Origin of the sequence: Rhodococcus sp. NPDC056516, from assembly GCF_042794655.1 — a bacterium.
In the GTDB taxonomy this organism is placed as follows: domain Bacteria; phylum Actinomycetota; class Actinomycetes; order Mycobacteriales; family Mycobacteriaceae; genus Rhodococcus_F.
This window is the reverse complement of record NZ_JBHTTG010000002.1, coordinates 288,357-346,027: the sequence shown is the minus strand read 5'-3', so window position 1 is coordinate 346,027 and position 57,671 is coordinate 288,357. Positions and strand designations below refer to the sequence as shown.

Here is a 57,671-nt window from a genome sequence, read left to right as displayed (position 1 = left end):
CCAAGCAGCGCGGCTCCAAGGGTCTGGCGTATGTGTTGGTCGGCGAAGACGGCACCCTCGGCGGCCCCGTCGCCAAGAACCTGACCGACGCCGAACGTGAGGGCCTTGCGGCTCATGTCGGAGCTCAGCCTGGTGACTGCATCTTCTTCGGAGCCGGTGCGACGAAGTCGACGCGCGCGCTCCTCGGCGCAGCCCGTGGTGAGATCGCACGTAAGAAGGACCTCATCGATCCCGACGCGTGGGCTTTCGTGTGGATCGTCGACGCTCCGATGTTCGAGCCGACTGCCGACGCCACTGCTTCCGGTGACGTTGCGCTGGGCCACTCCGCCTGGACGGCCGTGCACCACGCGTTCACCTCGCCGAAGCCGGAGTTCTTCGACACCTTCGACACCGATCCGGATTCCGCTCTCGCCTACGCATACGACATCGTCTGCAACGGCAACGAGATCGGCGGCGGCAGTATTCGTATCCACCGCAAGGACATTCAGGAACGAGTGTTCAAGGTGATGGGTATCTCCGAGGAAGAGGCGCAGGAGCAGTTCGGCTTCCTCCTCGACGCCTTCGCCTTCGGCGCGCCTCCGCACGGCGGAATTGCATTCGGCTGGGACCGCATCACGGCGCTCCTCGCCGGCATGGATTCCATCCGTGAGGTCATCGCGTTCCCGAAGTCCGGCGGCGGCGTCGACCCGCTGACGGATGCGCCGGCACCGATCTCGGCTCAGCAGCGCAAGGAGTCGGGTATCGACGCGAAGCCGGAGAAGAAGTCAGAGGACAAGAAGTCCGAAGGCGACACCGGCGAAGCCAAGTAGAGCCGACACCGGATCGCCATGCTGCATTTGCGGGTGATCTGCCCGACCGAGCGCACCGAGCAAGTTCTCGGTGCGCTCGCGTCGCAGCGGGGAGCGACACACATCGTCGTATTACGTGATGTCGCAGTTCATCCTGCCGGTGACATGGTGGAGGCCGACGTCGCCCGTGAAGCGGCCAACGACGTCGTCGATGCCCTGAACGAACTCGGCGTCGCCGAGGACGGCGGAATGACGCTCGTACCGGTCGAGACGGTGTTGTCGGCGGCGGCGCGCAAAGCCGAGCGTGACGTGCCTGGTGATCCAGCGGATTCCGTCGTGTGGGAGGAATTGCTGTCCCGCACTCGGGAAGAATCAACTCTCAACGGATTGTTCGTCGCGTTCCTGACGATCGCGTGCCTTCTTGCCGCAATCGGCGTTGTCACCGACTCACAGATCACGATCGTGGGCGCAATGGTCGTCGGCCCCGAGTTCGGGCCGCTGGCGGCCCTTGCGGTGGCACTGGTGCGGCGCGACCGACGGTTGCGCCGACGCTCGATTCTTGCGCTCGCCGTCGGATTCCCCATCGCGATGGGCGTGACTCTTGCTGCCACGTTCGTGGTGAAGTTCTTCGGATGGATGGACGTCGTCAGTCTCGAATCACTCCACGAGGTCGATTTCGTCTACGAGGTCGGGCCAATTTCCTTTGTCGTCGCCCTCCTCGCCGGCGCGGCCGGAATGCTGGCGCTCGTCTCCTCGAAGTCCGCCGCCTTGGTCGGGGTGTTCATCTCGGTCACCACAGTTCCCGCCGCTGGTTTCGCCGTGGTTGCGGCAGCGAACGGGGAGTGGCGGATCGCCGGATTGTCGTCTCTGCAACTGGCGGTCAACCTGCTCGGGATAGTCATCGCCTGTGTACTCGTTCTCTGGGTCAGAACGCGGGCCGACGAGGAATTCGAAGCAGCGTTGAAGGGCATTTCTCGATTCGTCGACGAGGACGACGACGCGGACAAATCGGCGTGAGGTTGTATTTGCGGAGTTCTGCTCACGAGTAGAAAAATTCTCGTGAGAACTGTGTGCCGATGTGGCGATTAGGGACTTTTGTCATCACCGCACGTGGGAGCCTATTTCTGTCGTTGTGAGCCCTCGGATTTACGAGCCTGCGCGGATGAGCTGGGCATGATCGGAGTCACTAACGGGTAAGTTGGTCGGTGATGACCGCATTACTGGCAGACCCCGTTTCCGAAGTCGTCGCAGCTGCTGAGCAGTTGCTGACACGCCGCACAGGGGCACCCGTAACCCTGGTGGATCCAGTTGATCTCGGGGGGAGTGGCCGCACCGTCGTGCTGCGCGTCCGTGTCGCCGAGAATCCGTTCTCGTTGCCTCGCACACTGGTGATCAAGCAGGTCCGCGACAACTTCCAGGGAGCTACCAAGACGGCGATTGCTCTCCCAGCTGCGTCTGAGGGTGACTTCGACGTCGAAACTGCCTTCCTCCGTGAAGCGGTGTCGTATCAGTTCGCCAACGCGCTTGCCAAGGATGCTCGCCCCGGCGCGGAACTGTTGGCGTCCGACCTCGACGCTCGTCTTTTGATCCTGAGTGATCTCGGCGACGCCACCGCCATCAGCGTCCGTCTCGAAGACTCCGACCCGGACACCGTCACGCACACGTTGATGGCCATGGCGCAGGCCATGGGCCGCATGCACGCCGCGACAGTAGGCCGTGAGGACGACTTCACCGCGCTGCTGCGTCGCGCCGAGGTCGCCCATTGCTCCGACGAAGTAGCGGATCAGGTGGGACGCGCCGTGGCCGGCGTTCCCACCATGCTGGTGGAAAGTCTCGGCATCGATGTGAGTTCGGACATTCTCGAGCAGGTGCTCCACGCACAAACGCTGTTCAGTGGCGGCCGGTTCCGTGCATTCAGTCCGTCGGACCTGTGCCCGGACAACATCATCGTCAACGACGACGGCGTGCAGTTCCTGGACTACGAGTGGGGCGGCTACCGCGACGCCCTCCTCGACATCACGTACGCGCTGGTGTCGTTCCCCGGTTGCCTGTGCAACATCGACCTGACCGAAGAGCGGGCGTCTGCGATGGTGGATGCCTGGCGGGCCGAGGTCGTCGGGATGTGGCCCGCCCTGGCCGACGAGGCCGAGTTGGGACGCAGGATCGTCGAAGCCCAACTCATCTGGGTCTGGCTCAGCACCTACCTGTACCTGCCCGAAGACCATTCACGTATCGCTGCGGTCCGAGAGCACTATCTCTCGATCCCGCGCGCCGACGCACTGGTGGGACGCTGGGCCAGGCTCGCACGTTCGGCGCAGCTCGCCGGCAACGACGCCGTCGAGGCACACGCCCGTGAGGTCGTGGCGGCGTTGCGCACCGAGTTCAGTTGAGTCTCTGACCACATGCAGAAGGGCGCCCGTGCACGCAGCACGAGCGCCCTTTCTTTGTCGAGGTCCGCTCAGTTGTCGGAGACCAGATCGCTCTCGGACAGGTCCGTCGCTGCGAGCGCCGTCGCCAGATCAGGATGCCGGAACGTCGACGTGACCTGATCGGCCACGACTCGGAACGCCGAGGCCACAGTTGCGGACTTGTCCGGTTCGGCCGCCCACGTTGCAGTCTGTTCGACGACGACCACGCCGTGGTGGACGTACATCTTTCCGGGGACGAGTGTGATGCCGGCGTTGGTGGCCCACTCGCGCAGGGCAGCGAGTCCCTGGCTCGCGCCCTTGGGGCCGCCGACCTCGATGTCGTCACTCGACAACTGCAGCAGTGTGTCGATGTCTTGGGAGTTGAGTGCATCGTGCCACGCGAGGACGGTGGCGATCTCGGAGGTGCTCATGGCGACAACGCTATCCAATGCTGATTCCCGGCGGGGTGAGGGCTGGCGGAACAGCGGATTGTGTCAGGCGTCGGTGGTCTCTAGTAGCGTCGATTCGTGAGCGATTGGCAAGCGGAAGACAGTGTGGTGGTGAAAGACAGCGTGGTGGCGGAAGACGGCCTCTTCGAGGCAACGCCGGAAGAGTCCGAGATCGACGAACCAGATGTCGTGTCGGTAGCCGAGCGCGCTTTGTCCTCGGTGCCGCCCGGTGCTCCTCTGGCTGTCCGCATGCGCCCGCTCACTCTTGGTGAGGTTGTCGGGCAACAGCACTTACTCGGGCCCGGCGCGCCACTGCGCAGAATGGTCGAGGGATCCGGCGCCGCATCGGTGCTTCTGTACGGACCTCCCGGCACCGGCAAGACCACGCTTGCATCGTTGATCTCGGGTGCAACCGGCCGCCGGTTCGAGGCCTTGTCTGCTCTGTCCGCGGGTGTCAAGGAAGTCCGCGGTGTCATCGAACTCGCGCGCCGTCGCCTGCTGAACGGCGAACAGACCGTTTTGTTCATCGACGAGGTTCATCGTTTCTCCAAAACCCAGCAGGACGCCTTGCTCGCCGCAGTCGAGAACCGGATCGTTCTCTTGGTCGGCGCGACCACCGAGAACCCGTCGTTCTCCGTCGTCTCCGCGCTGTTGTCGCGCTCGTTGGTCCTGCAACTGCAATCGCTCACCGCTGCCGATGTCCAGGAACTGCTCGAGCGTGCGGTCGCGGACGAGCGAGGGTTCGGGGGAGCGATCACGATCGACGACGACGCGATGGAACACCTCGTCCGTCTGGCTTCCGGCGATGCACGCCGAGCCCTGACGGCACTCGAGGCCGCTGCCGGGGCCGCACTGGACACTGCAGGTGACGCGCCGGGTCCGGTGGTGCTCGACCTCGCGACCGTCGAGGCCAGCGTCGACAAGGCTGCGGTTCGGTACGATCGTGCCGGAGATCAGCACTACGACGTCATCAGCGCATTCATCAAGAGCATTCGCGGCTCCGACGTCGACGCCGCGCTGCACTACCTCGCACGGATGCTGACCGCGGGCGAAGACCCTCGATTCATCGCACGGCGTCTGGTCGTTCACGCCAGCGAAGACATCGGCATGGCCGATCCGACAGCTCTGCAGACTGCTACCGCCGCCGCGCAGGCAGTGCAGCTGATCGGCATGCCCGAGGCGCGTCTTGCTCTGGCACAAGCCACCATTCATCTGGCGACGGCCCCCAAATCGGGTGCGGTCATCGCCGCTCTCGGCGCTGCAATGGCCGACGTGGCCGCCGGAAAATCCGGACTCGTACCGCCGCATCTGCGTGACGGGCACTACAAGGGCGCCGAGCAATTGGGCAACGCAGTCGGTTACAAGTACCCGCACGACACACGTGATGGTGTTCTGCGGCAACAGTATCCGCCGGACGATCTGGTGGGTGTCGACTACTACCAGCCCACCGCGCACGGCAACGAGCGAGAGATCGCCGATCGGGTGAGCAAACTCCGCCGAATAGTTCGTGGCTGACGCCTGCCAGGTTCCACCGGTCGACGCGTTAGTCTGGACACCCATAGCTCGACGCTCTTGAAGGTAAGGACCGGTTAGTGCAAACCCACGAGATCCGCAGGCGATTCCTCGACCACTTCGTCAAGGCCGGCCACACCGAGGTGCCCAGCGCCTCGCTGATTCTCGACGACCCGAACCTTCTGTTCGTCAACGCGGGCATGGTTCCGTTCGTGCCGTTCTTCCTCGGGCAGCAGACGCCGTCCTACTCGCGCGCGACGTCCGTGCAGAAGTGCGTCCGCACCCTGGACATCGAAGAGGTCGGCATCACCACCCGCCACAACACCTTCTTCCAGATGGCGGGCAACTTCTCCTTCGGTGACTACTTCAAGAAGGAAGCCATCTCCCACGCCTGGCAGTTGCTGACAGGTTCGGTCGAGGACGGCGGATACGGCATCGATCCCACCCGCCTGTGGGCCACCGTCTACCTTGACGACGACGAAGCATTTGCGATCTGGCGCGACGAGGTCGGACTGCCCGAAGAGCGCATCCAGCGCCGCGGCATGAAGGACAACTACTGGTCCATGGGCATCCCAGGACCCTGTGGTCCCTGCTCGGAGATCTTCTACGATCGCGGCTCCGAATACGGCGTAGAAGGCGGCCCGGAAGCCGACGAGGACCGCTACATCGAGATCTGGAATCTCGTGTTCATGCAGAACGAGCGCGGCGAGGGCACCAACAAAGGCGACTACCCGATCCTCGGACCGTTGCCGAAGAAGAACATCGACACCGGCATGGGCGTCGAGCGCGTCGCGTTCCTCCTGCAGGGTGTCGAAAACGTCTACGAGACAGATCTTCTCCGCCCCGTCATCGACAAGGCCGCCGAACTGACCGGCAGTGTCTACGGGACCGACCACACTTCAGACGTCCGTTTCCGCGTCATCGCCGACCATGCACGCACCGCCGCGATGTTGATCGCCGACGGTGTGAACCCCGGCAACTACGGCCGCGGGTACGTCCTGCGTCGGTTGCTGCGTCGTATCGTGCGCTCGGCCAAACTGCTCGGCAGCGAGCAGCCCACCATGCGCGAGTTCATGATCGTCGTCCGCGACACGATGGCGCCGTCGTACCCGGTTCTGGAAACCGACTTCACGCGCATCGAGAACGTTGCCGTCGGTGAGGAGACCGCGTTCCTCAAGACGCTGGCCTCGGGATCGGCACTCTTCGAAAATGCTGCCGAGTCGGTCAAGTCGTCCGGAAAGTCGGTCATCGCCGGCGATCAGGCGTTTGCACTGCACGACACCTACGGCTTCCCGATCGACCTCACGCTCGAGATGGCGTCCGAGGCCGGTCTCACCGTCGACGAAGACGGTTTCCGCTCGCTCATGGCTGAGCAGCGCAAGCGCGCCAAGGACGACGCGCAGGCTCGTAAGCACGCTCACGCCGACCTCACGGTCTACAAGGAACTGCTCGATCGAGGCGCCACCGAGTTCACCGGTTTCGACGAACTCGTCTCCGAGGCTCACGTTCTCGCGTTGATCGTCGACGGCGTCCGCGTGCCGGTGGCGAAGGCCGGCCAGGACGTCGAGGTCATCCTCGACCGAAGCCCGCTCTACGCAGAGTCCGGCGGACAGATCGCCGACATCGGTTCGCTCACCGCTCCGGGCCTCGAGGCCAAGGTCAACGACGTGCAGAAGATCGCCAAGAAGGTCTGGACGCACAAGGTGACTGTCAAGAAGGGCGAGATCACCGAGGGTGACGTCGTACTCGCGCACGTCGACGCCGAGTGGCGCAAGGGCGCAACCCAGGGGCACTCCGGCACCCACATGGTGCACGCTGCGCTGCGTCAGGTGCTCGGCCCCAACGCGGTGCAGGCCGGCTCGCTCAACAAGCCGGGTTACCTCCGCTTCGACTTCTCCTGGCAGGGCGCGTTGTCCGAGTCCCAGAAGCAGGACATCGAAGCCCTCACCAACGAAGCCGTGGCGTCGAACTACGCGGTCAACACCTTTGTCACTGATCTCGACAAGGCCAAGTCGATGGGTGCGATGGCACTCTTCGGCGAGAACTACGGAGACGAGGTTCGCGTCGTCGAAATCGGCGGCCCGTTCTCGATGGAACTGTGCGGCGGTACTCACGTCGGAAGCTCCGCTCAGATCGGTCAGGTCACGCTGCTCGGTGAGCAGTCGGTCGGCTCCGGAATCCGACGCGTCGAGGCGTACGTCGGTTTGGATTCGTACCGCTACCTCGCCAAGGAGCGCGCGCTTCTGGCCGGACTGTCCTCCTCACTGAAGGTTCCTTCGGAAGAGGTGCCTGCTCGCGTCGAGGCACTCGTCGAGCGACTCAAGGTGGCCGAGAAGGAACTCGAGCAGACCAAGGCCAAGGCTGTGCTGGCGTCGGCAGGCGAGTACGTCGCCAAGGCCAAGCGCATCGGCAGCGTCCTGGTGATCGCCGAACCGGCTCCTGCCGGAGTCGGTGGAAACGATCTGCGCAGCCTCGTCACGGACATCAAGGGTCGCCTCGGCTCCGAACCTGCCGTCGTAGCTCTCCTCGGTGACGTCGACGGCAAGGTTCCGTTCGTGGTCGCCTCGAGCAAGGCAGCTCAAGGTCTCGGTGTGAAGGCCGGCGAACTGGTCGCGTCGTTCGGACCCAAGATCGGCGGCCGCGGCGGCGGAAAGCCCGACATGGCCCAGGGCTCGGGTTCGGACTCCGCAGGAATCCCGGCGGCGCTCGATGCGATCCGGGACAGAGTCGGAGAGCTGGCGGGCGGCAGCTGACGGTGGTGGCTACGCAGCAGGGTCCCGATCGCCCCGGCATCGACGACCCTGGTCGCGGGCGGCGCATCGCCATCGACGTCGGCAGTGTTCGCATCGGCGTCGCGTCCAGCGACCCCGACGGCATCCTCGCAACACCGGTGGAAACGGTTCCACGCTCGAAGGAGCGTGGGCCCGACGCGCCGGATATCCGGCGCATTATCGACATCGTGTCCGAATACGAGGCCGTTGAGGTTATCGTCGGACTGCCACAGACGCTGCGCGGTGAGCAAGGTAAAGCCGCCGGTATCGCGACTGCATTCGCCAAACGACTGCAGCGGGCCGTCGAACCGATCCCGGTGAGACTGTCCGACGAACGACTGACGACTGTCACGGCTGCGCGCAATCTCCGCGAAAGTGGAGTCAAGGCACGCGGTCAGCGGCCGATGATCGATCAGGCTGCGGCGGTGGAAATCCTGCAAGGCTGGCTGGACGAGCGGAGTAGAGCTGTGAAACCAGGGGAGTCGTCGAAGGACGCTGCACTGGAGGGCGATCTGTGAACGCGCGGTGGGATGAGGGCGGCGGAAGCCGGCCCACCAGTTCGTTCGACTTCGACAACGACGAGACAATGGTCATGCGTGCGCTGCCGCAGAACATCGATCCGCCGCACATGTCGCGAGCGGAGGCACGCAAGCAACGCGAAGCGCGCAACAAGCGCGCCAAGCGAGGCAAGAAGGTCGGTGTTCTCGCCCTACTGGTGTTGGTGATCGCAGTTCTCGGCGCCGGTGCATACGGCGCTCTCTGGTACATGGATCGCAACAAGGCCGCAGAGGACTTCGCCGGCCCCGGCGGCGCACCCGTGGTCATCCAGATCAACAGTGGAGAAACCGCATCGGAGATCGGTGCGACGCTCGAGGCGAAGAACGTCGTCGCGAGTTCCGCTGCTTTCTACAACGCCGCGATCGCCAATCCGTCGGAGATTCAGAAGGTGCAACCCGGCTTCTACCAGGTGCCGGTGCAGAGTAGCGCCGCGAGCGCACTCGACACCTTGGTTGCCCCGGACTCCCGAGTGGGCAGTGTTGTGATCGCCGAGGGACGTCAGCTGCACGACAGTTCGGACGCGCAGACGGGCTCACTCAAGAAGGGCATCTACAACCTCATTTCCGAGGCGAGTTGTGTAGGCCCGGCTTCCGCTCAGAAGTGTGTCTCGACAGATGAATTGAACACTGCGGGAGCATCTTCCGATCTGGCGTCGCTCGGCGTCCCGGACTGGGCCATGTCTTCGGTCAAGAGCGTTCCGGACAAGGATCGTCAGCTGGAAGGTTTGATCGCCGCCAGCAGTTGGGATTTCGACCCGACTGCGACGCCCACCGAGATCTTGCGTGCGTTGGTCGAGGGCAGTGCCGCCAAGTACGAGGCCACCGGGATTCTGACAGCCGGAAGTGGCGTCGGAATGACGCCGTACCAGTTGTTGGTGGCAGCGTCGTTGGTCGAGCGTGAGGCATTGCCTGGCGACATGGCCAAGGTCGCGCGAGTGATCGTCAACCGACTCGCCGTCGATCAGCCGTTGCAGTTCGACTCCACGGTCAACTACTCACTCGACACCACCGAGGTCGCCACCACGGATGCCGACCGTGAGCGCGTCACTCCCTGGAACACGTACGCGATGCCCGGCCTGCCCGCGACGCCCATCGCTTCGCCGAGCATCGACGCTCTCAAGGCCGTGGAATCCCCGGCAGACGGCGACTGGTTGTACTTCGTCACGATCAACAAGGAAGGCCAGACGCTCTTCACCAAGAGTTACGAAGAGCATCTCGCCAACATCGAACTGGCACAGCAAAGTGGGATTCTCGACAGTGGACGGTAGTACCGCGGCAACACTCGAGACGCCGCGTAAGGCAGCTGTTCTCGGAAGTCCGATCGCTCACTCGAAGTCGCCGTTGCTGCACCTTGCGGCGTACGAGGCTTTGGGCCTGAGCGATTGGACCTACGAGAGGATCGAGTGCACCGGCGAGCAGTTGCCTGCCCTCGTGGATTCACTCGGCCCCGAATGGGTCGGACTCTCGGTGACGATGCCCGGCAAGATCGCAGCACTCGAGTACGCCACCGAACGCACACCGCGGGCGGTGACCATCGGCTCGGCCAACACCTTGGTTCGCATCGACGGCGGTTGGCGTGCCGACTGCACGGACGTCGACGGAGTCAGTGGTGCCCTGATCGCCGGCGGTGTCGGCGATCTGAGCGGGAGTTCGGCGGTAGTTGTCGGTGCGGGAGGCACCGCGCGGCCGGCACTGGTCGCGCTGGCCGACATGGGAGTTCGGGCAGTCACCGTGGTCGCGCGTGATCCGGGACGCGCATCCGGTGCCATCGAATGTGGTGGCGCTGTCGGGTTGGACATTGATCTGGTTTCGTTCGACGACGCACGGCTCGGTGGGATCTGCGCCGAATCCTCGGTCTTGGTCAGTACGGTTCCCGCAGATGCTGCAACTCCCTTTGCCCAGCAATTGGGGAAGGCAGGATTTGTCCTCGACGCGATCTACAACCCCTGGCCGACGCCACTCGCTTCGGCGGTCGAGGCGGCTGGTGGCACGGTGATCGGAGGCCTCGAGATGTTGCTCAATCAGGCCTTCGGACAGGTCGAGCAGTTCACGGGCAAGCCCGCTCCGCGAGAGGCCATGGCGGCCGCTATCGCCTAGCTCTGTTCACAGGGCCCGGGTAGTCCACAAGACGATTCGTAGTCTGCCGCTGGTGAACGCCAGACCCCATGCTCGACACCATGTGGACGTTGGTGGTCTTGGCAGGCGGTGGGGTCGTCGCAGGTGCCGGTGCACGGGCGATCGCTGACAGTTGGTTGAGGCGACACGGTTATCGACCAGTGGCGACTCTTTGTTGTGCGTCCCAGTGCGCCGTCGCATCAGGCTGGGTTGTCGTCGGCGCGATGAATACTTCCGTGGTGCAGCTAATTTCAGGTCTCGCTGTGGTGTGGTGGTGCGTTGCGATCTCGACTGTCGACCTGGCTGTGCACCGGCTGCCCAACAGTTTCACCTTGCCGGGCTATGCCGTCGTGATGGTCTACGCGACGGTGTCGGGAACGGTGTGGGCAGCCGCGGTGGGATCGGCACTGCTCGCCGGAATCCATCTCCTGGCGCACGTGATGTCGCCTGGATCCATGGGTCTAGGCGATGTGAAGCTTTCTCTTCCGTTGGGTGCGCTGACCGGATTGGTGGGAGCGGACGCCTGGCTGTGGTCGTTGATCTCCGCGTCGGTACTCACCGCAGCCCTGGGTATCGTGCTCGAACTTCGTCGAAGACTCGAACGTCGAAATTCCGGCCCGGTAGCCCACAATTCGCCCGTCGCGCACGGACCCTCGATGTGCCTGGCAGCATGCGGTTCGATTGCGTTTGCCTGGTGAGCGTGACGAGCGCAACGTTCACGGAGAAAGCTCGCGTCATTGAGGATTCAACGACGGATCGTGATCTGCAGGAAAGACGTAACCGTCGGCTTCATTTGTTCGGGCATCGTAAGCGCGCAGTCCCAGTATGCGGCGCGTCGGACTTGCCGAATGTCCCCACACTGTCGTTCACTGTGGTTTCGGAAATGGGACAAAACGAATCTCGTTTCGCACTCGATTATCGGGGGAACCTATGCGCACAAGGCTTTTCGTCGCTGCCGCAGCCTGTTTGGCGGCTGTGGCTGCAGGGGCAGGCGTCGCCGGCGCCGCGCCTGCACCATCGTCGGTGGCACTGGGCGGGGGCTCAGGAATCCTGCTGCCGGACGTGGATCACTCCAATCCCGACCGAGTTGCGGCGTGCACGTTGACCGCGGTCGGCTATGACAACGCCGGTTCGCTCGTGGCACTCACCGCCGGACACTGCGGAGTTGTCGGCGACCGAGTGTTCGCCGAATACCTGCCCGAAGCCGGCCCTATCGGCCGATTCACCTACTCGAGTCCGGTCTCGGACATCGCCGTCATCGATCTCGACGACGCAAAGGTTGCTCCGCTACGTACCGTCGGCGGCACGACGATCAACGGTATCGGCGCCCCGCCGGCACCGGGCACGATCGTGTGCAAGGAAGGCCGTTCGACCGGTAACACGTGCGGTATCACCTGGGGCTACGACTCCGTCTACGGAGAGATCGTCGAGCACACGTGCTCGATTCCCGGTGACTCCGGTGGACCACTCGTCGTCGGCGATCGCCTGGTGGGGTTGATCAGCAACGGTTTCGAACCGTACTGCTTCGAGCCGCTCCCGCCGCCGTTCCACGCTCCCGACAACTCGGCCGACATCAACATCGGATTGGCTGACATCAACGCCAACGGTGGAGGATTCCGCCTTCTCTAGACCCACAGGTACTGCTGAGATGGCCCACACGCATCGTGCGTGTGGGCCATCTGTGTTCACCTGGAGGACCACTGTGACAACTGAGGTCTGCGACGTGGAAAGATGGTCGGCGTGCTGCGTTGGATAACTGCCGGAGAATCCCATGGTCCCGCCCTCGTCGCGATGCTCGAGGGCATGGTCGCGGGGGTCGAAGTGACCTCTGAGGCCATCTCGTCCGAACTTGCCCGTCGTCGACTCGGTTACGGCCGTGGTGCGCGGATGAAGTTCGAGGCCGACAAGGTCACCATCATCGGCGGTGTCCGCCACGGATTTACGCTCGGTGGCCCCGTGGCCATCGAAATCGGCAACACCGAGTGGCCCAAGTGGGAAACCATCATGTCCGCCGACCCGGTCGACCCGGACCTGCTGGCCGATCAGGCTCGCAATGCCCCGCTGACGCGCCCGCGTCCCGGTCACGCCGATTACAGCGGCATGCTCAAGTACGGCTTCAACGACGCGCGTCCCGTCCTCGAGCGCGCCAGCGCTCGCGAGACCGCAGCTCGGGTAGCCGCCGGAACCGTTGCACGGTCGTTCCTGCGTCAGGTATTCGGTGCCGAGGTCGTCTCACACGTCATTTCCATCGGTGCTTCCGAGCCTTACGTCGGTCCCGTGCCGGAGGGCAAGGATCTGGACGCGATCGACGCGAGCCCGGTCCGCGCATTCGACAAGGCCGCCGAAGAGTCGATGATCGCCGAAATCGAATCGGCCAAGAAGGACGGCGACACCCTCGGCGGCGTCGTCGAGGTCGTCATCCACGGCCTGCCGGTCGGACTCGGCACTTTCGTCAGTGGCGCCGAGCGCCTTGATTCGCGACTTGCCGCTGCCCTCATGGGAATTCAGGCCATCAAGGGTGTCGAGGTCGGTGACGGTTTCGAAACCGCGCGTCGTCGTGGCAGCGAGGCTCACGACGAAATCCGTCCGGGCCCGGACGGCATCGTGCGCTCCACCAACCGCGCAGGCGGTATCGAAGGCGGCATGACCAACGGTGAGGCTCTGCGAGTTCGCGCCGCGATGAAGCCGATCTCGACGGTTCCGCGCGCTCTGGCGACGGTCGACATGGAGAGCGGCGAAGAGGCCGTGGCCATCCACCAGCGCAGTGACGTGTGCGCGGTTCCGGCCGCCGGCGTCGTCGCCGAGTCGATGGTTGCACTTGTCGTCGCTCAGGCCGCACTCGAAAAGTTCGGTGGTGATTCCATTGCTGAAACCACTGCCAACTACCGTCGTTACGCCGAGGGCATCGCAGCCCGACCGCCTCGATAGGACTCACGTATCGATGAAGCCGAAGGCTGTACTCATCGGTCCGCCCGGCGCCGGCAAATCGACCATCGGTCGACGCCTTGCGCAGGCCCTCGAACTCGAATTGGTCGATACAGACGCCGAGATCGAACGGACCACGGGTAGGACCATCCCGGAGATCTTCACCCACGACGGAGAGCCTCGGTTTCGTGAGATCGAGGAAGCGGTGGTCCGCGACGCGTTGCAGGCGACTGACGGAATCGTCTCGCTCGGCGGTGGCGCGATCCTCTCCGATCGCACCCGCGAGTTGCTTCAGGGACACACGGTCATCTACCTGGAGATCAGTGTCGCCGAAGGGCTTCGCCGAACGGGGGCGAACAATCATCGTCCGCTGCTGGCCGGCGGAGATCCCAAGGTCAAGTACCAGGAGCTGATGAGGCGCCGTCGTCCGCTGTACCGGCGTTCGGCCACGATTCGGATTCGGACCGACGGCCGCAGTCCGGCGCGTGTCGTCGGGCAATTGGTGTCGAAACTTCAAGACAAATGAACAACCGGAGCGGAGTAGTGGAGCAGTGACCGAACCCGTACGTGTAGAGGTGAAGACCGCAAGTCCCTACCCGGTCGTGATCGGCCGCGGCCTGCTCGGCGATCTTGTTGCCGAGTTCGACGGCGCGCGCACTGTCGCGATCTTCCATCAGCCGCCGCTCGCAGAGACCGCGGAGGCAGTACGGGCTGCGTTGGCGGAGAAGGGAATCGACGCTCACCGTATCGAAATTCCCGACGCCGAGGACGGTAAGGATCTTGCCGTCGCCGGCTTCTGCTGGGACGTGCTCGGCCGGATCGGTCTGACTCGCAGCGACGCGATCATGAGCTTGGGTGGGGGAGCGGCGACCGACCTCACCGGCTTCGTGGCAGCCACCTGGATGCGCGGCGTCAAGGTTGTTCACGTGCCGACCACGTTGCTCGCGATGGTCGACGCAGCGGTGGGCGGCAAAACCGGTATCAACACCGAAGCGGGCAAGAACCTCGTCGGTTCGTTCCACGAACCCGGAGCGGTGTTCATCGATCTCGCGACGCTCGAGACTGTGCCGCACAACGAGATCGTTGCCGGCATGGCCGAGGTCATCAAGACCGGATTCATCGCCGACCCGGTGATCTTGGACCTGATCGAAGCCGATCCCAAGGCGGCTCTCGATCCGTCGGGAACTGTTCTGCCCGAGCTGATTCGGCGCTCCGTCGAGGTCAAGGCCAAGGTCGTGGCCGCGGATCTGCGCGAGTCGGACCTGCGCGAAATCCTGAACTACGGCCACACACTCGGCCACGCGATCGAACGTCGTGAGCGGTACAAGTGGCGCCACGGTGCCGCTGTCTCCGTCGGCCTGGTCTTCGCAGCCGAACTCGGACGGCTCGCCGGTCGACTCGACGACGCCACCGCGGATCGTCACAAGTCGATCCTCGACCTCGTCGGCCTGCCGACGTCGTACGACGGTGACGCGTTCGGTGACCTGCTGAAGGGCATGCAGACCGACAAGAAGAACCGTGCCGGGCTGCTTCGTTTCGTGGTCCTCGACGGACTGGCCAAGCCGGGCCGTCTCGAAGGGCCGGATCCGAGCTTGTTGGTCGCGGCGTACTCCGCGATTGCCCGCGATCCGAGGCCGGCCGGCGGAACGGTCCTGTTGTGAGGATCAATGTCGTCAACGGACCCAATCTGGGGCGTCTGGGTAAGCGTCAGCCCGAGGTCTACGGGGCGACCACACACGATGATCTGATCGAATTGTGTGTCGCGGCGGGCACGGATCTCGGCGTCGAGGTGACCGTTCGTCAGAGCGATCACGAAGGTGATCTGCTCGGTTGGATCCACGACGCAGCCGACGCGGGGGAGCCGGTGATTCTCAACGCCGGTGGCTTGACGCACACGTCGGTGGTCCTGCGCGATGCGTGTGCCGAACTGACCGCCGGACTGGTCGAGGTGCACATTTCGAATGTTCATGCGCGGGAAGAGTTTCGGCACCATTCCTACCTGAGCCCGATCGCAACCGGTGTGATCGTCGGACTCGGCGTCGCCGCGTATCCGCTGGCGATCAGGTTCCTCGCCGAGCGGGGCTGACCGAAGCGAAGTCGAAAGTACAGCCACACGAGTGCGGCCCCGAGGAAAATTTCCTCGGGGCCGCATTCGGTTGTGTAGACGGTGGCGTTACTGCTCGCGCTTGCCCAGATCGATCGCCGGGAATACTGCGGTATCGGCGTCGGATTCCTCGACGGACATGGCGGCTCCGCTGTATGCGTGCTGCTCGGTGGGGGAGTCGTAGCCCTCGCTGACAGGCACTGGTTCGCGATGACGCTCGTGGGTCGGGGTCTGCGGAGCTGTTCCGTTCTTGCGCTGTTCACGGCTGACGAAGAAGCGTCCGACGGTGATGGCGACCATGGCGGGGACGAAGATGAGAAGGATCGTGAACGCCGCACCAGAGGTCACCTCGAAGAACAAGCCCTGCTGGGTCAGTTCGAGGGAGGGGACCAGGCTGAGTGCCCAGCTGGCAGCGCCGGCGACGAATCCGCCGACGAGTGCAGCCTTGAGCCACAGCATGGTCAGATCGGCGCCGTCTTCGGGTTCGGGGAAGTCTCGGCGGTCACGAATGCCGTCGATACCACCCCAGATCGCGGCGAAGACGATGACGATCAACAGGGACAGCCAGCGCAGGGTGGACCCCTGAAGTGGCCACTGTGCGATTGCTGCACCGAGCAACGCACGAAACACAACATGTATCAGGGCCATGCCGAGGCCACGTACCAACCACGCATTCATGGGTACAGCCTAACTAGAACCCATTACACCTTGTGGCCTAACCCACACTTATTGCTGTAACCGTGAGTTTCGAGTTGATCGGCAGGTCTGCGCGGGCGGTAGGTTCGAGGGATGCCGGTCGACTTCAGAACACGCCGTGAATCCCTCAGACGCCTCCTCGCGGAGCGCGAACTCGACGCGATTCTCGTCACAGATCTCCTCAACATCAGATACCTCACCGGATTCACCGGTTCGAATGCAGCGCTCGTCGTCAGTGCGTCCGATTCAGCGTCCGACGAACGCGCGACGGTGATCTGCACCGACGGTCGTTACGTGACGCAGGTGGCGGAGCAGGTGCCGGACCTTCGTGCCGAAATTGCCCGTTCGAGTGCTGCGCACTTGATCGAGACGTCCACGGTGCCCGTTCTCGCGTTCGAGTCACATGTGGCGACATTCGCCGAACATCGGGCATGGACCGAGGCAGCGCCGAAGATCAGGTTCGAACCGGTGAGCGGACTTGTCGAACAATTGCGCATGGTCAAGGACGAGCACGAGGTGGAGTTGTTGCGCGCGGCGTGCACCGCAGCCGATGTCGCGTTGGCGCAGTTGATCGCTCGCGGTGGCCTGCGACCTGGCCGAACGGAACGAGAGGTCGGCCGCGAGCTGGAAAACCTGATGCTCGACAACGGCGCAGACGGTATTTCCTTCGAGACGATCGTGGCGGCCGGTGCCAACTCGGCAATTCCCCATCACCGGCCGACCGGCGCGATTCTTGAGTCGGGAGACTTCGTCAAACTCGACTTCGGAGCTCAGGTCGGCGGGTATCACTCGGACATGACCCGGACCTACGTGCTCGAGTCCGTTTCCGATTGGCAACGGGAGATTTACGAGCTCGTCGCGCGTTCGCAAGCTGCCGGTTGCGACGCCCTCGCTCCGGGTGTCGAATGTGCGGCAGTCGATGCCGCTGCCCGTGCGGTGATCGACGATGCAGGCTACGGCGAGTTGTTCCTGCACGGCCTCGGCCACGGTGTGGGCCTCGAAATCCACGAAGCACCGGGGATCGGCAAGCTCGGCACCGGTACACTTCTTTCCGGCGCGGCGGTGACCGTCGAGCCGGGCGTGTACTTCTCCGGGCGCGGAGGTGTACGGATCGAGGACACGCTCGTTGTTCGTGAGCAGGGGCCAGAGCTGCTCACACTGACCGCAAAAGACCTTACCGTCGTCTGAGACGGTTTCCCGACCCCTAGGAGACGCGAAGCAAGTGGCTTCCACCAGTGATTTCAAGAATGGTCTGGTTCTGCAGATCGAAGGCCAGCTGTGGACGATCATCGAGTTCCAGCACGTCAAGCCCGGCAAGGGCCCTGCCTTCGTGCGCACCAAGCTCAAGAACGTGCTCTCGGGCAAGGTAGTGGACAAGACGTTCAACGCCGGTGTGAAGGTCGAGACCGCCACGGTCGACCGTCGTGACATGACCTACCTGTACCACGACGGCAGCGACTACATCTTCATGGACGGCGACACCTACGACCAGGTGTCGATCAGCGAAGCCACCGTCGGCGACCAGTCGCGTTTCCTGCTCGAGAACATGGCAGTCCAGGTCGCTACCCACGAAGACGTTCCCCTCTTCGTCGAGCTTCCGGTCACCGTCGAGCTCGTCGTCAAGCACACCGATCCCGGCCTGCAGGGCGACCGCTCCACCGGCGGCACCAAGCCTGCCACCCTCGAGACCGGTGCCGAGATCAACGTCCCGCTCTTCATCAACACCGGTGACAAGCTCAAGGTCGATTCCCGTGACGGCAACTACCTCGGGCGTGTGAATTCCTGAGTGTCCGGCACACATAAGAAACTCGGTGCACGCCACAAGGCGCGCAAGCGTGCTGTCGACTTCCTCTTCGAAGCCGAAGCACGTGACCTCGATCCGGTCGCACTCGCATCGGAGCGTTCAGACCTGGCCGTCAAGGACGATGCGGTAGCGCCCGTCGCGGCCTACACCGTCACGTTGGTCTCCGGAGTTGCGGAGAACCTGGATCGCATCGATCAGGTCATCTCCTCGCATCTGCAGGATTGGACGCTCGAGCGTCTGCCCGCCGTGGACCGCGCGATTCTGCGTATCGCCGTGTGGGAGCTCTTCCACGCGACGGACGTTCCGCCGGTTGTCGCCGTGGACGAGGCTGTCGAACTCGCGAAGCAGCTTTCGACGGACGACTCTCCGGGATTCGTCAACGGAATCCTCGGGCAGGTCGTTCTCGTTGCGCCGCAGGTCCGATCGGCTGCAGCTGCGACATCTCAGCGCGCGCAGGAATCGGATTCGGGTACCGAGTAGCAAGTTTTGTTCCACCACCCGCCGTGCGAGTTGTGTGTCTGCACACAACCGGTTCGAGTGACTGCTCGCACGGCGGGATCAGGTCTGTCGGCTGATAGGGTGGGGACCGTCAGACATCCTTTAACGATCCGTCCAGTGAGGCGGAGAAGGAGGTCGCTGCATGAGCGTGCCCGAAGGGTCTCGCCCATCCGATCTTGCAGGTCCAGATAACGCGAAGGCACCCGGTGCTGAGGCAAGTAGCGAGACCCGCGAATTGTTGTCCGCCCAGGATGTGGGCCGGACCATCGCGCGGATCGCTCACGAGATCATCGAGAAAACCGCACTCGACGGACCAGAGGGAACAGCCCCGCGTGTAGTCCTGATCGGTATCCCGACGCGCGGCACTACTCTCGCCACGCGACTGCGGGCCAAGATCGAAGAATTTTCCGGTGTGCGTCTTCCCATCGGATCTCTCGACATCACGCTCTACCGTGATGATCTCCGGAACAAGCCGCACCGCCCGCTCGAGCGAACGTCCGTCCCTGAAGGCGGCGTCGACAATGCGCTGGTCGTTCTCGTGGACGACGTCCTCTTCTCCGGTCGCACCGTGCGTTCCGCCCTCGATGCGCTGCGCGATCTCGGCCGTCCCCGTGCGGTGCAACTCGCCGTGTTGGTCGATCGCGGTCACCGTGAACTGCCGCTGCGCGCCGACTACGTCGGCAAGAACGTCCCGACTGCGAGGTCCGAGGACGTCAAGGTTCTCCTCCAGGAGCACGACGGCAGGGAAGCGGTAGTCATCTCCGGAGGTAAGAGCGCGTGAAGCACCTTCTTTCCATCGCGGACCTCAATCGTGAATCCGCGGTAGAACTTCTCGACGAGGCAGAACGGTTCGAGCAGGCGCTTCTGGGACGCGAGGTACGCAAACTCCCGACGCTGCGCGGACGCACGGTCATGACGGTGTTCTTCGAGAACTCGACGCGCACCCGGGTGTCTTTCGAGGTGGCGGGCAAGTGGATGAGTGCCGACGTCATCAACGTCAGCGCGTCAAGTTCCTCGGTGTCCAAGGGTGAATCCCTGCGCGATACGGCGATGACCTTGCGCGCGGCCGGTGCCGACGCACTCATCGTGCGCCACCCGGCGTCGGGCGCCGCCCATCAGATCGCCAAGTGGACCGGAGCGGCCGACGACGGTGGCCCGGCAGTCATCAACGCAGGTGACGGCACCCATGAGCATCCCACCCAGGCGCTTCTCGACGCTCTGACCCTCCGCCAGCGTCTCGGCGACATCGAGGGCAAGCGGATCGCCATCGTCGGCGACATTCTGCACAGCCGCGTCGCGCGCTCCAATGCGCTGCTGCTCTCGATGCTCGGCGCCGAGGTCGTTCTTGTCGCCCCTCCGACACTGCTCCCGGTCGGTGCGCACACGTGGCCGGTCACGGTCTCGCATTCACTCGACGCCGAACTGCCCGGCCTCGACGCGGTGCTGATGCTCCGTGTTCAGGCCGAGCGCATGAACGGCGGCTTCTTCCCGTCGCAGCGCGAGTACTCGATCAACTACGGCCTGTCCGAGAAGCGATTGGCGATGCTGGCCGATCATGCGGTGGTCTTGCACCCCGGACCGATGCTGCGCGGCATGGAGATCGCATCCGCCGTCGCCGATTCCTCGAAAACTGCTGTACTGCAACAGGTTACCAACGGTGTGCACATGCGCATGGCTGTCTTGTTCCGACTTCTGGTCGGTTCAGAGGACGGTGCGCTGTGACGAGAAACGAGAACGGAGAATCACCCGTGAGTGTCCTGCTCCGCGGAGTCCTGATCTACGGAGAAGGGGAGCCCACCGACGTACTCGTCGGCGAGGGCACCATCCTCGAGATCGGCGTGAACCTCGATCCGGCCACGGCGTCCGAGGTGATCGACGCCGGCGGGCAGATCCTGCTTCCCGGCTTCGTGGACCTGCACACACATCTGCGTGAGCCCGGTCGCGAGGATACCGAGACCATCGAAACCGGCAGCTCGGCAGCCGCTCTGGGTGGATACACCGCGGTCTTCGCGATGGCCAACACGAGTCCTGTCGCCGATTCGGTGGTCATCACCGATCATGTGTGGCGACGTGGGCAGGAAGTCGGCCTCGTCGACGTCCACCCCGTCGGCGCAGTCACAGCGGGCCTCGAAGGCAAGCAACTCGCCGAGATGGCGACCATGGCGGCCGGCGTCGGCAAGGTCAAGATGTTCTCCGACGACGGTCACTGCGTCTACGACCCACTGATCATGCGTCGCGCGCTCGAATACTCCAGCTCGCTGGGCGTTCTGATCGCGCAGCACGCCGAAGAGCCGCGCCTGACGGTCGGTGCGGTTGCGCACGAGGGTCCCACCGCTGCACGTCTCGGCCTGGCCGGGTGGCCGCGAGCAGCCGAAGAATCGATCGTCGCACGCGACGCACTGCTCGCGCGTGACGCCGGTGCCCGCGTTCACATCTGCCACGCATCCACCGCCGGAACCGTCGAACTCGTGAAGTGGGCTCGCAGCCAAGGGATTTCGATCACCGCCGAGGTCACGCCGCATCACCTGCTCCTCGACGATTCACGTCTCGAGACGTACGACGCGATCAACAAGGTCAACCCTCCTTTGCGTGAGGCCAGCGATGTTGCTGCCCTGCGCAAGGGACTGGCCGAGGGCATCATCGACTGCGTCGCGACCGACCATGCTCCGCACGCCGAGCAGGACAAGTGCTGCGAATTCGCAGCTGCTCGCCCCGGGATGCTCGGCCTCGAGACAGCGCTCTCGATCATCGTGCAGACGATGGTCCAGCCTGGTCTGCTGGACTGGCGCGGTGTTGCCAGGGTCATGAGTGAGCGCCCCGCGGCAATTGTGGGCCTCGATGATCAGGGCCGCCCGATCGAGGTGGGGGAGCCCGCCAACCTGACACTGGTCGATCCTTCGGCCGAGTGGACGGTCCACGGCCCCGACCTGGCGAGTGTCGCGCATAACACTCCGTACGAGTCGATGACATTGCCCGCTCGGGTCACGACCACACTGTTACGTGGCCGCATCACCGCACACGACGGGAATGTGCGGCTGCGGAGTAGCGAGGAGTAGCGCGTCATGGACAGAGCACTGTGGATCATCGGTCTGGCGATCTTCTGGGTCGCGATGATCGGCCTGATGTACGTCGGCTGGCGCGGACGCGCTCGACGCCAGAAAGACAAGATCGGCGAACTGCCGACGGTACCGGCAACTCTGGGTGAACTGCTCGTCCTGCCGACCACCGGCCTGTACGTCGGCAGCACCATTGCGCCCAGCTGGCAGGACCGCATCGCCGTCGGCGACCTCGGTTTCCGCGCCACCTGCGAGATCAGCCGCTACAGCGGCGGAATTCTCGTCGAGCGTGACGGTGCGTCGGCCATCTGGATTCCGGAAAAGTCGATCCGCGCGATCCGCACGGAGAACGGTCTTGCCGGCAAGGTCATGAGCAAGGACGGCGTCCTGGTGATTCGCTGGGAATTGCCGAGTGGAACCGAGATCGACACGGGCGTGCGCGGTGACGACAAGACGGTTTATCCGGACTGGGTCAAGCCGGTAACTGCTTCGAACAAGACTGCTTCGAACAAGACGAATGACAATGAAGACGCAAGCTCTGGCGACATCGAGCAGAACGGAAAGAACGCATGAGCGGCTTTGACAACAGCCCCGCAGTACTGGTCCTCGAAGACGGACGGGTGTTCCGCGGAACCACCTTCGGTGCGGTTGGACAGACCCTGGGCGAAGCGGTGTTCAGCACCGGCATGACCGGCTACCAGGAAACGCTCACCGATCCCAGCTACCACCGCCAGATCGTGGTCTCCACCGCGCCGCAGATCGGCAACACCGGCTGGAACGACGAAGACGACGAGTCGGTCGGACCGACCGGCGAGCGTGCCGGCGCCAAGATCTGGGTTGCCGGCTACGTGGTCCGCGATCCTTCTCGGGTTACTTCGAGCTGGCGCGCGACAGGTTCGCTGCAGGCCAAGCTGGAAGAGCAGGGAATTGTCGGAATCGCCGGGATCGACACCCGCGCCCTCGTTCGCCACCTGCGCACCCGCGGCTCGATGAAGGCCGGTGTCTTCTCGGGTGAGGCAATTGCCGCCGATGACGAGTTGGTCCGACGGGTTCAGGATCAGCCGACCATGCTCGGCGCCGATCTTGCCGGTGAGGTCAGTACCACCAGTGGCTACGTCGTCGAGCCGAAGGGCGGGGAGGCGCTGTACACGGTTGCCGCCATCGACCTCGGTATCAAGACCAACACCCCGCGCATGTTCGCCGAGCGAGGCATCCGCGTGCACGTGCTGCCGTCGAACGCGAGCCTCGAGCAGATCCTCGACGTGAAGGCAGACGGAGTGTTCCTCTCCAACGGTCCCGGCGACCCGGCCACTGCCGATGGCGCCGTCCACCTCACCAAAGAGGTCATCGGGCAGGGCTTGCCGCTGTTCGGTATCTGCTTCGGCAACCAGATCCTGGGCCGCGCCCTCGGCCTGAGCACGTACAAGATGAAGTTCGGCCACCGCGGCATCAACATCCCGGTGATCGAGCATCAGACGGGTCGCATCGCGATCACCGCGCAGAACCACGGCTTCGCGCTCGAAGGCGAAGCCGGTCAGGAATTCGACACACCGTTCGGTCGCGCCGTGGTCAGCCACACCTGCGCAAACGACGGAGCCGTCGAAGGTGTTCGCCTGCTGGACGATTCTGCCTTCTCGGTGCAGTACCACCCGGAAGCCGCAGCCGGACCGCACGACGCTGCGTATCTCTTCGACCGCTTCACCAGCCTGCTCTCCGCACGGAAAGAAACCGGAGTCAAGAACTAATGCCACGCCGTACAGATCTCAAGCACATCCTGGTAATCGGCTCCGGTCCGATCGTCATCGGTCAGGCCTGCGAGTTCGACTACTCGGGCACCCAGGCCTGCCGCGTCCTCCAGGAGGAGGGCCTGCGCGTCAGCCTGGTCAACTCCAACCCCGCCACCATCATGACGGACCCCGAGTTCGCCGACGCCACGTACGTCGAGCCGATCACGGCCGAGTTCCTCGAGAAGGTCATCGCCAAGGAAGCCTTGCAGGGCAACAAGATCGACGCCGTCCTCGCGACGCTCGGTGGTCAGACTGCTCTCAACGCCGCAGTGGCGCTGCACGAGCAGGGAATCCTCGAGAAGTACGACGTCGAACTCATCGGCGCCGATTTCGACGCCATCCAGCGCGGCGAGGATCGCCAGAAGTTCAAGGACATCGTTGCCAAGGTCGGCGGCGAATCCGCCAAGTCGGCTGTCTGCTACACGATGGACGAAGTACACGCCACGGTTGCCGAACTCGGTTACCCGGTTGTCGTGCGCCCGTCCTTCACCATGGGTGGCCTCGGTTCCGGCATGGCATACGACGTCGACGATCTCAACCGGATCGCCGGTGGCGGTCTGGCTGCCTCGCCGACAGCGAACGTCCTGATCGAGGAATCCATCCTCGGTTGGAAGGAATACGAACTCGAACTCATGCGTGACAGTCGCGACAACGTCGTGATCGTCTGCTCCATCGAGAACGTCGACCCCGTCGGTGTCCACACCGGCGACAGCGTCACGGTCGCTCCGGCGATGACGCTGACCGACCGCGAGTACCAGGCGATGCGCGACCTCTCCATCGACATCCTGCGTGAGGTGGGCGTCGACACCGGCGGCTGCAACATCCAGTTCGCGATGGACCCGGCCGACGGCCGCCTGGTTGTCATCGAGATGAACCCGCGCGTGTCCCGCTCGTCGGCTCTGGCGTCCAAGGCGACCGGCTACCCGATCGCGAAGATGGCCGCCAAGCTGGCCATCGGCTACACGCTCGACGAGATCGTCAACGACATCACCAAGGAAACCCCGGCCTGCTTCGAGCCGACACTCGACTACGTCGTCGTCAAGGCTCCGCGGTTCGCTTTCGAGAAGTTCCCGGGTGCCGACGGAACGCTGACCACCACGATGAAGTCGGTGGGCGAGGCCATGAGCATCGGCCGCAACTTCACCGAGGCATTCGGCAAGGTCATGCGCTCGCTCGAGACCAAGCGTGCGGGGTATTGGACCGGGGCCGACGTCGAGGCGGAGGGCCTGGACGCACTGCTCGCCGATCTGAGCGTTCCGCAGGACGGCCGCATGTACGGCATCGAGAAGGCATTCGCGCTCGGCGCAACTGTCGAGCAGCTCTTCGACGCCACCAAGATCGATCCGTGGTTCCTCGACCAGTTCCAGCAGATTCACGAGCTCGGTGAAAAGCTGCGCGCTGCAGAGTCTTTCGACGAGGCTTCCCTGCGTCAGGCCAAGTACCACGGCATCTCGGACCGCCAGATCGCGGCTCTGCGCCCCGAACTCGGTGGTGACACGCACGCAGGTGAGGACGCCGTTCGCGCTCTGCGTGATCAGCTTGGCGTGCGCCCCGTCTACAAGACCGTCGACACCTGCGCCGCAGAGTTCGAGGCCAAGACGCCGTACCACTACTCGACCTACGAGCTCGACCCCAACGCCGAGTCCGAAGTTGCTCCGCAGACCGAACGACCCAAGGTTCTGATCCTCGGATCCGGCCCCAACCGCATCGGTCAGGGCATCGAGTTCGACTACTCGTGTGTCCACGCGGCGCAGACGCTGTCCGAAGCCGGGTACGAGACCGTCATGGTCAACTGCAACCCCGAGACCGTCTCGACGGACTACGACACCGCTGATCGCCTGTACTTCGAGCCGCTCACGTTCGAGGACGTCTTCGAGGTCTACCGCGCGGAGGCGCAGTCGGGCACCGTTGCCGGCGTCATCGTTCAGCTCGGCGGCCAGACCCCGCTCGGATTGGCGAAGCGTCTCGAAGCTGCCGGTGTCCCCATCGTGGGAACCAGCCCCGCAGCCATCGACCTGGCCGAGGACCGCGGCGAATTCGGCCGCGTGCTGACCGAAGCCGGTCTGCCCGCACCGAAGTTCGGCACCGCCACCACGTTCGACGGCGCCCGCGAGATCGCAGCCGGAATCGGCTACCCGGTGCTGGTGCGTCCGTCGTACGTGCTCGGTGGACGCGGCATGGAGATCGTGTACGACGAGGCTTCCCTCGCCGACTACATCTCGCGTGCCACGGAGATCTCCGACGACCGCCCGGTCTTGGTCGACCGCTTCCTCGAAGACGCAGTCGAGATCGACGTCGACGCTCTGTGCGACGGCACCGAGGTGTATCTCGGCGGCGTCATGGAGCACATCGAGGAAGCCGGCATTCACTCCGGTGACTCGGCGTGTGCGCTCCCGCCCATCACCCTGGGCCGGGCGGATCTCGAAAACGTCCGCCGTTCCACCGAGGCTCTCGCGAAGGGCATCGGCGTCAAGGGCCTGCTCAACGTCCAGTACGCCCTCAAGGACGACATCCTCTACGTGCTGGAAGCGAACCCCCGCGCCAGCCGCACGGTTCCGTTCGTGTCCAAGGCGACCGCCGTGCAGCTGGCCAAGGCATGTGCCCGCGTGATGCTCGGCGAATCCATCGCCGATCTGCGCGCAAGCGGCATCCTGCCGGCGACCGGCGACGGTGGAAACACCCCGGCCGGTGCACCGATCGCGGTCAAGGAAGCTGTGTTGCCGTTCAACCGCTTCCGCCGCGCCGACGGTACCGGCGTGGATACCTTGCTCAGCCCGGAGATGAAGTCCACCGGTGAGGTCATGGGAATCGACTTCGACTTCGGTACGGCTTTTGCCAAGTCGCAGACCGCTGCCTACGGATCGTTGCCCACCACGGGCGCGGTGTTCGTCTCGGTCGCCAACAAGGACAAGCGTTCGCTGATCTTCCCGGTCAAGCGCCTGGCCGATCTCGGATTCACCATCCTCGCTACCGAAGGAACCGCGGATGTTTTGCGGCGCAACGGTATCGAGTGCAAGCAGGTCTACAAGCAGTCGGGTGAAGATGTTCCCGCCGGTGCCGAGACCATCGTCGACCAGATCCGCAGCGGTGAGGTCGCCATGGTTATCAACACGCCGTACGGCAACAACGGCCCGCGCGTCGACGGCTACGAGATCCGAAGCGCAGCAGTCGCGTCGAACATCCCGTGCATCACGACGGTTCAGGGCGCCTCGGCGGCTGTGCAGGGCATCGAAGCGGCCATCCGCGGCGACATCGGAGTTCACTCCCTGCAGGAACTGCACGCAGGTCTTCGTCAGCCGGCACAGCAGTCGTGAGTCACAGTTGGGGGCATCGTCTCCGGTCCGCGATCGCGGACCGGGGGCGGCTGTGCGTCGGTATCGACCCGCATCCCGCGCTTCTCGACGCGTGGGGACTGCCACGCACGGCTGAAGGCCTCGAGACTTTCGCCGAGATCTGCGTCGAGGCGTTCACCGGTGAGGTGGGGCTCGTCAAACCTCAGGTTGCGTTCTTCGAGGCGTACGGCAGCGCCGGATTCGCCGTCTTGGAGCGGACCATTTCGGTCCTTCGCGATGCGGGAACGCTTGTCGTCGCGGACGCCAAGCGTGGTGACATCGGGTCGACCATGGACGCGTACGCGCAAGCCTGGTTGGGCGATTCGCCGTTGACCTCCGACTCGGTCACCGTCTCGCCGTACCTGGGGTTCGGGGCGCTGGCTCCCACACTCGAACTGGCAAGACAGAACGCACGCGGGATCTTCGTGCTGGCACGAACGTCCAATCCCGAAGGTGGCGTACTTCAACAGTCGTCGGCCGACGGTGTGAGTGTGGCTCAGTCGATCGTCAACGCTGCGGTCGACGCGAACGCAGACGGCCGCGACACCGTCGGACTCGTGGTCGGTGCCACTCGGGACCACGGACTTGACCTGTCCGACTTCAACGGCCCGATTCTCGCTCCGGGGCTCGGCGCGCAGGGCGCGACGGCAGCGGATCTGGCAGACATCTTCGCGGGATCGACGGAACTCCTGCTGCCGAACACTTCCCGTGGAGTGCTCCAGCACGGCCCTTCGGTATCGGCACTTCGGGAGGCAGCAATGCGTGACCGGGACGAGATCGAAGCCGCATTGGCGAACTGATCCGTGAGTGACCTCGAGGCTCGTTCGAGCGGTGGAACCCGGTGGTACCGTCCGTCGGTGAATCGTTGGTGGCGGATCGGACTTCTCATCGCGGCGTGTGCGCTGCTGGCCACCGGGTTCCAATCCGTCACCGGCGTGCACGGCGACGATCTCGCCGTGTACCGGACGGCGGGCCAAGCCGTCCTCGACGGCTCGAACCTGTACGACGAGTCGTTCAACGCGAGATTGCCGTTCACGTATCCGCCTTTCGCTGCGCTCGTCGCCGTTCCGGTCGCCTTGGGTTCCTGGGGTGCGGTCCAGTGGGGATGGAGTTTTGTCAGCCTCCTGATGCTGGCCGCGATCATCGTGCTCAGCTATCGCGAAGTCCCGTTCACACGTCGGCGGCCCGTCGTCGTCTACGTGGGTTTCCTGGTCCTGTGGACGGTGGCATCGCCGATCTCCGATCACCTCGGGTACGGGCAGGTCGGATTGTTCCTGACGCTCCTGTGCCTGGTCGACGTGCTGGCTCGGCCACGGTGGATTCCCGAAGGTGTGCTGGTGGGGATCGCCGGGGCGGTCAAACTGGTGCCACTCGTCTACATCGGCTACTACGTGATCACCGGGCGTTGGAAAGCAGTTGCGGGCGGCCTCGCAGGCTTCCTGGGCGCCACGGCGCTCGGCTTTGCCGTTCTCCCGCGCCAGACGATCGACTACTTCGGTGACATCGCCTCACTCTCGGGGCGCGTCGCGGTCGGTGACCCGTCCGTGTTCGGCAACCAGTCCGTGCGTGGGATGGCCTTGCGGCTACTTCCCGAGGGCCTGGTGGGTCCAGCATGGCTCTTCGCCTGTGCAGTGTTGGGTGTCCTCGGAATCGTCGCAACGCGGCGTGCTCAGCGCCTGCGGGGTGACCTTGCCGGTTTCACGGTGGTGGCTCTGCTGGCGGCGATCGTGACGCCCATTGCCTGGACCCACCATTTCGTGTGGTTGGTGCCTGCGGTGGGCGTGCTCCTGGTGCCGATCAAGTCGGGCATGGGGGAGGACACTCGATCGGTGCCCGTGTGGTCCTGGATCGCGATCGCCCTCACCGCTGCCGTCGTGCTGTTTCGACTTCCTCGCGTCGGCGCGGACATGGATGTCCCGGTCTTCGGCTTCGTTCTGGAGAATTCATTGCTCTGGGCGAGTCTCGCGGTGGTTCTCGCTCTGGCTGCCCCCGGCGTGAGCCGCACCGAACCCGAGACGGTCGACGCCGACGATCCGAAATCGTCGCTGCAGACCTGAAAACAGGCCGCGACACGCGCATAGGCGCCGAAAATGCTCGAAAATTTTGAATGTGTCAGCGACCACGTTCATTCCGGCAGGTAACGATTTCGCACACATACACGGGGCCGTCGTGCCGCAATTGTCGAAATACTTTGTGTTACAGTCTATTTCGGTACTGTATGCACGTTCATGTTGCGCCGAATCCGTCTCGATCTCACCGAAAATGGCGACGATCCGTGACATCGATTCGTCGCGCATAACCCACCGCGATCCGCATCGGACCGCGGGGGGTGGGTTAGCAATTCGCGCCAGGCGTGAGTACGGTCGCTATCGCTGCTGGTTATCAGCGGAATAGACAAAATTTGCACACGACGAGACGGAGGAACCGTGGCCCTTCCCCAGTTGACTGATGAGCAGCGCGCTGCTGCTTTGGAGAAGGCAGCTGCTGCCCGCAAGGCCAGGGCTGAGCTCAAGGAGCGCCTGAAGCGTGGCGGCACCGACCTCAAGCAGGTCCTCAAGGACGCCGAAGACAACGAAATCTTGGGCAAGATGAAGGTTTCGGCACTGCTCGAGGCACTGCCCAAGGTGGGCAAGGTCAAGGCTCAGGAGATCATGACCGAGCTGGAGATTGCACCGACCCGTCGCCTTCGTGGCCTCGGTGATCGGCAGCGCAAGGCTCTGCTCACCAAGTTCGACTTCGAGGCCTGAGCCGACAAGTGATTGCTGACGCAACAGTGTCTGATGATTGCTGACGCAACAGTGTCAGAGAGCAAGACCGCAGTGCGGAGGGGTCGGCTGGTTGTACTGGCCGGCCCTTCGGCTGTCGGTAAGTCCAGCGTCGTTCGCGAGCTGAGAACTCGGTTGCCCGAACTTGTCTTCAGTGTTTCGGCGACCACTCGCGATCCCCGCCCGGGTGAAGTGGACGGCAAGGACTACCGATTTACCTCCCGCGAAGAATTTCAACGGATGATCGACTCCGGTGAACTTCTCGAATGGGCGGAAATCCACGGCGGCCTGCAGCGCTCCGGCACTCCCGCAGTTCCGATCGAAGAAGCACTCGAAGCTGGAAAGCCCGTTCTCGTCGAGGTCGATCTCGCCGGAGCACGAGCTGTCCGGAAAGCGATGCCCGAAGCTTTGTTGGTGTTCATGGCACCACCGAGTTGGGACGTTCTGGTGCAACGGCTGACCGGACGGGGCACCGAAACGGAAGACGTCGTGGCGCGCCGACTCGAGACGGCTCGAGTGGAATTGGCCGCACAGGACGAGTTCGACACGGTCATCGTGAACGAGGATGTAAGCCGTGCTTGCGATGAGTTGGTATCCTTGTTGGTCGGGAACTGATTCCGCAACCTTCGGAAACCGATTTCCGCCCCGTTTCTCAGATATCCGGAACGATAAATCTAGTTCTTCAACGAAGATCTAATTCAGGAGACACAAGAGTGAGCAGCACTTCAGCCGCGTCCGCAGCAGGTCAGGGCGCTCTGCCTGCCTACGACACCCCGCTCGGCATCACCAACCCGCCGATCGACGAGTTGCTCGAACGCACCTCTTCCAAGTACGCCCTGGTCATCTACTCGGCCAAGCGTGCGCGCCAGATCAACGACTACTACAACCAGCTCGGTGACGGCATCCTCGAATACGTCGGACCCCTGGTCGAGCCCGGTCTGCAGGAAAAGCCGCTGTCCATCGCGTTGCGTGAAATCCACGCTGATCTCCTCGAGCACACCGAAGGCGAGTGAGCACCACGTCTGCCGCACCCGAACCTCGTTCGGGTGTCGGGGGAGTGTCCGACGCACCCACATCGATACGTAAGCGCATCGTCGTCGGTGTCGGTGGGGGTATCGCTGCGTACAAAGCGTGCTCGATCATCCGCAGCTTCACCGAGAGTGGTCATCACGTCCGCGTGATTCCGACCGAATCCGCTCTGGAGTTCGTCGGCCGCGCCACGTTCGAAGCACTCTCCGGCAACCCGGTTCACACCGGCGTCTTCAACGACGTCCCGCAGGTTCCGCATGTCCGTCTCGGACAGGAAGCCGACCTCGTCGTCATCGCGCCGGCTACAGCTGATCTGATGGCGCGAGCCGTCATGGGCCGCGCAGACGACCTGTTGACGGCCACTTTGCTGACCGCTCGCTGTCCGGTTGTCTTCGCCCCCGCAATGCATACCGAGATGTGGGAACACCCCGCAACGGTGTCCAATGTCGCGACACTGCGCTCGCGCGGCGTCCACGTGATCGAACCTGCCTCCGGGCGTTTGACCGGTAAAGACACCGGAGCCGGTCGACTTCCCGAACCCGACGAGATCGTCGGGTTGGCATCGCTGCTCCTCGAGCGCTCGGACGCGTTGCCGCGCGACCTGGAAGGTCGCCGCATTCTGGTCACCGCCGGCGGTACTCGCGAGCCGCTCGATCCCGTGCGCTTTCTCGGTAATCGCAGCTCGGGCAAACAGGGCTACGCACTCGCCCGTCTTGCCGCGCAACGCGGCGCGCACGTGACACTGATCGCCGGGTACACGGCCGATCTCGCCGACCCTGCTGCCGTCGACGTCGTGCACATCAAGACGGCCGAAGATCTCCGACTGGCAGTGGAGAAGCACGCGCCCGGACACGACGGAGTCGTCATGGCTGCGGCTGTCGCGGACTTCCGCCCCACCACCGTCGAAGGCAGCAAGATCAAGAAGGGCGCAAACGAACCCGACTCGATCAGCCTCACTCGGAATGCCGACATACTTGCCGGCCTCGTCGAAGCGCGTCGTGACGGCGATCTGGATGCTCGAACGGTCATCGTCGGATTCGCCGCAGAGACCGGTGACGCTCACGGTGACGTCCTCAGTTACGCCCGTTCCAAGCTTGCCCGCAAAGGCTGCGACCTCCTCGTCGTCAATGCTGTCGGCGAGGGCAAGGCATTCGAGGTCGATCACAACGACGGTTGGCTGCTCGGTTCGGACGGTTCGGAGTCCGCTCTCGAGCACGGATCCAAGGCCCTGATGGCCAGCCGAGTGCTCGACGCCCTGGTCAAGCTCTTCCCCGAGTAGCGACACGCGCCCGGTGGTGAGAGTTACCCCACGATAATCGGGTGAGTGCAAGGGTGTTGCGCAGGCGGTCCAACCGTTATCGTCGGCTCAGCCCCCAGCTAACAAAGCATGACAAAACGGTCACCGAACGGTGATTCGGATACTTCAATAAGCTGTAGTCAAGAACTCAGTCGTCGAGAGGGAGATCTGTGAGCAAGTCCGGCAGTCGGCTATTCACCAGCGAGTCCGTCACCGAGGGGCACCCGGACAAGATCTGTGACGCGATCAGCGACTCGATCCTCGACGCGCTGCTCACCCAGGACCCGCGCGCTCGCGTGGCCGTCGAGACGCTGGTCACCACCGGCCAGGTTCACGTAGCCGGCGAGGTCACCACCACTGCGTACGCGGACATTCCGAAGATCGTGCGCGACACGGTCCTCGAGATCGGCTACGACAGCTCCGCAAAGGGCTTCGACGGAAATTCGTGCGGCGTGAACGTCGCGATCGGCGCCCAGTCGCCCGAGATCGCGCAGGGTGTCGATCACTCGCACGAGGCTCGCGTCGACGGAATCAGTGACGACGAGATCGACCGTCAGGGTGCAGGCGACCAGGGCCTGATGTTCGGCTACGCCACCACCGACACCCCGGAACTGATGCCGCTGCCCATCGCGCTGGCGCATCGTCTTTCTCGCCGGCTGACCGAGGTCCGCAAGTCCGGCGTGCTGCCGTACCTGCGCCCGGACGGCAAGACCCAGGTCACCATCGAGTACGACGGCGACAAGGCCGTTCGTCTCGACACCGTGGTCATCTCCACCCAGCATGCAGCGGACATCGATCTCGACAACCTGCTGACGCCGGACCTTCGCGAGAAGGTACTCCACTCGGTGCTGACCGACGTGAACCTCACCGACCTGGACACCTCCGACGTTCGTCTGTTGGTCAACCCGACGGGCAAGTTCGTCCTCGGTGGTCCGATGGGTGACGCCGGTTTGACCGGTCGCAAGATCATCGTCGACACGTACGGCGGAATGGCTCGTCACGGCGGCGGCGCGTTCTCCGGCAAGGACCCGTCAAAGGTCGACCGCAGCGCTGCCTACGCCATGCGCTGGGTGGCCAAGAACGCTGTAGCCGCAGGTCTGGCCGACCGCATCGAGGTTCAGGTCGCCTACGCCATCGGCAAGGCAGCTCCGGTCGGGCTCTTCGTCGAAACCTTCGGCACCGAGAAGACCGATCCGGCACGGATCCAGAAGGCGATCACCGAGATCTTCGACCTGCGTCCGGGAGCGATCATTCGCGACCTCGACCTGCTGCGCCCGATCTACGCGCAGACGGCGGCATACGGTCACTTCGGTCGCACCGATATCGAGCTTCCGTGGGAGAGCACCGATCGTGCCGACAAGCTGCGTAGCGCAGCTGGTCTCTGATCACTGACGTACAGACGGGGCGCGGGTGGGCGCGGAAAGAGTAGCGGCAGAAGTCGATCCGGTCGCCCGGGTGCTGCCGATGCTCCCGCTCGCTCACCTCGACCGTGAATTCGACTACCTCGTTCCTCGTGAACTCGAAGCGGATGCGCAGCCCGGAGTCCGGGTGCGTATCCGCTTCGCTGGTCGGTTGGTGGACGGCTTCATCGTCTCGCGCGAGGCAACCAGTGACCACCAGGGGAAGTTCGGCTGGCTCGAACGCGTCATCTCGTCCGAGCGGGTCCTGACGGCCGAAATCGCGCAGGTAGTCGACCGCGTGGCCGAACGCTACGCCGGAACCCGTGCCGATGTTCTCCGCTTGGCGGTACCGCCGCGCCACGCGAAGGTCGAAGCCGAAGTGTGGGAGCCTGCCGAGCCGCCGTCCGCTCCGGAACCGATCGAAAATGGTTGGCATCTCTACAGATTCGGTGACGCATTCCTGACCGCGATTCGCGAATCGAAAAGTCCGCGCGCAGTCTGGCAGGCGTTGCCCGGCGAAAACTGGCCCTTGCGTCTGGCCGAACTCGCCGGCGCTGTAGCGGCAAGCGGGAAATCCGCGATTCTGGTTGTGCCCGACCAACGCGACCTGGACCGCGTCGTCGCCGCATGCACCGAACTCTCCGGAGCTGATGCAGTGGTGGGTCTGTCCGCGGGACTGGGACCGGCCATGCGATACCGAAAGTGGCTCGCTGCACTGCGCGGGACCGCCCGGATCGTCGTCGGCACGCGGAGCGCTGTTTTCGCGCCGACCCCCGAGACCGGTCTGGTTGTCGTCTGGGACGACGGAGATGACAATCTCTCCGAGCCGCGGTCGCCGTATCCGCATGCCCGTGAAGTTGCCGTCCTGCGTGGCTACGTCGCCGGGTGCGCAGTTGTGATCGGCGGGTTCTCACGAACGGCAGAAGCGCAGGTACTCGTCGATTCGGGGTGGGCGCACGATCTGGTCGCCACGCGGGACATCGTTCGGGCCCACGCACCCAAGATCACGGCGCTGGCCGACAGCGATCAAGCCTTGGCCCGCGATCCAGGAGCAAGAGCGGCTCGTTTGCCCGCCATTGCATTCGCGGCTGCCCGGCGCGCCCTGGGCGAGGGCAACGGAGTCCTGGTGCAGGTACCGCGCAGGGGGTACGTACCGACCTTGGCCTGCGGAAAGTGCCGTGCCCCGGCACGGTGCCGTCGGTGCAACGGCCCACTGGCGCTTCCCGCTGCGGCTGGCCCGGACGGCGCCGGGACGCCGGCGTGCCGCTGGTGCGGGGTTGCCGATGCCGCCTACCGTTGTCATGCGTGCGGCGCGAAAGCACTGCGCGCAGTGGTGGTCGGCGCCGGCCGCACTGCAGAAGAGCTCGGGCGCGCGTTTCCCGGAGTGAAAGTCGTGCTGTCCGGGGGCGGTGACGTTGTCAAGGAACTGCCGCACGGGCCCGCGTTGGTGGTTTCGACGGTCGGTGCGGAGCCGGTGATGACGGGCGGCTACGGCGCCGCGCTTCTGCTCGACGGTTGGGCGTTGCTCGGTCGGCCGGACCTTCGCGCCGCCGAGGAAACGCTCAGACGCTGGATGTCGGCTGCTGCCATGGTGATTCCGCTGTCCGAAGGCGGGGAAGTTGTGGTTGTCGCGGACTCGGGTATCCCGACGGTGCAGGCATTGGTCCGGTGGGATCCGGTGGGGCACGCACAGTCTCAATTCGAGGAGCGAGACGAGGTCGGCTTTCCTCCGGCTGTGCACATGGCTGCGATCGACGGTGGATCCGCCGCAATCGCGGAGCTGGTGGAGTCGGCTGAGCTACCGGCGAGTGCTGTGCTGCTCGGCCCGGTGGAATTGCCTGCGGGGGAGCGGCTTCCGTATTCCGGCGAGGACGAGAGTGGTGTCGCGCCGGAGCGAATGCTGGTTCGCGTCCCACGTGGGGACGGTCGCGGCCTTGCGGATGCTCTGGCACATGCGCGTGCCGCGCGCAGTGCGCGGAAGTCTTCGGGTCCGGTCCGCATTCAGATCGACCCACGCCGCATCGGCTGATTTTCGAGTTCTCCAAGGCATGCTTGTGTGCAGCAAGAATCTTGCGCAACCCGATATGGCGATATATCGTCGAACTATCAACGATAGTGATGGAGGTTCGACGATGGATGCAAGTTCCCCGAACGAGGGGATGTTCGGCCGGCGCGGTTTCTTCGGCGGTTTCGGCCGTGAGCAACGGCCACCATTTGTGATGTGGGTGCCGACGGACGACGGCGCGTCGGGTGATGGTCCCGGCGATCGAGACGGTGGACGTCGCGGTCGACCGCACGAGCGTCCGGGCTTCGGCGACATGCCGCGCAGAGGCCACCGACGAGGGCGATTCGGTCCGGACGGCGGACCCGGCCCCGGCTTCGGTCCGGGCGCACAGTTCGGTCGCGGGCGAGGACGTGGTGGCCGCGGTCGTCGCGGAGACGTGCGCGCCGCGATTCTGCTCTTGATCGCCGAAGAACCGATGCACGGCTACGAATTGATTCAACAGATCGTCGAGCGCAGCGGCGGCGTCTGGAAGCCGAGTCCGGGCTCCATCTATCCCGCCCTGTCCCAGCTCGAGGACGAAGGTCTGGTGATCATCGACAAGGTCGCCGGTCGCAAGACCGCGAAGCTGACCGAAGAAGGGGTCGCGTACGTCGAGGAGCATCGCGCCGATCTCGGGGCGCCGTGGGATGACGTTCGTCTCAGCGTAGGGGAGCCGGAGCAGGACCTTCGAGAACTGATCGGCCAGCTGATGGGCGCGGCCGGTCAAGTGGCTGCTGTAGGCACACCCGCGCAGGTCAAGGCCGCAGCCGACGTGCTTGTCGAGGCGCGCAAGTCGCTCTACCGAGTGCTTGCCGGTGATGACGCCGATGAAGGCGGCAATTGAGACGTCGGATACCTACTGTTCGGTAGGGTATGCGCCTCGAAGTTTCTGGTGTTACGGTCAGCTCCCTCGTAGGATCAGAGCAGGAGCAGGAACAATGGCTGGCGTCAAACGGTCTGTGGGACTGACATTTTCGGTAGCAGTGGCGCTGCTGATCGGAGCACCGCCCGCGATATCGGCTGCCGCACCGGCGCTCCCGTCCGCGAGTGCCGACGCGATGGACGTTCCCCTCGGCATCGGCCCAGGCCAGGTGTCCCGTTCCGTGGCCACCGCATTCGCGCATGCGCATCCCGGATCTGCCCCAGCCGGGTCGAACGATTTCGGATGTGCGCCCTCCGCAGCGCATCCCCGGCCGGTTGTGCTCGCCCACGGGACCGACACCGAGGCGTACGCGGATTGGGCGGCGCTGTCACCCGCACTCGCCGAGGACGGCTATTGCGTATTCGCCCTCAACTACGGCGGTGCGATCAAAGAAGAACGCGGGGACGTCGCACACGAGACGTACGGCGTCGGCGACATCGTCGGTAGTGCCGCCGCGTTCGGCTCCTTCGTCGATCAGGTACTGACTGCGACAGGCGCGGACCAGGTCGACGTGATCGGCTACTCCCAAGGCGCGACGGTGACGCGGTACTACGTCAACAAGATGGGCGGGAACCAGTACGTCGACCATTGGGTCGGGTTGGCATCGCCGACGTACGGCGGCGTGATGTTCGGGTTGGTTCCGATCGTCCGCGCGATCCCTGGCGGAGAAGACTTCGTCGAAGAAGTCTTCTCCCGAGCTGTCCGCGAGCAGATGCAGGGTTCCGATACGTTGAACGCCCTCAACGACGGCGGCGACACCGTGCCCGGTGTGCGCTACACGACAATCGGGTCGACTGTCGACGAGATGATCCAGCCGTCCTCGAACATCGCCCTGCGCGACGCCGGTGCGGAGAACATCGTCCTCCAGGAACTGTGCCCGTCCAACCTGACCGGTCATTTCCGCATGCCGTACGACCCCTACGTGATCGACGTCATCCGGACGGTCCTCGACCCCGATGCCGAGCGGCACGCTTCGTGCAGCGCGGTGCCGCTCGGCACGGATATTCCGCAAGTGGTCATCGACGCCAATTCGTGAGCGTCGAGTTCACGTGGGTCGGAATCTCTACTCGGCGAGCTTGGCAGTGGCCTGTGCCCAGAGGAAGAACTTGTTGGTTCCGAGATCGCGGACGGTCTTGATGTTGAACGCTGCCTTCAAATGCTCTGCATCCGAATCGCTTACACCGTTGAGTGCCGCGACCGGGGCATCCGCCAATTCTTCGACGGACTTTCCTGCGTAGGCCTTGTCGAACTTACTGTCGATGCCTGCCATCTAAGTTCCTCCGTGTGATCGGTGTATCCCGTATCAGCCTTCGCCGAGTGGCGACGACAGAGACAGTCAATACCGACAACCGGTGAATCTGCAGGGTTCTGATCAAAGAAATTCTCGAGAAAGTGGTTCGGTGTGGCGCGAGGTAGGTCGCAGCTCGTGCAGTCCTTAGACTGAGAGTTCCATCCACCGACACATCCGGGAGCATTTTCGTGAGTTGCAGTCCACCGCGTTCGACAGGCCGATCGGCTGATCTGAGTCCGAAGAGCCCACCGAAACGGGAGAGCTGACATGCGCGTCGTGTTCGCCGGGACGCCGGAACCCGCTGTTCCCTCCTTGCGTCGGCTGATCGAGTCGGCCAACCACGAAGTCGTCGCTGTCGTCACGCGTCCGGACGCCGTTGCCGGTCGAGGCCGAAAAGTCACCCGATCGCCGATCGGATTGCTCGCCGACGAGCACGACATCCCGGTGCTGACCCCGACCAAGGCGTCCGATCCCGATTTCGCGGCCGAACTCGCACGGCTCGAACCGGACTGCGCACCCGTCGTCGCCTACGGAAACTTGTTGCCGCAGAACGTACTCGACATCCCGAAATTCGGTTGGGTCAATCTGCATTTCTCCCTGCTCCCCGCCTGGCGCGGTGCCGCGCCTGTGCAGGCCGCGATCAGTGCCGGTGACGAGGTGACCGGAGCCAGCGCGTTTCGTTTGGAAGCCGGCATGGATACCGGCCCGGTGTACGGAGTGATGACCGAGCGCATTCGTGACACCGACACCGCAGGCGACCTGCTCGGGCGTCTGGCGGAAAACGGCGCCGCTCTGCTCGAATCGGTTCTCGACGGGCTCGAAGCCGGCGAGATCAACGCCGTTCCACAGTCTGCCGACGGCGTCTCGTACGCCCCCAAGGTGACGGTGGACGCTGCCCGTGTGAAGTGGGAATTGCCCGCGCGCACCATCGACCGTCACATCCGGGCCGTCACCCCCGCGCCCGGCGCGTGGACGATGATCGGTGACCTACGGGTCAAGGTCGGGCCGGTCACCGTCACGGACGAGACCCTCGCAATCGGTGAGATCTCGGTACGCAAGGATGGTCTGTACATCGGTACCGCGACCACCGCGGTACGACTCGGGCAGATTCAGCCCCCGGGCAAGAAATTGATGTCGGCAGGGGACTGGGCACGCGGTGCCCGACTCGACGCGGAGGTACGAGCACAGTGACCGAATCACGACGACCGGCACGACGGACACAGGGTCCCGGAGCCAAGAACGCGGCCGGTGGAAAGAACACCAAGCCGAAGCAGGCCAAGCGCCCGGATCCGGCCACCGCCGGGCTCGATCAGCCGCGCCTGGCCGCGCGCGACGTACTGCGCGCGGTTCGTGAACGTGACGCGTACGCCAACCTGGTACTGCCCGGACTGCTTCGCGATCGCAAGCTCGACGCGCGCGACGCTGCGCTGGCAACCGAACTCGCGTACGGCGCCGCACGCGCGCAGGGGCTGTTGGACGCGGTCATCGCGCAGGCAGCGGGTCGACCGATCGAGGAGATCGACGGAACCCTGCTCGACGTTCTCCGTCTGGGCTCGTATCAACTGTTGCGGACCCGCGTTGCCCCGCACGCCGCTGTTGCCACCTCGGTCGACCTCGTTCGTGCCGAAAACGGTCAGGGCCGAGCAGGATTCGTCAACGCAGTCCTGCGTCGTGTCTCCGAGCGCACTCAGGACGAGTGGGTCGAGTTGCTGGCCCCGAAGGACCCGATCGGCCGACTCGCCTTCGAGCACGCTCATCCGCTGTGGATCGCGCAGGTGTTTTCGGATTCGCTCGGCGCCGCAGCCGGAGAGCTCGAAGACGTCCTGATCGCCGACGACGCCCGCCCCGCCGTGCACCTCGTCGCCCGCCCCGGTGAGATCTCCGCCGAGGAGCTCGCGTTGGTGACCGGCGGCGAGATCGGGCCGTACTCGCCGTACGCCGTCCATCTCGACGGCGGTGACCCCGGACAGCTCGAGGCGGTTCGCCAAGGCTTGGCGGGCGTGCAGGACGAGGGCAGTCAGCTGGTTGCCCGCGCCCTCAGCATTGCTCCTCTCGAAGGTGACGACGCCGGCCGCTGGCTCGACCTCTGCGCAGGTCCAGGAGGCAAGGCGGCGCTTCTCGGCGCTCTTGCCGGTATCGAAGGCGGACGGCTCGACGCCGTCGAGCCCGTCGAACACCGTGCCGAACTGATCCGCAAGACCACTCGCGAGCTTCCCGTGGACGTGCACGTGGCGGACGGCCGCGAATCCGGACTCGAACCCGGATACGACCGCATCCTCGTCGACGCTCCCTGCACCGGCTTGGGCGCCCTGCGCCGGCGCCCGGAAGCTCGTTGGCGTCGCCAGCCGTCCGATGTCGCGCCGCTCGTGAAGTTGCAGCGCGAATTGCTCGCCGCTGCAATCGAACTGGTACGCCCCGGCGGAGTGGTGCTGTACTCGACGTGTTCGCCGCACCTGTCGGAAACGCTGGCAGTCGTCGCCGACGCAGTGAGGCGTCACGGCGTCGTGGAACTCGACACCAAGGAATTGGTACCCGGTGTTCCGGACGTCGGAGACGGGACTTCTGTTCAGTTGTGGCCGCACCGGCACGGCACGGACGCGATGTTCATGGCCGCTTTGCGCAAGCCGCTGGCCTGATCGGATGACTTCTGGGCATCGGTAGTCGTATGGTGCCTACATGGTTACGTGGGAACAGGTTGTAGTACTGGGTTCGGCTCTTCCCTCCGTGGAGGAGTCGACCTCGTACAACACCCCGGCGCTCAAGGTGGCAGGCAAGACTTTTGCGCGACTCCGCACCGAAGCGGAGGGCGCTTTGGTCTTGATGTGCGGTCTGGACGAGAAGGAAGCGCTACTCGCCAGTGGTGAGGCGCCTTTCTTCACGACAGATCACTATCACGGGCACGGCTCCATCCTCGTGCACCTCGAACTGATCGACGAGGTGCAATTGGCGGAGATGCTCGAAGATGCGTGGCGAATCAAGGCACCCGCCAAGGTGCGCAAGCTTCGCAGTGTCGTGAAGAACTGATCGGATTGCGCCTGTCCAACGGTGTGGCCGTTCTCTGATGACGGGCATGCACGGTCGGCAATGAAGCACAGCTAAACTCGGCGTCGTGGCTTCCCCGATGATTGCACCGTCCATTCTGTCCGCAGATTTTGCTCGACTCGCCGATGAAGCGACTGCCGTGTCCGGCTCCGACTGGCTTCACGTCGACGTGATGGACGCGCATTTTGTTCCCAATCTCACGCTCGGTCTGCCCGTCGTCGAGAGTCTGCTGAAGGCGACGGATATTCCGCTCGACTGCCACCTCATGATCGAGAACCCGGAGCGCTGGGCACCGCCGTACGCCGAGGCCGGCGCGTACAACGTCACGTTCCACGCCGAGGCCACCGACGATCCGCGTTCGGTTGCCCGCGACATTCGTGCGGCGGGCGCCAAGGCCGGGCTGAGCGTCAAGCCGGGAACCCCGATCGACGACTACCTCGAAATCCTCAAGGATTTCGACACCCTTCTGATCATGAGCGTCGAACCCGGCTTCGGTGGCCAGTCCTTCATGCCGCAGGTGCTCGACAAGGCACGCGCAATTCGCAAGCTCGTCGATTCGGGTGAGCTGACGCTGCTCGTTGAAATCGACGGCGGCATCAACGCTTCCACGATCGAGCAGGCAGCGGAAGCCGGTATCGACTGCTTCGTCGCCGGTTCGGCGGTGTACGGAGCCAGCGATCCCGGTGAGGCGGTGCGCAAGCTCCGTGCGCAGGCCGCCTCGGCGTCGCCGCACCTGACGCTGTCGGTCTGAGCCGCTCGATGGCAAAGGGTGGACAGGCGTCGACGGCTGATCTCGACGCCGCGATGCAGATCGCGCTGGCCGCAGCTGATTCCGCGCGCGGATTCACCAGCCCCAACCCGCCCGTCGGCGCGGTCATCCTGGCGGCCGACGGCACCATTGCGGGCGTCGGTATGACGCAACCGCCCGGCGGACCGCACGCGGAGGTCGTGGCTCTCGACGAGGCCGGCGATGCAGCGCGTGGCGGTACGGCGGTGGTGACTCTGGAACCGTGCAATCACCAGGGACGAACCGGACCCTGCTCACAGGCGTTGATCGACGCCGGAGTCTCGGCGGTTGTCTACGCAGTCGGTGATCCCAATCCGGAAGCCTCCGGCGGCGCAGCGACGCTCATGCGAGCCGGCATCAGCGTGACGGCCGGCCTGCGAGCACCCGAGGTGGAAGCTGGTCCACTGCGATCCTGGCTGCACAAACAGCGGACCGGGCGCCCGCACATCACGTGGAAATACGCGGCCAGTCTCGACGGACGCAGCGCCGCCGAGGACGGAACGAGTCAGTGGATCACCGGTCCGCAGGCGAGAGCGCGCGTGCATGCGCAGCGGGCACAGATCGACGCAATTGTGGTCGGCACCGGCACCGTGTTCGCCGACGATCCGTGGCTGACGGCGCGTCAGCCCACGGGTGAGCTCGCGGGGCACCAGCCCGTGCGCGTCGTCGTCGGAAAACGTGAAATACCTTCGACTGCAAGCGTTCTCGATGACACCGCACCGACTCTGGTACTCAACACCGACAACATCGACGAAGTAATCGAGGCGTTGGGGGAGTACACAGATGTACTGCTCGAAGGTGGGCCACGTCTGGCCGGAGCATTCCTCGCCGCCGGATATGTCGACGTCATCGAGGCGTACATCGCGCCGATACTTCTCGGCGCGGGCGCTTCGGCGCTCGTCGATGCCGGCGTGCACACCATTACCGACGCCCACCGATTCCGTTTGGAGTCCGCGGTAACGATCGGCCCCGATATTTTGTTGAGTCTGGTTCCGGAGAGTTCTGCTCCGGGGAACGAGGAGTAGGGCGCGTGTTCACAGGAATTGTGGAAGAACTCGGCGAAATTGTCGCCAAGGAAGAACTGGTCGATGCTGCACGGTTCACGGTGCGCGGGCCACTGGTCACCTCCGACGCCGGTCACGGTGATTCGATCGCGGTCAACGGGGTGTGCCTGACGGTCGTCGACGTGCTTGCCGACGGTTCGTTCACCGCAGACGTCATGCAGGAGACGCTGAACCGCTCGAGCCTGGCGAAGTTGGACGTCGGTTCTCGCGTCAACCTCGAGCGCGCCGCGGCGCTGAACAGCCGACTCGGTGGCCACCTGGTTCAAGGGCACGTCGACGGAACGGGCCATGTCATCTCCCGCTCGCCCTCCGAGAACTGGGAGGTAGTGCGGATCGCATTGCCGGACTCCATTTCCCGTTACGTCGTGGAGAAGGGTTCGATCACCGTCGACGGTGTCTCGCTGACGGTCTCCGCGCTGGGCGGTGACCGTGGGTTCGAGTACTTCGAGATCTCACTGATCCCCACGACGTTGGAGTTGACGACGCTCGGCACCGCGGTGGTCGGTACTCCGGTGAACCTCGAGGTGGACGTGATCGCGAAGTACGTCGAGCGGCTTCACTCTGCCGGTCGGTAGGACCAGGCTGATCGGACCCGTCCGATTGGTCGTAGGGTTGTGAGTGCATCCGTCGGATGCACTCGTTGTATTCGATGATGTGAAAAGTCAAGACTTTGGAGTGCGAGCACGTGACCAGGTTCGACAGTATCGAGCGCGCAGTAGCAGATATCGCTGCAGGTAAAGCTGTTGTCGTTGTGGACGACGAGGATCGTGAGAACGAAGGCGATCTTATCTTCGCCGCAGAGAAGGCCACCCCGGAACTGGTGGCGTTCATGGTTCGCTACACCTCCGGCTACCTGTGCGTGCCGCTCGACGGTGACGATTGCGATCGGCTGGGCCTGCCCCCGATGTACGCCACCAACCAGGACAAGCACGGCACGGCCTACACCGTGACCGTCGACGCCCGTGAGGGAATCGGTACCGGCATCTCGGCATCGGACCGCGCTGCGACGATGCGTCTGCTCGCCAACCCCGAAACCGGCGCCAACGACTTCACTCGTCCCGGCCATGTCGTGCCGCTTCGCGCGAAGGAAGGCGGAGTACTGCGTCGTCCGGGCCACACGGAAGCCGCAGTCGACCTCGCCCGCATGGCGGACCTGCGTCCCGCCGGCGTCATCTGCGAAATCGTCAGCCAGAAGGACGAGGGCGCGATGGCTCAGACCGACGAGTTGCGAGTCTTCGCCGACGAACACAACCTCGCTCTGATCTCGATCGCCGACCTCATCGCGTGGCGTCGCAAGCACGAGAAGCACGTGCTGCGTATCGCCGAAGCCCGCATCCCCACCCGTCACGGTGAGTTCACCGCTGTCGGCTACACGAGTATCTACGACGAGGTCGAGCACGTCGCGCTGGTGCGCGGCGACATCGCGGGCCCGGACGGTGACGGTAGCGACGTACTCGTCCGCGTTCACTCCGAGTGCCTCACCGGCGACGTCTTCGGTTCGCTGCGGTGCGACTGCGGCCCGCAACTCGATGCTGCACTGGACATGGTCGCTCAGGAGGGCCGGGGCGTTGTCCTGTACATGCGCGGACACGAGGGTCGTGGCATCGGTCTGATGCACAAGCTGCAGGCCTACCAGCTCCAGGACGCCGGTTCCGACACCGTCGACGCCAATCTCGAACTCGGACTACCGGCCGACGCCCGCGACTACGGCATCGGTGCGCAGATCCTCGTCGATCTGGGCATCTCGTCGATGCGCCTGCTGACCAACAACCCGGCCAAGCGTGTCGGTCTGGACGGCTACGGCCTGCAGATCACCGACCGCGTTCCGATGCCACTGCGCGCGAATGCCGAAAACCTCACCTACCTGCGCACCAAGCGTGACCGGATGGGCCACGATCTGATCGGACTCGACGAGTACGAGGCGAACCAGAACTCCGCACAGCCCGGAACCGCACTGTGAGCGGCGAAGGTCAGCCGCAGCTCGCGATCGCCGAGGCCAAGGATCTGAAGCTGGCGATCGTTGCCGGGCAGTGGCACGCGACGATTTCCGAGGCCCTGATCGCCGGCGCACAGCGCGTCGCCGAGCAGGCACAGATCAAGGACGTGACACTGGTCCGTGTCGCCGGTGCGATCGAACTGCCGGTCGTTGCGCAGGCGTTGGCTCGCACCCACGACGCCGTTGTTGCACTCGGCGTCGTCATCCGCGGTGGTACTCCGCACTTCGAGTACGTGTGCGACGCGGTCACCGCCGGCCTCACACGCGTCTCGCTCGACGAAAGTACTCCCGTGGGGAACGGTGTCCTGACCACCGACACCGAGCAGCAGGCTCTTGACCGTTCGGGTCTGCCGGGTAGCGTCGAGGACAAGGGCGCACAGGCCTGCGCCGCCGCACTGGACACCGCAGTGACCCTGCGTCATCTCCGAGCACCATGGACCGAGGATTCGTTTCGATGAGCACACCCGGCGACAACGAGAACTGGGAACTGATCGCCTCACCGCGTAAGTCGACGCGGTACGCGATCGGCGTCGCTGTCCTTCTGGTGATCGTTCACGTCACACTTGCGCTCCTGCTCCGTCAGGGGTCCACCGGCGTGTACTTCCGCGCCGCGGACCAAATTGCGATGGCAGGCATCGGCACCGTTCTTGCTCTCGGTGTACTGATGTTGACCCGGCCTCGGGTCAAGGTGGGTAAGCAGGGAATCGCCGTACGAAACATCCTGGGCGAGAAGATCGTCGACTGGGATCTGTTCGAGGGGCTCTCGTTCCCCGACGGCGCCGCCTGGGCACGCATCGAATTGCCCGACGACGAGTACATGGCAGTGATGGCGATCCAGTCCAACGACCGCGAGTACGCCGTCGACACGGTCGGTAAGTTCCGCGAACTCGCCGACCGCTACGCACCGGTCGCGCACAAGAGCAACTGACGTCTTCCGGCCGGTTCGGTGCCCGCATCCTGCGCGTTTCCGAGTCGGTCGGTGGCGGCGACTAACCTGAAACCGTGCCGGATCCCTCGACTTACCGCCCCGCTACCGGAACCATTCCGGCCGCGCCGGGCGTCTACAAATTTCGTGATCCGCATGGTCGGGTCATTTACGTCGGAAAGGCGAAAAGCCTCCGTTCACGTTTGAACTCGTACTTCGCGGACGTCACGACGCTTCATCCCCGTACGCGGCAGATGGTGACCACTGCCGGCAGCGTCGAGTGGACCGTCGTCAGTACCGAAGTCGAAGCGCTTCAGCTCGAGTACAACTGGATCAAGGAATTCGATCCGCGGTTCAACGTGCGGTACCGCGACGACAAGACATATCCGGTTCTCGCTGTGACGCTCAACGAAGAGTTCCCGCGGTTGTTCGTCTACCGCGGTCCGCGGCGCAAGGGCGTCCGGTACTTCGGTCCCTACTCCCATGCCTGGGCGATCCGCGAAACTCTCGATCTGCTGCTACGAGTCTTTCCCGCACGAACGTGCTCGTCCGGAGTCTTCAAACGGCACAACCAGATCGGCCGTCCGTGTCTGCTCGGCTACATCGACAAGTGCTCGGCGCCCTGCGTCGGCCGCGTCAGTGCCATCGAGCATCGACAGATCGTCGAAGATTTCTGTGACTTCCTCGCCGGCCGCACCGACAAGCTGGTCAAAGACCTCGAGAAGCGCATGCAGCAGGCTTCCGAGGATCTCGACTTCGAGACCGCAGCTCGTCTGCGCGACGACATCGGAGCCTTGCGTAAGGCACTCGAGAAGCAGGCAGTGGTGCTCGGTGACGGCACCGACGCCGATCTCGTCGCTTTTGCCACCGATGATCTCGAGGCCGCTGTCCAGGTGTTCCACGTGCGCGGCGGACGAGTGCGCGGTCAGCGTGGATGGGTCGTGGAGAAGGCAGGCGACGCCATCGACTGGGCTGCGCTCGACGCCGAGTCGGACCTGCCGATTCTGGTCGAACAGTTCCTCACGCAGTTCTACGGCGAGCAGGCGGCCCTCGACCCGGGAGCGGGCTCCGGGGCCGGGATCAGTGCCGTACCCAAGGAAGTTCTGGTGCCGGTTCTGCCGGCAAACGCGACCGAGATCCAGGCGTGGTTGAGCGAGCTTCGGGGATCGCAAGTGCAACTGCGGGTTCCGCAACGCGGCGACAAGAAGGACCTCGCCGAAACAGTCCAGCGAAACGCGAAAGAGGCTCTGGCGCAGCACAAGCTGAAGCGCGCCGGGGATTTCACTTCACGATCAGCGGCGCTGCAGGGCATTCAAGAAGCGCTGGACCTGGATTCGGCTCCGCTACGAATCGAATGTATCGACATCAGTCACGTCCAGGGAACCGACGTCGTGGCGTCACTGGTCGTGTTCGAGGACGGGCTCCCGCGCAAGTCGGACTACCGGCACTACGCGATCAAGGAAGCTGCCGGCGACGGTCATTCCGACGACGTGGCGAGTATCGCCGAGATCACCCGCAGGCGGTTCCTGCGCCACAACCGCGACCTGGGCGTTCTGGCGGCCTCGGCGTCGACCATGGACGCGGACGGCGGGGATCTCGCTCCCGAAGCGGCGATCGACCCGGCCACCGGTCGGCCTCGGCGCTTCGCGTATCCACCCAATCTGTTCGTCGTGGACGGCGGCGCCCCTCAGGTCACGGCGGCAGCTGCTGTCCTCGACGAGTTGGGGGTCACCGACGTCGCGGTGGTCGGGTTGGCCAAGCGCCTCGAAGAGGTATGGGTGCCGGGCGAGGAAGATCCGGTGATCCTTCCCCGAACGAGTGAGTCGCTGTACCTACTGCAGCGCATCCGCGACGAAGCTCACCGCTTCGCGATCACCTTCCATCGCAGCAAGCGCTCGAGGCGCATGACGGCTTCGGCGTTGGACTCGGTCAAGGGGCTCGGTGAAACCCGTCGTACCGCTCTGGTGGCTCACTTCGGTTCCGTGGCGAAGCTGAAAACGGCAACGGTCGAGGAGATCATGCAGGTCCCTGGTATCGGTGAGACCACCGCCACAGCAGTTCTGGCCGCACTGGGAACGGATTCGGCTGCGGCCGATGCGGGTGCTGAAGCTCGAGCGCTGCCCGCCGCGGTAGGGGATGATGAGCTGGACACGGAATCCGAATCATCTGTTACGTCTGCTGACGCGCCCAGCGCTGAATCCGGTAGCGGTGACGAGGGCTCCGAGTCGCGAGAATTGTCCATGCCGACGACGGGGCCGAGTGCACAGTGACTACCGACAGCGCCAAAGACAGTCGAACGATGGATTTCCTGCTGGTGACGGGATTGTCCGGAGCAGGTTTGAGTACCGCGGCCAAGGTGCTCGAAGACCTCGGCTGGTATGTCGCGGACAATTTGCCACCTGAGCTGATTTCCCGGATGGTCGGTCTGAGCTTGACCTCCGATCCGCCGGTCGATCGTCTCGCCGTCGTGATCGACGTGCGAAGTCGACTCTTCACCGGAGACCTCGGTTGGGTGCTCACCGAACTCGAGGCGGAACCGATCCACACCCGGGTGCTCTACCTCGAAGCATCGGACGACGTGTTGATCCGGCGGTTCGAACAGGTGCGCCGCAGCCATCCCTTGCAGAACGACGGCATCGACGGCACGTTGTCCGAGGGGATCGCAGCCGAGCGTCGGCAGTTGGCCGTGGTGAAGGCGGCCGCCGATCTGGTCATCGACACGTCGGCGTTGAAGGCTCATCAGCTGCGTCAGAAGATCGAAACCGCGTTCGGGAACGATGCAAACCGCACGATGAAGGTGACGGTTCAGTCGTTCGGATTCAAGTACGGCCTGCCGATGGATGCCGATCTCGTCTGTGACGTTCGATTCCTGCCCAATCCCCACTGGATCCCCGAACTTCGTCCGCACACCGGTCAAGATGCCGACGTCCGCGACTACGTGTTGTCCCGAGAGGGCGCCGAAGACTATCTCGACACCTACCGTCATCTGGTGGATTTGACGATCGCTGGATATCGACGAGAAGGAAAGCGCTACATGACAATTGCGGTCGGGTGCACCGGCGGTAAGCACCGCAGCGTGGCCATGTCCGAAGCTCTCGCGAGGCGTCTGGGTTCCGAGGAAGACATCTCGGTCAGCATCGTGCACCGGGATCTGGGGCGCGAATGAGTGAACCGACACAGCGCTCGCCGGAAGCACTCGAGGGGCCGGCCATCGTCGCTCTGGGCGGCGGGCACGGATTGTTCGCCACCCTCCAAGCCGTCAGACGCCTGACTGTCGACGTCACCGCGGTGGTCACGGTCGCCGACGACGGTGGTTCCTCGGGCCGGCTGCGCGCCGAGCTCGGCGTCATCCCGCCCGGCGACCTACGGATGGCGCTGGCGGCTCTGGCGTCCGACGAACCCGAGATAGTCGACTGGACGCGGACCATCCAGCATCGCTTCGGCGGGGTCGGCGCGCTCGCCGGGCACTCGGTGGGCAATCTCATCCTGGCCGGCCTCACCGAGGTGCTCGGTGATCCAGTGGTCGCGCTCGACGAGATGGCGCGACTGCTGCGAATCCGCGGCCGTGTGTTGCCGATGTCGCCGATCGCGCTCGAGATCGAAGCCGACGTTCAAGGACTCGAAGAGGACCCCCGCGTCAGCCGCTGCATTCGTGGACAGGTTGCCGTCGCGACGACGCCGGGCAAGGTCCGGCGCGTGAGACTGCTCCCGTCCAATCCTCCCGCGTGCCCCGACGCCGTGACCGCGATCGATCGTGCCGATCTCGTGGTCCTCGGACCCGGATCGTGGTTCTCGAGCGTGATCCCGCACGTCCTGGTACCCGAACTCGTCGAATCACTCTCGTCGACGAAGGCTCGAAAAGTGCTGGTGCTCAATCTCGCCCCCGAGCCGGGGGAGACAGCCGGATTCTCCGCAGAGCGTCACCTGCACGTACTCTCCCAACACGTGCCCGATTTCCGGGTCGACTACGTAGTGGTCGACTCGGCGTCGGTACCGGCCGGGCGCGAACGTGAACATCTGCAGCGTGCGGCGGATCAATTTTCGGCCGAAGTGAGGTACGCGGAAGTCGCGGACACCTCACCGGGCGCAGCGCATGTACACGATCCGGCAAAACTGGCCGACGTGTTGGCCGAACTGTCGAGCAGTGCGGCAGTGAGGGATTCGACACAGCGTTCCCGGCAAGACCAGCCTTCCCGGCAAGAACAGTATTCCGAAGAACAGAGGGAGAACGCTTCGTGGCAATGACAGCGGAGGTCAAGGACGAACTGAGCCGGTTAGTGGTGACTCAGGTCAGCTGCCGCAAGGCAGAGGTCTCCGCGTTGCTGCGCTTTGCCGGTGGACTCCACATAGTCGGCGGCCGGGTGGTCGTCGAAGCGGAGGTCGATCTGGGCTCCACGGCGCGACGTCTGCGCCGGGAGATCTTCGACCTGTTCACTTACAGCGCCGACGTTCACGTACTCAGTGCAGGCGGACTTCGTAAGTCCGCTCGCTACATCGTGCGTGTGGCGAAGGAAGGTGAGGCGCTCGCCCGCCAGACGGGACTACTCGATCTTCGCGGACGCCCGGTTCGCGGCCTGCCTGCGCAGGTGGTCGGCGGAAGTGTCGGCGACGCCGAAGCAGCTTGGCGCGGAGCGTTCCTCGCGCACGGTTCCCTGACCGAACCCGGCCGTTCGTCGGCGCTCGAAGTGAGCTGCCCGGGCCCGGAAGCCGCACTGGCATTGGTCGGAGCTGCGCGGCGTCTCGGGATCTCGGCAAAGGCACGTGAGGTTCGCGGAACGGATCGTGTGGTGATCCGCGACGGCGAGGCCATCGGCGATCTCCTGACGCGCATGGGAGCCCAGGACACGCGTCTGGTGTGGGAGGAGCGACGGATGCGACGCGAGGTCCGCGCCACCGCCAATCGCCTCGCCAATTTCGACGACGCGAACCTGCGACGCTCGGCTCGCGCTGCCGTTGCCGCTGCTGCACGCGTCGAGCGTGCGTTGGAGATCCTCGGCGAGGACGTGCCCGATCACCTCGCCGCGGCGGGCGCACTGCGCGTCGAGCATCGACAGGCGTCCCTCGAGGAACTGGGCCAGTTGGCGGACCCGCCGATGACCAAGGACGCCGTTGCCGGACGTATCCGTCGCCTGCTGTCCATGGCTGATCGCAAGGCAAAGGAAACGGGCATACCCGACACCGAATCGGCAGTGAATGCGGAGCTACTCGAAGAGGGGTGACCTGCCCTCCGTCAGGGTGGGCTGCGCACGTTCGGGCCACGCGCATTAGGGTATGAGTCACATCGACCGATGAACCCCACGTCCGCGTCGTGCACACACGGATTCGGAGTATGCGTGGGTCAAGTTGCACACCAGAATCATGGTCAAAGGAGCGAATTGTGACTGTCCGGGTTGGCGTAAACGGTTTCGGCCGTATCGGACGTAACTTCTTCAGGGCGGTGGATGCGCAGAAGGCGCTCGGAACCACCGATATCGAGATCGTGGCAGTCAACGACCTGACTGACAATGCGACGCTCGCTCACCTGCTGAAGTACGACTCCATCCTCGGCCGTTTGCCGTACGACGTGTCGCTCGACGGTGACGACACGATCGTTGTCGGCGATCAGCGCATCAAGGCCCTCGCACACCGCGGCCCGTTGAACGAACTTCCCTGGGGCGAGTTGGGCGTCGACGTCGTCGTCGAGTCCACCGGCATCTTCACCGACGCCGCAAAGGCCAAGGGACACCTCGAAGCCGGCGCCAAGAAGGTCATCATCTCGGCTCCGGCCAAGGGTGAAGACATCACCATCGTCATGGGCGTCAACGACGACAAGTACGACGGCAGCCAGAACATCATCTCCAACGCGTCGTGCACCACCAACTGCCTCGGCCCCATCGCCAAGGTTCTCGACGACGAGTTCGGCATCGTCAAGGGTCTGATGACCACGATCCACGCGTACACCCAGGATCAGAACCTGCAGGACGCTCCGCACGCAGACCTCCGTCGCGCCCGCGCAGCCGCCCTCAACATCGTTCCCACCGGCACCGGTGCAGCCAAGGCAATCGGCCTGGTCCTCCCGCAGCTGCTCGGCAAGCTCGACGGCTACGCACTGCGCGTGCCGATCCCCACGGGCTCGGTCACCGACCTCACCGCGAACCTGAAGAAGTCGGCCACCGCCGACGAGATCAACGCCGCGATGAAGGCTGCTGCCGAAGGACCCCTCAAGGGCATCCTGAAGTACACCGACGCACCGATCGTCTCCTCGGACATCGTCACCGACCCGCACTCGTCGATCTTCGACTCGGGTCTGACGAAGGTCATCGACGACCAGGTCAAGATCGTTTCCTGGTACGACAACGAGTGGGGCTACTCCAACCGCCTCGCCGACCTCATCGGCCTCGTCGCCAAGTCTCTCTGAGCGGAGTTTCGATAACAGTGGCAGTTCAGACGCTGAAGGATCTGCTGGACGCTGGGGTCGAGGGGCGCACCGTACTGGTGCGTTCCGACCTCAACGTCCCGTTGGATGGCGGAGAAATCACGGACCCGGGCCGCATCGTCGCGTCCGCTCCCACCCTGCGGGCACTTGCCGAGGGTGGAGCGAAGGTCATCGTGACCGCGCACCTCGGGCGCCCCGACGGTCAGCCCGATCCCAAGTTCTCCCTCGCACCGGTTGCCGCGAAGTTGGCCGAAATCCTCGGTCGCAACGTGCAACTCGCCGGTGACGTCGTGGGACAGGACGCGCTGGCTCGTTCCGAAGGACTCACCGACGGTGACGTCCTGATGCTCGAGAACATCCGTTTCGACCCTCGCGAGACCAGCAAGGACGAAGCCGAGCGGGTCAAGCTCGCCAAGGCTCTCGTCGAGCTGGTCGGTGACGACGGCGCATTCGTCTCCGACGGATTCGGTGTTGTTCACCGCAAGCAGGCGTCGGTCTTCGACGTCGCGAAGCTGCTCCCGCACTACGCGGGTTACCTCGTCGGCGCCGAGGTCGAGGTGCTCGCCAAGCTCACACAGGACGCAGCGCGTCCGTACGCGGTGGTGCTCGGCGGCTCCAAGGTCTCGGACAAGCTGGCCGTCATCGAGGCACTGGCACCGAAGGTCGACACTCTGGTGATCGGCGGCGGAATGTTCTACACGTTCCTCGCGGCTCAGGGTGTGTCCGTGGGCAATTCGCTGTGCGAAGAGTCCATGATCGGGACCTGCAAGGATCTCCTCGACCGGTACGCCGACGTCATCCACATCCCTCAGGATGTTGTTGTCGCGGACTCCTTCTCGGCCGATGCCGAGTCGAAGATCGTTCCGTTCGACGAGATTCCCGACGGTTGGATGGGTCTGGACATCGGACCGGAGTCGGTCAAGCGCTTTGCCGCGATCCTGACCGGCGCCAAGACCGTGTTCTGGAACGGCCCGATGGGCGTGTTCGAGTTCCCGAAGTTCGAGGCAGGCACCCGCGGTGTCGCCGAGGCAATCGTGGAGGCGACCGAGAAGGGTGCCTTCAGCGTCGTCGGCGGCGGCGACTCCGCAGCAGCCGTTCGTCAGCTCGGTATCCCGGACGAGGGCTTCTCGCACATTTCCACCGGTGGTGGCGCTTCCCTCGAGTACCTCGAGGGTAAAGAGCTGCCCGGCATCGCAGTACTGGAAGGCTGATCCGACATGGCACGTAAGCCGTTGATCGCCGGCAACTGGAAGATGAATCTGAACCACCTCGAGGCTATCGCCCTGGTGCAGAAGATCGCTTTCTCCTTGCCTGCGAAGTACTTCGACAAAGTGGACGTCACGGTTATCCCGCCGTTCACCGACATCCGAAGCGTCCAGACGCTGATCGAGGGCGACAAGCTCCTCCTCACCTACGGCGCGCAGGATGTCTCGGCTCATGACTCGGGTGCGTTCACGGGCGAGATCAGCGGCTCCATGCTGGCCAAGCTCGGATGCACCTTCGTCGTGGTCGGTCACTCGGAGCGTCGCACCCTTCACGGTGAGACCAACGAGACCGTCCTCGCGAAGACGAAGGCTGCTCTCAAGAACGGCCTTACGCCGATCGTGTGCATCGGCGAAGGCCTCGAGATCCGCGAAGCGGGCGAGCACGTCGCCTACAACGTCGACCAACTCAAGGGTTCGTTGGCGGGCCTGAGCGCGGAGGAGATCTCCAAGATCGTCATCGCGTACGAGCCTGTCTGGGCCATCGGCACCGGCCGTGTCGCTTCTGCCGCAGATGCACAGGAAGTGTGCGCTGCGGTGCGAGCAACAGTCGCCGAACTTGCCGACGCCGAGGTCGCAGCCGGCGTTCGCGTCCTGTACGGCGGTAGCGTCAGCTCCAAGAACGTCGGAGAGATCGTCGGCCAGACCGACGTCGACGGTGCTCTTGTCGGCGGCGCGTCACTCAAGGCTGACGAGTTCGCGACACTGTCTGCGATCGCTGCAGGCGGTCCACTCCCGTGATCGGGTCGTGAGCTGAAACTGCATGACGCTGAAACTGCGGGTGTGTGACCGAGTAGGTCACACACCCGCAGTTTTTTGATTCGCCGGATCAGCTCACGAGTTTGGTTTCCAAAGCGCCGACGAGTTCGGGAGCAAGCTCCAACCCGGCGGTCAGATAGTTCTCGACGGTCCCGTAGTGGTGCTCCACCTCTTCGAAGGCGGCGCCCAGGTAACTCGCGTCGACGGAAAGCAGCAATCGGATGACCTCGCCCTTGTCTGCATCTGTGGCAGCGGCGATCTTCGCGACTGTTGCATCGATGTACTCGGCCGAGTACGTGTTCGTGAGCAGGTAGTCCGCCGTGATCGTTTCGTGCGGCACACCGGCGAGTGTCTGCAGTAGTGCTGCCGCCCAACCTGTTCGGTCCTTGCCCGCCGTGCAGTGGAAGAGCTGCGGCCCCTCGGTGGTCGCCAGGGCGGCGAACAACTGCGAGAATCCGTTCCGAGTGACGGGATCCGCGACAAAACTACGATTGATGTTCTGCATGAAAGCTGTTGCAGCGTCAGCTGTTCGGAGAGCCATTGCTTCGGCGTGGATGTTGCCGGACAGGATGGGAATGTGGGCGTACATCGCCGGAGCTGGCACGATGTCGGGAGTTTCGTTCGCTTCGGTTTCGGATCGAACGTCGTAGACGGCTGTCAGCCCCAGCGATTCCACGATTGCGAGATCCTCGGGCGAGGGTGTCAGAACGTTTGCGCGGTAGAAGACTCCTCGGCTCATCGCCTGTCCACTGGTCGTGACGTACCCGTGGCCGGCCACATCGCGGAAGTTGTGAATCGAAGCCAGACGTGGAGTGTCGGGCAGGGCAGTGTCGGGCAGGGCAGTGTCGGGCAGGGCAGTGTCGGAAAGCATGGAACGGGCCTTTCGGAGGTAGAGTCGCATCAACTGAAAAACTACTGAATCGGTATCTCGACGGTGTGATCGATGCCACTGACCAAGAGTCGTGCCTGGCCGGGTGCAGAGGTGTGTGCAAGGCGGGTATGTGGTCAGGCTATCTGTGCGCGCCTGTATGGTGTTACCGGTTGTAGTTGTCCCTATTGGATTGGTGGACGTAGACAGACATGAAACTGTTCCTGGATATCCTGCTGGTCATCACCAGCTTGCTCCTCATCGCCTTGGTGCTCCTGCATCGCGGTAAGGGCGGCGGTTTGTCGAGTCTGTTCGGTGGCGGTGTCCAGTCCAGCCTGTCCGGATCGACTGTTGTCGAGAAGAACCTCGACCGGTTGACGGTCTTCACCGCGTTGATCTGGCTCATTTCGATCGTCGGCATCGGCCTGGAGATCAAGTTCGCCTGATTGTCGGCTCGTACAGTCGTTAATACCTCACCCACGAATTTCAGACACGGAACCCCGCCTATCGAGCGGGGTTCTTTGTTTCGGTCGATAATTGTGTGATGACTGAAACCGCGTCGCATCGAGAAACACCGCGAGAGGCCACCGAGCCGCTGCGCGAAGACATCCGGCTTCTCGGCGGAATACTCGGACAAATAGTGCGAGAGCAAGCCGGCGACAATGTGTTCGATCTGGTCGAGCGAGCCCGTGTCGAGTCGTTCCGAGTCCGTCGTTCGGAGATCGATCGCGCCGAACTGGTGTCGCTGTTCGCCGAAATCAGTACGGACGACGCCATTCCCGTCATCCGGGCGTTCAGTCACTTCGCACTGCTCGCCAACCTGGCCGAGGACATCCATCGCGAGCGTCGACGGGCCATCCACGTCAACGCGGGGGAACCGCCCCGCGACAGCACTCTCGCGGCCACGTACACCAAACTTGATGCAGCCGATATCGATTCGGCCACCGTCGAAGAAGCGCTTCGGGGTGCCCTGGTCTCACCCGTCATCACCGCTCACCCGACGGAGACTCGACGCCGTACGGTGTTCGAGACGCAGAGTCGGATCACTGAGTTGATGCGATACCGCGAGCGCACGGCGCTGAGCGTCGCAGAAACCGCTGATGTCGATCTGCAATTGCGCCGTCAGATCCTGACCCTGTGGCAGACGGCTCTGATCCGGCTCAGCCGCCTCCGCATCCAGGATGAAATCGAGGTAGGCCTGCGCTACTACGACGCAGCGTTGTTCGAGGTGATTCCGAAGATCAACGCCGAGGTTCGCAAAGCTCTGCGCACTCGTTGGCCGGACGCCGGGCTCCTGCCGGAACCGATCCTGAGGCCGGGTTCGTGGATCGGCGGTGACCGAGACGGCAATCCGTACGTGACCGGCGAAATCGTCCAGCGCGCCACGTCGCGCGCTGCGGCGACTGCTCTCGAGCATCACCTCGAGGAACTCGAACATCTCGAGCGTGAACTGTCGATGTCGGCGCGGCTGGTTTCCGTCACGCCCGAACTCGATCTGCTGGCGTCCACTTCCGGCGACGATTCGGCATTCCGGGCCGACGAGCCGTACCGTCGCGCGATTCGTGGTATCCGTGGGCGATTGAGCGCCACCGCATTGTCGGTGCTGGGGGAGTTGCCCGCTCACGGTTCCGATGACGGTCTCGAGGCGTACACCGATCCGGCACAACTACAGCGGGATCTCGGAATCATCGACACCTCGCTGCGTCGTTTCGGCGATGAGACCATTGCCGACGATCGACTCGATCGGCTCCGAGAAGCGGTGGAGGTGTTCGGCTTTCACCTGTCCGGCCTGGACATGCGGCAGAACTCCGAGGTTCACGAAAGCGTCGTCGCAGAACTTCTGGCGTGGGCCGGCGTTCACCCGGACTACGCGTCCTTGCCGGAGGCCGAGCGAGTGGAATTGTTGTCGGCCGAGCTGACCACGAGGCGACCGCTGACTTCACCGGACGCCGAGTTCAGTGAATTGACCACCAAGGAACTGGCCATCATGGCAGCCGGCGCGAAGGCAGTGCGGGTTCTCGGAGCGGGTGCGGTACCCAACTACATCATCAGCATGTGTACCTCGGTCAGTGACATGCTCGAGGCCGCAGTGCTGCTCAAAGAGGTCGGGGTGCTCGATCCCGGCGTCGGCAGCGAACCCTCCTGCCCGATCGGCATCGTTCCGTTGTTCGAGACGATCGAGGATCTGCAGGGCGGCGCCGACACACTGCTGGCGACGCTCGACATCCCGATCTACCGTGCGATCGTCCGATCCCGCGGTGACAGTCAGGAAGTGATGCTCGGGTACTCCGATTCCAACAAGGACGGTGGCTATTTAGCTGCCAACTGGGCGCTGTACCGTGCCGAGCTCGACCTTGTCGATGCCGCGCGTAAGAGCGGAATCAGATTGCGACTCTTCCACGGCCGCGGTGGAACGGTCGGACGTGGCGGCGGACCGAGCTACGAAGCGATTCTGGCTCAGCCTCCCGGTGCAGTCGCTGGTTCTTTGCGAATCACCGAGCAGGGTGAGGTGATTGCCGCCAAGTACGCCGAACCGCGCCTCGCGCATCGCAACCTCGAAACACTGATTGCAGCGACTATCGAGTCGACGTTGCTCGACGTCGAAGGTCTCGGCAGCGATGCAGACGCGGCCTATGCAGTATTGGACGAGCTTGCCGCCCTCGCCCGCACCGCGTACAGCGAACTGGTGCACGACACACCAGGATTCGTGCAGTACTTCGAAGCGTCCACACCGGTCGCCGAGATCGGGGCACTCAACATCGGTTCTCGCCCTGCCTCTCGCAAGCAGACCAAGGCGATCTCCGACCTGCGTGCAATTCCCTGGGTGCTCTCGTGGAGTCAGTCTCGCGTGATGCTTCCGGGTTGGTACGGCACCGGTGCCGCGTTCGAACGATGGATCGACGGAGACGACAGTCGGCTTGCCACGTTGACGGCCCTGTACGAGAAGTGGCCGTTCTTCCGAACCGTGCTCTCGAACATGGCCATGGTGATGTCGAAGTCGGA

Annotated in this window: 55 protein-coding genes (2 of these 55 cut by a window edge); 51 read left to right on the top strand and 4 right to left on the bottom strand. The window is 64.1% G+C overall.

From position 1 onward, the window contains the following. The 3 genes from aspS to ACFQ6Y_RS06575 form a co-directional block, all read left to right on the top strand. Positions 1 to 809, top strand: the final stretch of a protein-coding gene (gene aspS / locus ACFQ6Y_RS06585; RefSeq protein WP_378630296.1) for an aspartate--tRNA ligase. It extends 1,000 nt beyond the left edge of the window; 809 of the gene's 1,809 nt are visible here — the last part of the coding sequence; its start codon lies off the left edge, out of view; it ends in the stop codon at positions 807 to 809. A gap of 18 nt (positions 810 to 827) precedes the next feature. Next, complete coding sequence (locus ACFQ6Y_RS06580) at positions 828 to 1,805, top strand: DUF389 domain-containing protein (RefSeq protein ID WP_378630292.1); 978 nt, start codon at positions 828 to 830, stop codon at positions 1,803 to 1,805. Between the two features lie 191 nt (positions 1,806 to 1,996). Beyond that, entirely contained in the window at positions 1,997 to 3,178 is a 1,182-nt protein-coding gene (locus ACFQ6Y_RS06575; RefSeq protein WP_378630290.1) for a kinase, read from the top strand. Between the two features lie 68 nt (positions 3,179 to 3,246). On the opposite strand, the gene ACFQ6Y_RS06570 is transcribed toward ACFQ6Y_RS06575, so the two are convergent. Then, on the bottom strand, positions 3,247 to 3,627 hold the full coding sequence (locus tag ACFQ6Y_RS06570) for a nuclear transport factor 2 family protein (RefSeq protein ID WP_378445930.1): 381 nt from the start codon (positions 3,625 to 3,627) through the stop codon (positions 3,247 to 3,249). Positions 3,628 to 3,750: 123 nt separating this feature from the next. On the opposite strand from ACFQ6Y_RS06570, the gene ACFQ6Y_RS06565 reads away from it, so the two are divergent. The 11 genes from ACFQ6Y_RS06565 to aroQ all read left to right on the top strand — a co-directional run bounded on the left by ACFQ6Y_RS06565 (position 3,751) and on the right by aroQ (position 15,611). Continuing rightward, complete coding sequence (locus ACFQ6Y_RS06565) at positions 3,751 to 5,160, top strand: replication-associated recombination protein A (RefSeq protein WP_378534517.1); 1,410 nt, start codon at positions 3,751 to 3,753, stop codon at positions 5,158 to 5,160. Positions 5,161 to 5,237: 77 nt separating this feature from the next. Next, positions 5,238 to 7,910, top strand: coding sequence for an alanine--tRNA ligase (alaS, locus tag ACFQ6Y_RS06560; protein WP_378445931.1), 2,673 nt, complete (start codon positions 5,238 to 5,240; stop codon positions 7,908 to 7,910). Positions 7,911 to 7,912: 2 nt separating this feature from the next. Next, positions 7,913 to 8,446: a Holliday junction resolvase RuvX gene (gene ruvX, locus ACFQ6Y_RS06555; protein ID WP_230815526.1), complete on the top strand. Its 534-nt coding sequence runs from the start codon at positions 7,913 to 7,915 to the stop codon at positions 8,444 to 8,446. Beyond that, complete coding sequence (gene mltG, locus ACFQ6Y_RS06550; protein ID WP_378630287.1) at positions 8,443 to 9,753, top strand: endolytic transglycosylase MltG; 1,311 nt, start codon at positions 8,443 to 8,445, stop codon at positions 9,751 to 9,753. Before ruvX ends, mltG begins: the two co-directional genes overlap by 4 nt. Further along, positions 9,743 to 10,582, top strand: coding sequence for a shikimate dehydrogenase (locus ACFQ6Y_RS06545; RefSeq protein ID WP_378630285.1), 840 nt, complete (start codon positions 9,743 to 9,745; stop codon positions 10,580 to 10,582). The genes mltG and ACFQ6Y_RS06545 overlap by 11 nt, the downstream gene beginning before the upstream one ends. Positions 10,583 to 10,839: 257 nt before the next feature. Continuing rightward, positions 10,840 to 11,298: a prepilin peptidase gene (locus tag ACFQ6Y_RS06540; protein ID WP_378630282.1), complete on the top strand. Its 459-nt coding sequence runs from the start codon at positions 10,840 to 10,842 to the stop codon at positions 11,296 to 11,298. Between the two features lie 232 nt (positions 11,299 to 11,530). Then, positions 11,531 to 12,229 carry a S1 family peptidase gene (locus ACFQ6Y_RS06535; RefSeq protein WP_378630279.1) on the top strand — a complete coding sequence of 233 codons (699 nt, stop codon included), beginning with the start codon at positions 11,531 to 11,533 and terminating at the stop codon, positions 12,227 to 12,229. A 111-nt stretch (positions 12,230 to 12,340) separates the two neighbouring features. Then, positions 12,341 to 13,528 (top strand): chorismate synthase, encoded by a 1,188-nt coding sequence (aroC, locus tag ACFQ6Y_RS06530; protein ID WP_003944974.1) that lies wholly within the window; start codon positions 12,341 to 12,343, stop codon positions 13,526 to 13,528. A 13-nt stretch (positions 13,529 to 13,541) separates the two neighbouring features. After that, on the top strand, positions 13,542 to 14,051 hold the full coding sequence (locus ACFQ6Y_RS06525; RefSeq protein WP_230815531.1) for a shikimate kinase: 510 nt from the start codon (positions 13,542 to 13,544) through the stop codon (positions 14,049 to 14,051). Positions 14,052 to 14,076: 25 nt separating this feature from the next. Continuing rightward, on the top strand, positions 14,077 to 15,186 hold the full coding sequence (gene aroB / locus ACFQ6Y_RS06520) for a 3-dehydroquinate synthase (RefSeq protein ID WP_283304619.1): 1,110 nt from the start codon (positions 14,077 to 14,079) through the stop codon (positions 15,184 to 15,186). Continuing rightward, the gene (gene aroQ, locus ACFQ6Y_RS06515) at positions 15,183 to 15,611 is read left to right on the top strand and encodes a type II 3-dehydroquinate dehydratase (protein WP_378630276.1); all 429 of its coding nucleotides are present in this window, start codon (positions 15,183 to 15,185) and stop codon (positions 15,609 to 15,611) included. Before aroB ends, aroQ begins: the two co-directional genes overlap by 4 nt. Positions 15,612 to 15,698: 87 nt before the next feature. Here the strand turns inward: aroQ and ACFQ6Y_RS06510 are convergent, their stop codons facing one another. Then, positions 15,699 to 16,307, bottom strand: a complete 609-nt coding sequence (locus ACFQ6Y_RS06510) for a B-4DMT family transporter (protein ID WP_230815534.1) — start codon at positions 16,305 to 16,307, stop codon at positions 15,699 to 15,701. Positions 16,308 to 16,418: 111 nt separating this feature from the next. Here ACFQ6Y_RS06510 and ACFQ6Y_RS06505 point away from each other — a divergent pair, with 111 nt between their 5' ends. The 19 genes from ACFQ6Y_RS06505 (at position 16,419) to ACFQ6Y_RS06415 (ending at position 37,295) form a co-directional block, all read left to right on the top strand. Beyond that, positions 16,419 to 17,513, top strand: a complete 1,095-nt coding sequence (locus ACFQ6Y_RS06505; RefSeq protein ID WP_378533166.1) for a M24 family metallopeptidase — start codon at positions 16,419 to 16,421, stop codon at positions 17,511 to 17,513. A gap of 34 nt (positions 17,514 to 17,547) precedes the next feature. Beyond that, positions 17,548 to 18,111 (top strand): elongation factor P, encoded by a 564-nt coding sequence (gene efp / locus ACFQ6Y_RS06500; RefSeq protein ID WP_230815536.1) that lies wholly within the window; start codon positions 17,548 to 17,550, stop codon positions 18,109 to 18,111. Continuing rightward, positions 18,112 to 18,609, top strand: a complete 498-nt coding sequence (gene nusB / locus ACFQ6Y_RS06495; protein WP_214886555.1) for a transcription antitermination factor NusB — start codon at positions 18,112 to 18,114, stop codon at positions 18,607 to 18,609. Between the two features lie 160 nt (positions 18,610 to 18,769). After that, a complete protein-coding gene (pyrR, locus tag ACFQ6Y_RS06490) occupies positions 18,770 to 19,408 on the top strand; it encodes a bifunctional pyr operon transcriptional regulator/uracil phosphoribosyltransferase PyrR (RefSeq protein WP_378445940.1) in 639 nt (212 codons plus the stop codon). Further along, positions 19,405 to 20,349: an aspartate carbamoyltransferase catalytic subunit gene (locus tag ACFQ6Y_RS06485; protein WP_230815538.1), complete on the top strand. Its 945-nt coding sequence runs from the start codon at positions 19,405 to 19,407 to the stop codon at positions 20,347 to 20,349. The genes pyrR and ACFQ6Y_RS06485 overlap by 4 nt, the downstream gene beginning before the upstream one ends. A 26-nt stretch (positions 20,350 to 20,375) precedes the next feature. Next, complete coding sequence (locus ACFQ6Y_RS06480) at positions 20,376 to 21,683, top strand: dihydroorotase (RefSeq protein WP_378445941.1); 1,308 nt, start codon at positions 20,376 to 20,378, stop codon at positions 21,681 to 21,683. A 6-nt stretch (positions 21,684 to 21,689) separates the two neighbouring features. Then, a complete protein-coding gene (locus ACFQ6Y_RS06475) occupies positions 21,690 to 22,256 on the top strand; it encodes a transporter (RefSeq protein ID WP_003944773.1) in 567 nt (188 codons plus the stop codon). Continuing rightward, positions 22,253 to 23,428, top strand: a complete 1,176-nt coding sequence (carA, locus tag ACFQ6Y_RS06470) for a glutamine-hydrolyzing carbamoyl-phosphate synthase small subunit (protein WP_378630274.1) — start codon at positions 22,253 to 22,255, stop codon at positions 23,426 to 23,428. Before ACFQ6Y_RS06475 ends, carA begins: the two co-directional genes overlap by 4 nt. After that, positions 23,428 to 26,784, top strand: a complete 3,357-nt coding sequence (gene carB / locus ACFQ6Y_RS06465) for a carbamoyl-phosphate synthase large subunit (protein ID WP_378630272.1) — start codon at positions 23,428 to 23,430, stop codon at positions 26,782 to 26,784. Before carA ends, carB begins: the two co-directional genes overlap by 1 nt. Then, complete coding sequence (gene pyrF / locus ACFQ6Y_RS06460) at positions 26,781 to 27,602, top strand: orotidine-5'-phosphate decarboxylase (protein ID WP_378445944.1); 822 nt, start codon at positions 26,781 to 26,783, stop codon at positions 27,600 to 27,602. The genes carB and pyrF overlap by 4 nt, the downstream gene beginning before the upstream one ends. Before the next feature lie 57 nt (positions 27,603 to 27,659). After that, the gene (locus ACFQ6Y_RS06455; protein WP_378533156.1) at positions 27,660 to 28,859 is read left to right on the top strand and encodes a glycosyltransferase 87 family protein; all 1,200 of its coding nucleotides are present in this window, start codon (positions 27,660 to 27,662) and stop codon (positions 28,857 to 28,859) included. Between the two features lie 369 nt (positions 28,860 to 29,228). Then, complete coding sequence (gene mihF, locus ACFQ6Y_RS06450; RefSeq protein ID WP_003944825.1) at positions 29,229 to 29,549, top strand: integration host factor, actinobacterial type; 321 nt, start codon at positions 29,229 to 29,231, stop codon at positions 29,547 to 29,549. 33 nt (positions 29,550 to 29,582) lie between these two features. Next, positions 29,583 to 30,182, top strand: coding sequence for a guanylate kinase (gene gmk / locus ACFQ6Y_RS06445; RefSeq protein WP_230815545.1), 600 nt, complete (start codon positions 29,583 to 29,585; stop codon positions 30,180 to 30,182). A 98-nt stretch (positions 30,183 to 30,280) separates the two neighbouring features. After that, positions 30,281 to 30,580 carry a DNA-directed RNA polymerase subunit omega gene (rpoZ, locus tag ACFQ6Y_RS06440; protein ID WP_003944996.1) on the top strand — a complete coding sequence of 100 codons (300 nt, stop codon included), beginning with the start codon at positions 30,281 to 30,283 and terminating at the stop codon, positions 30,578 to 30,580. Further along, complete coding sequence (gene coaBC, locus ACFQ6Y_RS06435) at positions 30,577 to 31,875, top strand: bifunctional phosphopantothenoylcysteine decarboxylase/phosphopantothenate--cysteine ligase CoaBC (RefSeq protein ID WP_020969581.1); 1,299 nt, start codon at positions 30,577 to 30,579, stop codon at positions 31,873 to 31,875. The genes rpoZ and coaBC overlap by 4 nt, the downstream gene beginning before the upstream one ends. Positions 31,876 to 32,063: 188 nt before the next feature. After that, entirely contained in the window at positions 32,064 to 33,278 is a 1,215-nt protein-coding gene (gene metK / locus ACFQ6Y_RS06430) for a methionine adenosyltransferase (RefSeq protein ID WP_230815546.1), read from the top strand. 25 nt (positions 33,279 to 33,303) lie between these two features. Next, entirely contained in the window at positions 33,304 to 35,322 is a 2,019-nt protein-coding gene (locus ACFQ6Y_RS06425) for a primosomal protein N' (RefSeq protein WP_378630270.1), read from the top strand. A 190-nt stretch (positions 35,323 to 35,512) separates the two neighbouring features. Next, the gene (locus tag ACFQ6Y_RS06420) at positions 35,513 to 36,181 is read left to right on the top strand and encodes a PadR family transcriptional regulator (protein WP_378631332.1); all 669 of its coding nucleotides are present in this window, start codon (positions 35,513 to 35,515) and stop codon (positions 36,179 to 36,181) included. A 94-nt stretch (positions 36,182 to 36,275) separates the two neighbouring features. Continuing rightward, entirely contained in the window at positions 36,276 to 37,295 is a 1,020-nt protein-coding gene (locus tag ACFQ6Y_RS06415; RefSeq protein ID WP_378630267.1) for an esterase/lipase family protein, read from the top strand. Between the two features lie 27 nt (positions 37,296 to 37,322). Here ACFQ6Y_RS06415 and ACFQ6Y_RS06410 read toward each other — a convergent pair whose 3' ends face one another. Next, positions 37,323 to 37,529 carry a hypothetical protein gene (locus ACFQ6Y_RS06410; protein WP_003944900.1) on the bottom strand — a complete coding sequence of 69 codons (207 nt, stop codon included), beginning with the start codon at positions 37,527 to 37,529 and terminating at the stop codon, positions 37,323 to 37,325. A gap of 288 nt (positions 37,530 to 37,817) precedes the next feature. Here ACFQ6Y_RS06410 and fmt point away from each other — a divergent pair, with 288 nt between their 5' ends. The 16 genes from fmt (at position 37,818) to tpiA (ending at position 53,782) form a co-directional block, all read left to right on the top strand. Then, positions 37,818 to 38,741 (top strand): methionyl-tRNA formyltransferase, encoded by a 924-nt coding sequence (gene fmt / locus ACFQ6Y_RS06405; protein WP_378445948.1) that lies wholly within the window; start codon positions 37,818 to 37,820, stop codon positions 38,739 to 38,741. Further along, on the top strand, positions 38,738 to 40,186 hold the full coding sequence (locus ACFQ6Y_RS06400) for an RsmB/NOP family class I SAM-dependent RNA methyltransferase (protein WP_378630265.1): 1,449 nt from the start codon (positions 38,738 to 38,740) through the stop codon (positions 40,184 to 40,186). Before fmt ends, ACFQ6Y_RS06400 begins: the two co-directional genes overlap by 4 nt. Positions 40,187 to 40,226: 40 nt before the next feature. Beyond that, positions 40,227 to 40,574 (top strand): MmcQ/YjbR family DNA-binding protein, encoded by a 348-nt coding sequence (locus ACFQ6Y_RS06395; protein WP_283304635.1) that lies wholly within the window; start codon positions 40,227 to 40,229, stop codon positions 40,572 to 40,574. Positions 40,575 to 40,659: 85 nt separating this feature from the next. After that, on the top strand, positions 40,660 to 41,343 hold the full coding sequence (rpe, locus tag ACFQ6Y_RS06390; protein ID WP_230815552.1) for a ribulose-phosphate 3-epimerase: 684 nt from the start codon (positions 40,660 to 40,662) through the stop codon (positions 41,341 to 41,343). Between the two features lie 8 nt (positions 41,344 to 41,351). Then, positions 41,352 to 42,404, top strand: a complete 1,053-nt coding sequence (ribD, locus tag ACFQ6Y_RS06385) for a bifunctional diaminohydroxyphosphoribosylaminopyrimidine deaminase/5-amino-6-(5-phosphoribosylamino)uracil reductase RibD (protein WP_378630262.1) — start codon at positions 41,352 to 41,354, stop codon at positions 42,402 to 42,404. A gap of 5 nt (positions 42,405 to 42,409) precedes the next feature. Further along, the gene (locus ACFQ6Y_RS06380; protein ID WP_003944892.1) at positions 42,410 to 43,018 is read left to right on the top strand and encodes a riboflavin synthase; all 609 of its coding nucleotides are present in this window, start codon (positions 42,410 to 42,412) and stop codon (positions 43,016 to 43,018) included. 110 nt (positions 43,019 to 43,128) lie between these two features. Then, positions 43,129 to 44,403, top strand: coding sequence for a bifunctional 3,4-dihydroxy-2-butanone-4-phosphate synthase/GTP cyclohydrolase II (locus tag ACFQ6Y_RS06375; protein ID WP_378544332.1), 1,275 nt, complete (start codon positions 43,129 to 43,131; stop codon positions 44,401 to 44,403). Beyond that, a complete protein-coding gene (gene ribH, locus ACFQ6Y_RS06370; protein WP_230815555.1) occupies positions 44,400 to 44,897 on the top strand; it encodes a 6,7-dimethyl-8-ribityllumazine synthase in 498 nt (165 codons plus the stop codon). The genes ACFQ6Y_RS06375 and ribH overlap by 4 nt, the downstream gene beginning before the upstream one ends. After that, positions 44,894 to 45,367, top strand: coding sequence for a PH domain-containing protein (locus ACFQ6Y_RS06365; protein WP_378445951.1), 474 nt, complete (start codon positions 44,894 to 44,896; stop codon positions 45,365 to 45,367). The genes ribH and ACFQ6Y_RS06365 overlap by 4 nt, the downstream gene beginning before the upstream one ends. 74 nt (positions 45,368 to 45,441) lie before the next feature. Then, on the top strand, positions 45,442 to 47,634 hold the full coding sequence (gene uvrC / locus ACFQ6Y_RS06360) for an excinuclease ABC subunit UvrC (RefSeq protein WP_378630260.1): 2,193 nt from the start codon (positions 45,442 to 45,444) through the stop codon (positions 47,632 to 47,634). Next, the gene (rapZ, locus tag ACFQ6Y_RS06355) at positions 47,631 to 48,530 is read left to right on the top strand and encodes an RNase adapter RapZ (RefSeq protein ID WP_172436543.1); all 900 of its coding nucleotides are present in this window, start codon (positions 47,631 to 47,633) and stop codon (positions 48,528 to 48,530) included. The genes uvrC and rapZ overlap by 4 nt, the downstream gene beginning before the upstream one ends. Beyond that, complete coding sequence (yvcK, locus tag ACFQ6Y_RS06350) at positions 48,527 to 49,609, top strand: uridine diphosphate-N-acetylglucosamine-binding protein YvcK (RefSeq protein ID WP_378533136.1); 1,083 nt, start codon at positions 48,527 to 48,529, stop codon at positions 49,607 to 49,609. Before rapZ ends, yvcK begins: the two co-directional genes overlap by 4 nt. Next, positions 49,600 to 50,583, top strand: coding sequence for a DNA-binding protein WhiA (whiA, locus tag ACFQ6Y_RS06345; RefSeq protein ID WP_230815559.1), 984 nt, complete (start codon positions 49,600 to 49,602; stop codon positions 50,581 to 50,583). The genes yvcK and whiA overlap by 10 nt, the downstream gene beginning before the upstream one ends. A 158-nt stretch (positions 50,584 to 50,741) precedes the next feature. Beyond that, positions 50,742 to 51,761 carry a type I glyceraldehyde-3-phosphate dehydrogenase gene (gene gap / locus ACFQ6Y_RS06340; RefSeq protein ID WP_003944851.1) on the top strand — a complete coding sequence of 340 codons (1,020 nt, stop codon included), beginning with the start codon at positions 50,742 to 50,744 and terminating at the stop codon, positions 51,759 to 51,761. Between the two features lie 17 nt (positions 51,762 to 51,778). Further along, positions 51,779 to 52,990, top strand: coding sequence for a phosphoglycerate kinase (locus tag ACFQ6Y_RS06335; RefSeq protein ID WP_283304640.1), 1,212 nt, complete (start codon positions 51,779 to 51,781; stop codon positions 52,988 to 52,990). A gap of 6 nt (positions 52,991 to 52,996) precedes the next feature. Further along, on the top strand, positions 52,997 to 53,782 hold the full coding sequence (gene tpiA / locus ACFQ6Y_RS06330) for a triose-phosphate isomerase (RefSeq protein ID WP_042445664.1): 786 nt from the start codon (positions 52,997 to 52,999) through the stop codon (positions 53,780 to 53,782). Between the two features lie 88 nt (positions 53,783 to 53,870). Here tpiA and ACFQ6Y_RS06325 read toward each other — a convergent pair whose 3' ends face one another. After that, entirely contained in the window at positions 53,871 to 54,671 is an 801-nt protein-coding gene (locus tag ACFQ6Y_RS06325; RefSeq protein ID WP_378630258.1) for a tyrosine-protein phosphatase, read from the bottom strand. 209 nt (positions 54,672 to 54,880) lie between these two features. On the opposite strand from ACFQ6Y_RS06325, the gene secG reads away from it, so the two are divergent. Both secG and ppc read left to right on the top strand, forming a co-directional pair. Further along, positions 54,881 to 55,114 (top strand): preprotein translocase subunit SecG, encoded by a 234-nt coding sequence (gene secG / locus ACFQ6Y_RS06320; RefSeq protein WP_003944946.1) that lies wholly within the window; start codon positions 54,881 to 54,883, stop codon positions 55,112 to 55,114. Between the two features lie 98 nt (positions 55,115 to 55,212). Continuing rightward, positions 55,213 to 57,671, top strand: the 5' portion of a protein-coding gene (gene ppc, locus ACFQ6Y_RS06315) for a phosphoenolpyruvate carboxylase (RefSeq protein ID WP_378544314.1). The gene runs 316 nt beyond the window's last position; the window shows 2,459 of its 2,775 coding nt (coding positions 1-2,459); the start codon lies at positions 55,213 to 55,215; its stop codon lies beyond the right edge, outside the window.

Bases quoted from the DNA above. Each gene is read 5' to 3' on its own strand.
- ACFQ6Y_RS06580 (WP_378630292.1), top strand. From the start codon at position 828: ATGCTGCATTTGCGGGTGATCTGCCCGACCGAGCGCACCGAGCAAGTT.
- ACFQ6Y_RS06575 (WP_378630290.1), top strand. From the start codon at position 1,997: ATGACCGCATTACTGGCAGACCCCGTTTCCGAAGTCGTCGCAGCTGCT.
- ACFQ6Y_RS06570 (WP_378445930.1), bottom strand. From the start codon at position 3,627: ATGAGCACCTCCGAGATCGCCACCGTCCTCGCGTGGCACGATGCACTC.
- ACFQ6Y_RS06535 (WP_378630279.1), top strand. From the start codon at position 11,531: ATGCGCACAAGGCTTTTCGTCGCTGCCGCAGCCTGTTTGGCGGCTGTG.
- ACFQ6Y_RS06525 (WP_230815531.1), top strand. From the start codon at position 13,542: ATGAAGCCGAAGGCTGTACTCATCGGTCCGCCCGGCGCCGGCAAATCG.
- ACFQ6Y_RS06510 (WP_230815534.1), bottom strand. From the start codon at position 16,307: ATGAATGCGTGGTTGGTACGTGGCCTCGGCATGGCCCTGATACATGTT.
- ACFQ6Y_RS06505 (WP_378533166.1), top strand. From the start codon at position 16,419: ATGCCGGTCGACTTCAGAACACGCCGTGAATCCCTCAGACGCCTCCTC.
- pyrR (WP_378445940.1), top strand. From the start codon at position 18,770: ATGAGCGTGCCCGAAGGGTCTCGCCCATCCGATCTTGCAGGTCCAGAT.
- ACFQ6Y_RS06475 (WP_003944773.1), top strand. From the start codon at position 21,690: ATGGACAGAGCACTGTGGATCATCGGTCTGGCGATCTTCTGGGTCGCG.
- carA (WP_378630274.1), top strand. From the start codon at position 22,253: ATGAGCGGCTTTGACAACAGCCCCGCAGTACTGGTCCTCGAAGACGGA.
- carB (WP_378630272.1), top strand. From the start codon at position 23,428: ATGCCACGCCGTACAGATCTCAAGCACATCCTGGTAATCGGCTCCGGT.
- gmk (WP_230815545.1), top strand. From the start codon at position 29,583: ATGATTGCTGACGCAACAGTGTCAGAGAGCAAGACCGCAGTGCGGAGG.
- ACFQ6Y_RS06420 (WP_378631332.1), top strand. From the start codon at position 35,513: ATGTGGGTGCCGACGGACGACGGCGCGTCGGGTGATGGTCCCGGCGAT.
- ACFQ6Y_RS06415 (WP_378630267.1), top strand. From the start codon at position 36,276: ATGGCTGGCGTCAAACGGTCTGTGGGACTGACATTTTCGGTAGCAGTG.
- ACFQ6Y_RS06410 (WP_003944900.1), bottom strand. From the start codon at position 37,529: ATGGCAGGCATCGACAGTAAGTTCGACAAGGCCTACGCAGGAAAGTCC.
- fmt (WP_378445948.1), top strand. From the start codon at position 37,818: ATGCGCGTCGTGTTCGCCGGGACGCCGGAACCCGCTGTTCCCTCCTTG.
- ACFQ6Y_RS06395 (WP_283304635.1), top strand. From the start codon at position 40,227: ATGGTTACGTGGGAACAGGTTGTAGTACTGGGTTCGGCTCTTCCCTCC.
- ribD (WP_378630262.1), top strand. From the start codon at position 41,352: ATGGCAAAGGGTGGACAGGCGTCGACGGCTGATCTCGACGCCGCGATG.
- ACFQ6Y_RS06365 (WP_378445951.1), top strand. From the start codon at position 44,894: ATGAGCACACCCGGCGACAACGAGAACTGGGAACTGATCGCCTCACCG.
- yvcK (WP_378533136.1), top strand. From the start codon at position 48,527: ATGAGTGAACCGACACAGCGCTCGCCGGAAGCACTCGAGGGGCCGGCC.
- tpiA (WP_042445664.1), top strand. From the start codon at position 52,997: ATGGCACGTAAGCCGTTGATCGCCGGCAACTGGAAGATGAATCTGAAC.
- ACFQ6Y_RS06325 (WP_378630258.1), bottom strand. From the start codon at position 54,671: ATGCTTTCCGACACTGCCCTGCCCGACACTGCCCTGCCCGACACTGCC.
- secG (WP_003944946.1), top strand. From the start codon at position 54,881: ATGAAACTGTTCCTGGATATCCTGCTGGTCATCACCAGCTTGCTCCTC.